Annotated in this window: 58 protein-coding genes (2 of these 58 running past the window's edge); 46 read left to right on the forward strand and 12 right to left on the reverse strand. The window is 68.4% G+C overall.

The features are described 5' to 3' along the window. A protein-coding gene (locus tag TMZ1T_RS18865; protein ID WP_012586206.1) for an IS1634 family transposase crosses the window boundary here: on the reverse strand, positions 1-808 show its start. The gene continues 878 nt to the left of window position 1, outside the view; 808 of the gene's 1,686 nt are visible here — the first part of the coding sequence; its start codon is at positions 806-808; the stop codon falls past the left edge of the window. A 108-nt stretch (positions 809-916) separates the two neighbouring features. Between TMZ1T_RS18865 and TMZ1T_RS18870 the strand changes: the two genes are divergently transcribed. Beyond that, positions 917-1,120, forward strand: coding sequence for a hypothetical protein (locus tag TMZ1T_RS18870; protein ID WP_187283014.1), 204 nt, complete (start codon positions 917-919; stop codon positions 1,118-1,120). 70 nt (positions 1,121-1,190) lie between these two features. Here the strand turns inward: TMZ1T_RS18870 and TMZ1T_RS18875 are convergent, their stop codons facing one another. Both TMZ1T_RS18875 and TMZ1T_RS18880 read right to left on the reverse strand, forming a co-directional pair. Next, positions 1,191-1,445 (reverse strand): Txe/YoeB family addiction module toxin, encoded by a 255-nt coding sequence (locus TMZ1T_RS18875; protein ID WP_012586207.1) that lies wholly within the window; start codon positions 1,443-1,445, stop codon positions 1,191-1,193. Continuing rightward, complete coding sequence (locus tag TMZ1T_RS18880; protein WP_004361138.1) at positions 1,435-1,701, reverse strand: type II toxin-antitoxin system prevent-host-death family antitoxin; 267 nt, start codon at positions 1,699-1,701, stop codon at positions 1,435-1,437. The genes TMZ1T_RS18875 and TMZ1T_RS18880 overlap by 11 nt, the downstream gene beginning before the upstream one ends. Before the next feature lie 120 nt (positions 1,702-1,821). Between TMZ1T_RS18880 and TMZ1T_RS18885 the strand changes: the two genes are divergently transcribed. From TMZ1T_RS18885 to TMZ1T_RS18920, 11 genes are all read left to right on the forward strand, one after another. Then, on the forward strand, positions 1,822-1,977 hold the full coding sequence (locus tag TMZ1T_RS18885) for a hypothetical protein (RefSeq protein ID WP_144312187.1): 156 nt from the start codon (positions 1,822-1,824) through the stop codon (positions 1,975-1,977). Between the two features lie 16 nt (positions 1,978-1,993). Continuing rightward, a complete protein-coding gene (locus TMZ1T_RS20745; protein WP_261789205.1) occupies positions 1,994-2,302 on the forward strand; it encodes a type II toxin-antitoxin system RelE family toxin in 309 nt (102 codons plus the stop codon). Positions 2,303-2,522: 220 nt separating this feature from the next. Further along, the gene (locus TMZ1T_RS18890) at positions 2,523-2,924 is read left to right on the forward strand and encodes a pilin (RefSeq protein ID WP_012586208.1); all 402 of its coding nucleotides are present in this window, start codon (positions 2,523-2,525) and stop codon (positions 2,922-2,924) included. 94 nt (positions 2,925-3,018) lie between these two features. Continuing rightward, positions 3,019-4,965 carry a tetratricopeptide repeat protein gene (locus TMZ1T_RS18895; protein ID WP_012586209.1) on the forward strand — a complete coding sequence of 649 codons (1,947 nt, stop codon included), beginning with the start codon at positions 3,019-3,021 and terminating at the stop codon, positions 4,963-4,965. After that, the gene (locus tag TMZ1T_RS18900; protein WP_012586210.1) at positions 4,962-5,819 is read left to right on the forward strand and encodes a glycosyltransferase family 2 protein; all 858 of its coding nucleotides are present in this window, start codon (positions 4,962-4,964) and stop codon (positions 5,817-5,819) included. The genes TMZ1T_RS18895 and TMZ1T_RS18900 overlap by 4 nt, the downstream gene beginning before the upstream one ends. A 171-nt stretch (positions 5,820-5,990) precedes the next feature. Beyond that, positions 5,991-7,094 carry a glycosyltransferase gene (locus TMZ1T_RS18905; RefSeq protein WP_222702378.1) on the forward strand — a complete coding sequence of 368 codons (1,104 nt, stop codon included), beginning with the start codon at positions 5,991-5,993 and terminating at the stop codon, positions 7,092-7,094. Between the two features lie 25 nt (positions 7,095-7,119). Next, positions 7,120-8,826: an ABC transporter ATP-binding protein gene (locus TMZ1T_RS18910; RefSeq protein WP_012586212.1), complete on the forward strand. Its 1,707-nt coding sequence runs from the start codon at positions 7,120-7,122 to the stop codon at positions 8,824-8,826. 77 nt (positions 8,827-8,903) lie between these two features. Then, a complete protein-coding gene (locus tag TMZ1T_RS20750) occupies positions 8,904-9,923 on the forward strand; it encodes a glycosyltransferase (RefSeq protein ID WP_083768713.1) in 1,020 nt (339 codons plus the stop codon). A gap of 18 nt (positions 9,924-9,941) precedes the next feature. Then, on the forward strand, positions 9,942-11,984 hold the full coding sequence (locus TMZ1T_RS21210; protein WP_144312188.1) for an HAD family hydrolase: 2,043 nt from the start codon (positions 9,942-9,944) through the stop codon (positions 11,982-11,984). Between the two features lie 7 nt (positions 11,985-11,991). Next, complete coding sequence (gene glf, locus TMZ1T_RS18915) at positions 11,992-13,101, forward strand: UDP-galactopyranose mutase (protein WP_012586215.1); 1,110 nt, start codon at positions 11,992-11,994, stop codon at positions 13,099-13,101. Between the two features lie 15 nt (positions 13,102-13,116). Next, positions 13,117-14,241, forward strand: a complete 1,125-nt coding sequence (locus tag TMZ1T_RS18920) for a glycosyltransferase family 4 protein (protein WP_012586216.1) — start codon at positions 13,117-13,119, stop codon at positions 14,239-14,241. A 134-nt stretch (positions 14,242-14,375) separates the two neighbouring features. Here TMZ1T_RS18920 and TMZ1T_RS18925 read toward each other — a convergent pair whose 3' ends face one another. Both TMZ1T_RS18925 and TMZ1T_RS20755 read right to left on the reverse strand, forming a co-directional pair. Further along, complete coding sequence (locus TMZ1T_RS18925) at positions 14,376-14,756, reverse strand: helix-turn-helix domain-containing protein (RefSeq protein WP_012586217.1); 381 nt, start codon at positions 14,754-14,756, stop codon at positions 14,376-14,378. Next, positions 14,704-15,072, reverse strand: coding sequence for a type II toxin-antitoxin system HigB family toxin (locus TMZ1T_RS20755; RefSeq protein ID WP_315968372.1), 369 nt, complete (start codon positions 15,070-15,072; stop codon positions 14,704-14,706). The genes TMZ1T_RS18925 and TMZ1T_RS20755 overlap by 53 nt, the downstream gene beginning before the upstream one ends. A 196-nt stretch (positions 15,073-15,268) precedes the next feature. Here TMZ1T_RS20755 and boxC point away from each other — a divergent pair, with 196 nt between their 5' ends. Beyond that, the gene (gene boxC / locus TMZ1T_RS18930; RefSeq protein ID WP_012586218.1) at positions 15,269-16,945 is read left to right on the forward strand and encodes a 2,3-epoxybenzoyl-CoA dihydrolase; all 1,677 of its coding nucleotides are present in this window, start codon (positions 15,269-15,271) and stop codon (positions 16,943-16,945) included. Between the two features lie 59 nt (positions 16,946-17,004). Then, on the forward strand, positions 17,005-18,432 hold the full coding sequence (gene boxB, locus TMZ1T_RS18935; protein WP_012586219.1) for a benzoyl-CoA 2,3-epoxidase subunit BoxB: 1,428 nt from the start codon (positions 17,005-17,007) through the stop codon (positions 18,430-18,432). 100 nt (positions 18,433-18,532) lie between these two features. Here boxB and TMZ1T_RS18940 read toward each other — a convergent pair whose 3' ends face one another. Beyond that, the gene (locus TMZ1T_RS18940) at positions 18,533-18,907 is read right to left on the reverse strand and encodes a hypothetical protein (protein WP_222702379.1); all 375 of its coding nucleotides are present in this window, start codon (positions 18,905-18,907) and stop codon (positions 18,533-18,535) included. A gap of 173 nt (positions 18,908-19,080) precedes the next feature. Between TMZ1T_RS18940 and TMZ1T_RS18945 the strand changes: the two genes are divergently transcribed. Continuing rightward, on the forward strand, positions 19,081-19,329 hold the full coding sequence (locus TMZ1T_RS18945; protein ID WP_004307711.1) for a CDGSH iron-sulfur domain-containing protein: 249 nt from the start codon (positions 19,081-19,083) through the stop codon (positions 19,327-19,329). 10 nt (positions 19,330-19,339) lie between these two features. Continuing rightward, positions 19,340-19,903, forward strand: a complete 564-nt coding sequence (locus tag TMZ1T_RS18950; protein WP_004307713.1) for a histidine phosphatase family protein — start codon at positions 19,340-19,342, stop codon at positions 19,901-19,903. A 60-nt stretch (positions 19,904-19,963) separates the two neighbouring features. Here the strand turns inward: TMZ1T_RS18950 and TMZ1T_RS18955 are convergent, their stop codons facing one another. Together TMZ1T_RS18955 and TMZ1T_RS18960 are read right to left on the reverse strand one after the other, a co-directional pair. Beyond that, entirely contained in the window at positions 19,964-20,536 is a 573-nt protein-coding gene (locus TMZ1T_RS18955) for a Uma2 family endonuclease (protein WP_004307715.1), read from the reverse strand. Positions 20,537-20,649: 113 nt separating this feature from the next. Next, on the reverse strand, positions 20,650-21,207 hold the full coding sequence (locus TMZ1T_RS18960; protein WP_004307717.1) for a hemerythrin domain-containing protein: 558 nt from the start codon (positions 21,205-21,207) through the stop codon (positions 20,650-20,652). 214 nt (positions 21,208-21,421) lie between these two features. Here TMZ1T_RS18960 and cutA point away from each other — a divergent pair, with 214 nt between their 5' ends. From cutA to nusB, 6 genes are all read left to right on the forward strand, one after another. After that, a complete protein-coding gene (cutA, locus tag TMZ1T_RS18965) occupies positions 21,422-21,769 on the forward strand; it encodes a divalent-cation tolerance protein CutA (RefSeq protein ID WP_012586220.1) in 348 nt (115 codons plus the stop codon). A 93-nt stretch (positions 21,770-21,862) separates the two neighbouring features. Continuing rightward, entirely contained in the window at positions 21,863-23,704 is a 1,842-nt protein-coding gene (gene dsbD, locus TMZ1T_RS18970) for a protein-disulfide reductase DsbD (RefSeq protein ID WP_012586221.1), read from the forward strand. Between the two features lie 58 nt (positions 23,705-23,762). Beyond that, positions 23,763-24,371, forward strand: a complete 609-nt coding sequence (locus TMZ1T_RS18975; protein WP_012586222.1) for a riboflavin synthase — start codon at positions 23,763-23,765, stop codon at positions 24,369-24,371. Between the two features lie 34 nt (positions 24,372-24,405). Next, the gene (gene ribBA / locus TMZ1T_RS18980) at positions 24,406-25,497 is read left to right on the forward strand and encodes a bifunctional 3,4-dihydroxy-2-butanone-4-phosphate synthase/GTP cyclohydrolase II (protein ID WP_004307725.1); all 1,092 of its coding nucleotides are present in this window, start codon (positions 24,406-24,408) and stop codon (positions 25,495-25,497) included. A 17-nt stretch (positions 25,498-25,514) separates the two neighbouring features. Further along, positions 25,515-26,018, forward strand: coding sequence for a 6,7-dimethyl-8-ribityllumazine synthase (ribH, locus tag TMZ1T_RS18985; RefSeq protein ID WP_012586223.1), 504 nt, complete (start codon positions 25,515-25,517; stop codon positions 26,016-26,018). After that, positions 26,015-26,515, forward strand: coding sequence for a transcription antitermination factor NusB (nusB, locus tag TMZ1T_RS18990; RefSeq protein ID WP_004307729.1), 501 nt, complete (start codon positions 26,015-26,017; stop codon positions 26,513-26,515). The genes ribH and nusB overlap by 4 nt, the downstream gene beginning before the upstream one ends. Before the next feature lie 418 nt (positions 26,516-26,933). On the opposite strand, the gene TMZ1T_RS18995 is transcribed toward nusB, so the two are convergent. Continuing rightward, positions 26,934-27,953, reverse strand: a complete 1,020-nt coding sequence (locus tag TMZ1T_RS18995) for an META domain-containing protein (protein WP_041589714.1) — start codon at positions 27,951-27,953, stop codon at positions 26,934-26,936. Between the two features lie 227 nt (positions 27,954-28,180). On the opposite strand from TMZ1T_RS18995, the gene hypA reads away from it, so the two are divergent. The 23 genes from hypA (at position 28,181) to TMZ1T_RS19110 (ending at position 50,081) form a co-directional block, all read left to right on the forward strand. Continuing rightward, positions 28,181-28,522 (forward strand): hydrogenase maturation nickel metallochaperone HypA, encoded by a 342-nt coding sequence (gene hypA, locus TMZ1T_RS19000; protein WP_012586225.1) that lies wholly within the window; start codon positions 28,181-28,183, stop codon positions 28,520-28,522. Positions 28,523-28,808: 286 nt separating this feature from the next. After that, entirely contained in the window at positions 28,809-29,777 is a 969-nt protein-coding gene (gene hypB / locus TMZ1T_RS19005) for a hydrogenase nickel incorporation protein HypB (protein WP_012586226.1), read from the forward strand. Next, entirely contained in the window at positions 29,774-31,117 is a 1,344-nt protein-coding gene (locus TMZ1T_RS21695) for a Kae1-like domain-containing protein (protein ID WP_012586227.1), read from the forward strand. Before hypB ends, TMZ1T_RS21695 begins: the two co-directional genes overlap by 4 nt. A gap of 2 nt (positions 31,118-31,119) precedes the next feature. Continuing rightward, positions 31,120-31,386: a HypC/HybG/HupF family hydrogenase formation chaperone gene (locus TMZ1T_RS19015; protein WP_012586228.1), complete on the forward strand. Its 267-nt coding sequence runs from the start codon at positions 31,120-31,122 to the stop codon at positions 31,384-31,386. A 36-nt stretch (positions 31,387-31,422) separates the two neighbouring features. Next, a complete protein-coding gene (gene hypD / locus TMZ1T_RS19020) occupies positions 31,423-32,604 on the forward strand; it encodes a hydrogenase formation protein HypD (protein ID WP_012586229.1) in 1,182 nt (393 codons plus the stop codon). Beyond that, positions 32,601-33,662 (forward strand): hydrogenase expression/formation protein HypE, encoded by a 1,062-nt coding sequence (gene hypE / locus TMZ1T_RS19025; RefSeq protein ID WP_012586230.1) that lies wholly within the window; start codon positions 32,601-32,603, stop codon positions 33,660-33,662. The genes hypD and hypE overlap by 4 nt, the downstream gene beginning before the upstream one ends. 166 nt (positions 33,663-33,828) lie before the next feature. After that, a complete protein-coding gene (locus TMZ1T_RS20310) occupies positions 33,829-34,635 on the forward strand; it encodes a YXWGXW repeat-containing protein (protein ID WP_012586231.1) in 807 nt (268 codons plus the stop codon). 152 nt (positions 34,636-34,787) lie between these two features. Further along, positions 34,788-35,585, forward strand: coding sequence for an amino acid ABC transporter substrate-binding protein (locus TMZ1T_RS19035; protein WP_004330253.1), 798 nt, complete (start codon positions 34,788-34,790; stop codon positions 35,583-35,585). Positions 35,586-35,747: 162 nt separating this feature from the next. Further along, positions 35,748-36,398 carry an amino acid ABC transporter permease gene (locus TMZ1T_RS19040; RefSeq protein WP_004326833.1) on the forward strand — a complete coding sequence of 217 codons (651 nt, stop codon included), beginning with the start codon at positions 35,748-35,750 and terminating at the stop codon, positions 36,396-36,398. A 34-nt stretch (positions 36,399-36,432) separates the two neighbouring features. Beyond that, a complete protein-coding gene (locus tag TMZ1T_RS19045; protein ID WP_004326831.1) occupies positions 36,433-37,185 on the forward strand; it encodes an amino acid ABC transporter ATP-binding protein in 753 nt (250 codons plus the stop codon). A 799-nt stretch (positions 37,186-37,984) separates the two neighbouring features. Then, entirely contained in the window at positions 37,985-39,238 is a 1,254-nt protein-coding gene (gene urtA, locus TMZ1T_RS19050) for an urea ABC transporter substrate-binding protein (RefSeq protein WP_004326830.1), read from the forward strand. A gap of 184 nt (positions 39,239-39,422) precedes the next feature. Then, the gene (urtB, locus tag TMZ1T_RS19055; protein WP_012586233.1) at positions 39,423-41,054 is read left to right on the forward strand and encodes an urea ABC transporter permease subunit UrtB; all 1,632 of its coding nucleotides are present in this window, start codon (positions 39,423-39,425) and stop codon (positions 41,052-41,054) included. A 10-nt stretch (positions 41,055-41,064) separates the two neighbouring features. Beyond that, entirely contained in the window at positions 41,065-42,309 is a 1,245-nt protein-coding gene (urtC, locus tag TMZ1T_RS19060) for an urea ABC transporter permease subunit UrtC (RefSeq protein WP_012586234.1), read from the forward strand. Continuing rightward, positions 42,306-43,172 carry an urea ABC transporter ATP-binding protein UrtD gene (urtD, locus tag TMZ1T_RS19065; RefSeq protein ID WP_012586235.1) on the forward strand — a complete coding sequence of 289 codons (867 nt, stop codon included), beginning with the start codon at positions 42,306-42,308 and terminating at the stop codon, positions 43,170-43,172. The genes urtC and urtD overlap by 4 nt, the downstream gene beginning before the upstream one ends. 6 nt (positions 43,173-43,178) lie before the next feature. After that, positions 43,179-43,871 carry an urea ABC transporter ATP-binding subunit UrtE gene (gene urtE, locus TMZ1T_RS19070; protein ID WP_004329020.1) on the forward strand — a complete coding sequence of 231 codons (693 nt, stop codon included), beginning with the start codon at positions 43,179-43,181 and terminating at the stop codon, positions 43,869-43,871. Between the two features lie 218 nt (positions 43,872-44,089). Next, the gene (locus tag TMZ1T_RS19075) at positions 44,090-44,968 is read left to right on the forward strand and encodes an urease accessory protein UreD (RefSeq protein WP_012586236.1); all 879 of its coding nucleotides are present in this window, start codon (positions 44,090-44,092) and stop codon (positions 44,966-44,968) included. Positions 44,969-45,006: 38 nt separating this feature from the next. Beyond that, entirely contained in the window at positions 45,007-45,309 is a 303-nt protein-coding gene (ureA, locus tag TMZ1T_RS19080) for an urease subunit gamma (RefSeq protein WP_004324669.1), read from the forward strand. An 11-nt stretch (positions 45,310-45,320) separates the two neighbouring features. Next, positions 45,321-45,674, forward strand: a complete 354-nt coding sequence (locus tag TMZ1T_RS19085) for an urease subunit beta (protein ID WP_004324671.1) — start codon at positions 45,321-45,323, stop codon at positions 45,672-45,674. Next, a complete protein-coding gene (gene ureC, locus TMZ1T_RS19090; protein WP_012586237.1) occupies positions 45,674-47,425 on the forward strand; it encodes an urease subunit alpha in 1,752 nt (583 codons plus the stop codon). The genes TMZ1T_RS19085 and ureC overlap by 1 nt, the downstream gene beginning before the upstream one ends. A 37-nt stretch (positions 47,426-47,462) precedes the next feature. Further along, the gene (gene ureE, locus TMZ1T_RS19095) at positions 47,463-48,011 is read left to right on the forward strand and encodes an urease accessory protein UreE (protein ID WP_012586238.1); all 549 of its coding nucleotides are present in this window, start codon (positions 47,463-47,465) and stop codon (positions 48,009-48,011) included. Next, a complete protein-coding gene (locus tag TMZ1T_RS19100; protein WP_012586239.1) occupies positions 48,008-48,787 on the forward strand; it encodes an urease accessory protein UreF in 780 nt (259 codons plus the stop codon). Before ureE ends, TMZ1T_RS19100 begins: the two co-directional genes overlap by 4 nt. After that, positions 48,784-49,461 (forward strand): urease accessory protein UreG, encoded by a 678-nt coding sequence (ureG, locus tag TMZ1T_RS19105; protein ID WP_012586240.1) that lies wholly within the window; start codon positions 48,784-48,786, stop codon positions 49,459-49,461. Before TMZ1T_RS19100 ends, ureG begins: the two co-directional genes overlap by 4 nt. A gap of 38 nt (positions 49,462-49,499) precedes the next feature. Beyond that, complete coding sequence (locus TMZ1T_RS19110) at positions 49,500-50,081, forward strand: HupE/UreJ family protein (RefSeq protein ID WP_012586241.1); 582 nt, start codon at positions 49,500-49,502, stop codon at positions 50,079-50,081. 30 nt (positions 50,082-50,111) lie between these two features. Here the strand turns inward: TMZ1T_RS19110 and TMZ1T_RS19115 are convergent, their stop codons facing one another. Beyond that, complete coding sequence (locus tag TMZ1T_RS19115; protein WP_012586242.1) at positions 50,112-51,002, reverse strand: LysR family transcriptional regulator; 891 nt, start codon at positions 51,000-51,002, stop codon at positions 50,112-50,114. A 114-nt stretch (positions 51,003-51,116) separates the two neighbouring features. Between TMZ1T_RS19115 and TMZ1T_RS19120 the strand changes: the two genes are divergently transcribed. Beyond that, positions 51,117-51,719: a cysteine hydrolase family protein gene (locus TMZ1T_RS19120; RefSeq protein ID WP_012586243.1), complete on the forward strand. Its 603-nt coding sequence runs from the start codon at positions 51,117-51,119 to the stop codon at positions 51,717-51,719. A gap of 602 nt (positions 51,720-52,321) precedes the next feature. Here the strand turns inward: TMZ1T_RS19120 and amaB are convergent. Both amaB and TMZ1T_RS19130 read right to left on the reverse strand, forming a co-directional pair. Continuing rightward, positions 52,322-53,827: an L-piperidine-6-carboxylate dehydrogenase gene (gene amaB / locus TMZ1T_RS19125; RefSeq protein WP_012586244.1), complete on the reverse strand. Its 1,506-nt coding sequence runs from the start codon at positions 53,825-53,827 to the stop codon at positions 52,322-52,324. A 19-nt stretch (positions 53,828-53,846) separates the two neighbouring features. Beyond that, a protein-coding gene (locus TMZ1T_RS19130; RefSeq protein WP_012586245.1) for a saccharopine dehydrogenase family protein crosses the window boundary here: on the reverse strand, positions 53,847-54,700 show its 3' portion. 286 nt of this gene lie beyond the right edge of the window; the window shows 854 of its 1,140 coding nt (coding positions 287-1,140); its start codon lies off the right edge, out of view — the gene reads right to left on this strand; its stop codon occupies positions 53,847-53,849.

A 54,700-nucleotide genomic window follows, 5' to 3' on the forward strand; every position in this document is an offset into this window, starting at 1 on the left:
CATCGACGGTGTTGCCCGGAAACACCCAGTGGCGCACCGGGAAGCCGTCGCGGGTGACCGCCAGCCCGACGACGATCTGCGGCGCATCACCCCGGCCGTTCTTGCTGTAGCCGCGCTTTCTGGGCGCCACGTAGCGCTTGGCGCCGGCCGCAACGCTGCCGCGCATCTGGCCATCGGGCTCGCCCTCATCCTCGTTGTCGATCTCGAAGTGCAATGAGGTGGTGTCGTAGAAGACGATCTCCACGTCCAGACTCAACAGGTCGGCGACCTGGAAGAAGATCGCCTGCTCGATGGCAGCCTTGTTCGCCTCGAGGAAGTCCATCGCGCGGTAGAGCTGGTGCAGCGCCAGGGCCTGCGTGCCTTCGATATGCACGTCTTCCTTGAGCCACTGCTCGTGACAGTAGAGTTTAGAGGCCGGCGCACAAGCGCGATTGGCCACCAGCGCGAACAAGGCCCGCTCCATCTCGAAGCCAAAGCGCCGCCCCTTGGCCTGCGCACGCACGATGGCGTCGATCCCGAGCCGCCGCCACACCGCCTGAAGCGCGTACACATCGCCGTAGGGCCAGGCGCACACCAACCGCCAGCCTGGATCGTCCGCGACGATGGCCTCGGGCGAGCATCGGCGCAGGATGCTCTTGGCCAGACGGCGCAGCCGCTCGATCACCTCCGGGTCGTCGGCACGGCCGCAGTTGAACACGATCTGGGCCTGTGAGCGCCCCTTCGAGGCATCCCACACGTTCTCGGCCAGTTGCAGGTAGGTGATGGCCCGCCCGTCTGCCCGCTTCTGTTTGCTCTGCCTCAGGTACATGTGCAGCACAGTAGCGGCTTTATGGCCGAAAAATCAACAATCCATGTATCTAGGATTTTGGCGCCTCATCGCCCCGCAACCCCCGCCGTTGCTGGGGGTGAGGCGAAAATGTGCCTTGGAACTGTCAAAGTCGGGTCGGACGACGCCGTGCGCGACGACAACGACCAGCCCGTGCTCGGCACCCTGCTGGCGGGCATGCGTACGGGAAGCCTCGACTACCTGATCACCGGGGACAAGGACCTGCTCGCCCTGGCCCGCACCGACCCCATCCTCACGCCGGCCGCGTTCTGGACTCGTCACGGCGGGGTGTAGCACGCGCACCGGCTGGCATGACGTCGGGCGGTGGCATGAGCAGATGAAAGACCTGACCCCAGGGGCTCTATCAATAATGGTCGCGGCACTGCGCGATCAGCAGCACCTCACTCTCGACCGCATACACCAGCCGGTGCCGGTCATCGATGCGTCGCGACCAGAACCCCGCCAGCTGGTGCTTGAGCGGCTCGGGCTTGCCGATGCCGGCAAAGGGATGGCGGCGGATGTCCTCGATCAGCGCATTGATGCGCTTTAGCTGCTTGCGGTCGGTCTCTTGCCAGTAGAGATAGTCCTCCCAGGCGTGATCCGAAAACCTAGGCTGCATCGTCCGTCTCGATCAGGGCACGCGGCTCGCCACCGCCTGCGCGCAACTGCTCCACCGACTCCATCAGGCGCTTCGCACCCTTCGGCGAGCGCAGCAGATAGGCCGTCTCTTCGAGTGCGTTGTAGTCGTCCAGCGACATGATCACCACCGGCTTGCCGCGCTGGGTCGTCACCAGCACCGGCGCGCGGTCTTCATTGACGCTGCGCATCACCTGCGCAAGGTGCGTGCGGGTGTAGCTGTAGGTCAGGGCTTCCATCGTGGGCTCCGGGCGCAAACTTTGTACAAAGTTTAGCACAACCCTGATTGCTCACGCCGACCGCGCGACGCAGGCGTGGGCAAATGAAAGAGCAGACGAGCCAAGGCCGACGATGAGCCCGTGGCCGTCTTCAATCACAAGCGGCCCGAGGCCCATCTGATCTCTGCCGCACACTACGAACGCCTGCTTACCCACCTCGAAGACCTCGAAGACGCCGCCCGCGTGCACGAGCGCAGCGCAGGCCCGTTCGTCGAGGCGAACCTAAACGACCTGTAAGCTGCGCTTCCACACCCTGGCCCTCGCCGAGTGGAAAAAGCTCGATGGCAGCGTACGAGCACAGTTCAAGAAGAAGCTGGAGGCGCACCTGATCACACCCAGGGTACCCGCCGCCGCGCGGTCGGGCATGCCGGACTGCGACAAGATCAAGCCCCGCGCTGCAGGGCATCGATTGGTGCATCGGGTCGACGACGGTGAGGTCCGGGTGACGGTCATCTCTCGATCGGCCTGCGGGAAAAGCTCCAGGCCTACACCCGGGCGCAAGCCCGCCTGGACGACCCACCTCGGGACTGACCGCCGGCTGGAAAAGCCGCTGAGTCGGTGAAAGGCCCCGGGTTTCCGCCCCCATGCCTCGCGCGCCGGCCAGCGCTCTCCTTTGTCACATGTTGACCACCCGCTCCGGGGCGGCTGTCACTTCTGGCCGTGGAATCGTGTCAAGGCAGCGGCACTCCGTCACGGAAAACCACGGTTGCGGGGCTGGGCATGGGTATTGCTCATACGTGGACAAGCGGACTTTCCGTGGTTTCCCATCAAGGAGAACTGAAATGAAAAAGATGCAACAAGGCTTCACCCTGATCGAACTGATGATCGTCGTGGCGATCATCGGCATCCTGGCTGCGGTGGCGCTGCCGGCGTATTCGGATTACCAGGCCAAGGCGAAACTTACCGCAGGCCTTGCGGAGATCTCGGCAGGTAAGACTGCATTTGAGGAACTCCGTAACAACAACGTTGCGGTTACCGCCGCGGCCGATATTGGCCTCCAAGCCACGACCGGGAACTGCGCCATTACTGCGACCGCCACAACCATCGTTTGCACTCTGGCGAATGCGCCTTCGCAGGTCAATGGCAAGACGATCACCTGGACTCGAACCGCAAGCACTGGCGCGTGGAGTTGCGCAACCAGCGCCCCGGCCAAGTACGCGCCGAAGACCTGCCCGGGCGTCTAAACGTAATAGTCTCCAGCTGAACGTAAGGGGGCAGCGTGCTGCCCCCTTTTGCTTGTTTTAGACAATCATTCGCTGGCAAAGGCTAGTCGCGGAAATGTCCACTTCCACAACGATAACGCGCTCAGCATGGCTTTTCCTCGGACTGCTCGCCATCGCCTGCGGATTGCTGTACATCCCCGGCCTGACAGGCGCCCTCTACTACGACGACATCCGCCCTCTCTCCGGCCTCGCCAGCGTCGTCAACCTCGACTCCGCGCTCTACTACCTCTCCTCCGAGATCTCCGGTCCACTCGGCCGTCCGGTCGCCATGCTCAGCTTCCTGGTGCACGTCGAGGACTGGCCCGGAGCCGTCGAGAACATCTTCCTTTTCAACGTACTGCTGCACCTGACCAACGGCACGCTGGTCGCCCTGCTCGTCCATCGGCTGCTCAGTCTGAGGGGGGTCGCAGGCAGTGCGCCCGCCTGGATTGCAGCCAGCACAGCTGCAATCTGGATGCTGATGCCGCTGCAGGTCTCCTCCTCGCTGATCGCGGTGCAGCGCATGGCGACGCTGTCCGCCTTCTTCGTGCTCGCGGGCCTGTTGATCCATGTTCAGGGCATCGCGATCGAGGACCGGCGTCGTGCACTCGGCGCCGCTCTGCAGGCGCTCGGCCTCGTGGGGTTCACCCTGCTCGCGATGTTCACCAAGGAAAACGGCATCCTGCTGCCCGTTTTCGCGCTCGTGATCCAGGCGACGCTGCTCGCGGACCACACTTCCCCGGGCCGCCTTCGACTCCTGCGCACCGTCGCCGGCGGCGGGGCGCTCGCGATCATCCTGGCCTACCTCGCATACAGCGCATTCCGTTCCGGTGGCGTGTTCGGGGGGCGTGAGTTCGATCTGCTCGAACGCATCCAGACCCAGCCGCTGATCCTGCTCGAATACCTCCGCGAAGCCTTCGCACCCCGTCCCTATGGCTTGCACCCCTTCCATGACGGCTACCCCAAGGTCAGCGCGCTCGCAGAGCACCCCGTGGCGCTCTTCGCCGCCATCCTGTGGCCGACGCTCGCGGTGCTCGCGGTCCGCTTCCGCCGCCGCTATCCGGTCGCGGCCTTCGCCGTGCTGTGGTTTCTTGCTGCCCACCTGCTCGAATCCACCGTCCTCGGGCTTGAGCTGTACTTCGAGCATCGCAACTACCTCGCGCTGTTCGGACCCTGCCTTGCAATCGCCTGGGCGGTGGGGCGGACACCAGTTCCGTACCGCCGACTCGCCGTCGCGGGCTTCGCGGCCTATCTCGCAACGCTCGGGGCGATCCTGTTCCACGTGACCAGCCTCTGGGGCGACAAGCTCGACGCAGCGGAGACCTGGTTCGTTCACGCCTACAAGTCGCCGCGAGCTGCGGAGCACCTCGCACTCCTGTACCTCGAGCAGGGCCGCTTCAACGAGGCCTACCAGGTCATACGGATCCAGGTGGATGATTGCCCTCAGTGCCTCGCCTCGGTGACCCAGGCCGCGCTGCTCGCCTGCGCAGCGGGAGAGGCTCAGCGCACCCGAGACTACTTCGCTCAAGCGGAAGCGCTTGCCATCGAGGCCCGCAACGTCAGCGGAGCGGCGACGACGCTGACTGCAATGCACAACGCAATCGAAGACGGAAAATGCTCCCTGGTCGACTACGATCAACTCGAAACACTCAACCGCAGCCTCCTGCGCCACCAAACGGGGGGGCTCGGGACACTCAGCCGCAAGGCGATTCACATGAACCTGGAACGGATCGCACTGGCCAAGGGTGACGCGAATTCCGCACTGGACCACCTGAAACAGGCCTGGGCGGTAGACCGGGACCGCGCGCTCGGACATGCGATCATTGACGCACTACTCGAACGGCATGAAATCGAGAACGCGGAGGTATTCCACCGCAAAGTACTTTGCCGCGAGTTTCCCAAGCACCCGGTGCTCGCCAACGTCGCACGCAAGCAATGCGATGAATCGATGCAGGCCATACTCGAGGCGGCAAGCAGTCATCCGCAACGCACGGGTGACGCAAAAACCGCCGCAACACCATGAAACCACAGGTATCGATCGTACTTCCTGCACATAACGAATCGACTCCCATCGGCAATGTCGTGATGCGGATTCAGGCGCTGCTTCCCGAGGCCGAGGTCGTCGTCGTCGATGATGGTTCGAACGACGGGACAGGCGAAGCCGCCACCAAGGCGGGCGCACGCGTGGTTCGCCACCCCTACTCCAAAGGCAACGGCGCCGCGATCAAGACTGGCGCACGCGCGGCGAGTGGCGACGTGATCGTCTTCATGGACGCCGACGGCCAGCACGACCCCGCCGACATCCCGGCCTTGCTGGCCCGCCTCGACGAAGGCTACGACATCGTCGTCGGCGCGCGCCAGGCAGGCTCGCAGGCAAGCCTTGGTCGCGGCATCGCGAACCGCTTCTACAACCGGCTCGCGAGCTACATGACGGGCCACAAGGTGGAGGACCTCACCTCCGGATTCCGCGCAGTGCGCGCCGACAAGTTCCGCGAATTCCTCTACTTGCTGCCGAACGGCTTCTCTTACCCGACGACCAGCACCATGGCCTTCTTCCGCGCGGGCTACTCGGTCGCCTACGAGCCGATCCACGCCGCAAGACGAGTCGGCAAGAGCCATATCCGTCCCCTGCACGACGGCCTGCGCTTCCTGCTGATCATCTTCAAGATCGGCACGCTGTATTCGCCATTGAAACTGTTCGCGCCTTTGGCACTGACGATGTTTCTGCTGGCAACGGGTTGGTACGGACATACCTTGCTGGAGTATGGACGGTTCACGAACATGAGCGCCTTGCTGTACACCGGCAGCGTGGTCACCTTCATGATGGGGCTGATCTCGGAGCAGATCACGGCCCTGATGTACAAGGAGCGGGAATAGGCATGGCAGAAGCCCGATTGCCGGCGCTGCTTGTTCTGGCATCCACCTATCCGCGCTGGGTGGGAGATCCGGAACCCGGTTTTGTACATGAGCTGGCAAGACGATTGACCGATCGATTCCGCGTTCTTGTGGCAAGGCCGTTGGTCTTGTTGCCGCGGCGGGGCAAGACGATTGACCGATCGATTCCGCGTTCTTGTGCTGTGTCCGCATGCTGACGGCGCGGCCCCGGTGGAGACGATGGATGGCGTCGAGGTCATTCGCTACCGCTACGCACCGGCAGCATTGGAAACGCTGGTCAACAATGGCGGCATTGTCACCAATCTGCGCAACAAGCCGTGGAAGCTCTTCCTGGTGCCAGGATTCGTCTTGATGCAGGCGTGGTATGCCCTGCGCTTGTGCCGGCAGCGCGGGATTGATCTGGTGCATGCACACTGGCTGATTCCTCAGGGGCTGATTGCCACGCTGCTGGGCAAGCCGTTTCTTGTGACTTCCCATGGAGCCGATCTGTACGCACTGCGCAGCAGGCCGTTCCGGGCGCTCAAGCGCTTCGTGTTGCGCAAGGCACGAGCAACGACCGTTGTCAGTAGCGCCATGCGTGATGCGGTAGGCGAGTTGGACGTGGATGTCGCGCAAGTCGCGGTCGTCCCGATGGGCGTGGAGATGACCCGGCTGTTTGTGCCGGGTGACGCGACGCAGCGTTCCCGCGGCGAGTTGCTTTTCGTGGGCCGTCTGGTGGAAAAGAAGGGGCTGCGCTATCTGCTGCTTGCTTTGCCCTCCGTGCTGCGCGAGCGCCCCGACGTCACCTTGACCATCGCTGGCTTCGGCCCGGACAAGGACCCACTCGAGGCTCAGGTTCGCGAATTGGGCTTGCAGGACGCAGTGCGCTTCCTGGGGGCGGTGGCGCAGAAGGACCTACCCGACCTGTATCGGCGTGCGGCACTCTTTGTGGCGCCCTTCGTCAGGGCGAAGTCTGGCGATCAGGAGGGGCTTCCCGTGGCTTTGATGGAAGCCGTGGCTTGCGGCTGTCCCGCCATTGCCGGCGATGTGGCAGGGTTGCGGGATATTTTTGGCGCGCAGGCTGACACCTGCCTGGTCACCCCGCAGGACATCGACCAGCTGGCCGAAGCCATTCTCCGCCAATTGCGGCAGCCCGAAGAGGCTGCACAGCGGAGTCTGGCCATGCGCACGGCCTTGCGGGCGCATCTGAGCTGGGAACATGTGAGTGCGCGCTATATGGAACTGCTGCAAGGCGCTCACGAGAAAAGCAATAATTGACTGGCTGAGGGCACCGTAGGACACCATGCGCAACACCCTGCAGAAAGTCTGGCAACTCTTCACCGCTGCCGAGCAGCGCAAGGCGCTGGGGATGCTGATGCTGGCCCTGCTCATGGCGCTGGCCGAAACGCTGGGCGTGCTCTCGATCATGCCTTTTCTTTCCGTGCTGGCCCGGCCGGGCGTGATCCAGGAGACACCCTGGCTGCACGAGCTCTACACCCAGCTGGACCTTGCCCAGCCGCGAAGCTTCATCATGGCCCTGGGCTTGGCCTCCATCGTGCTGGTCATCGCATCGTCCGCTTTCAAGACCATCACCCAGCACCTGCTCAACCGCTTCGTGCACCTGCTTCGCCACTCCATCAGCAGCCGGCTGATGACCCGCTACCTGGCCCAGCCCTACGAATTCTTCATCAGCCGCAACAGCGCGGAACTGTCCAAGACCATCCTGGCGGAGGTCGACCTGGTCATGGCCAACCTCATCCAGCCGCTCTCACAGGTCATCGTGCAGGGCATCGTGGTGCTCGCCATGCTGGCGCTGGTGTTCGCCTACAATCCATTCACCGCGCTCGCCATCGTGCTGGTGGTCGGCACGCTGTACGGGCTGATCTATCTGCTGGTGCGCCGTCACCTCAGGCATATCGGCACCGAAATGGTGGAGGCCAACCGCCAGCGCTATCAGACCTGCAACGAAGCCCTGCAAGGCATCCGCGACATCAAGATCACCCGCGCAGAAGCCGCATACCTGCAGCAATACCAGCACGCCTCGCGCACCCAGGCGCGCCACATGGCCGCCAGCGAGACGCTCAGCCAGACTCCGCTCTACCTGGTGGAAGCGACCGGCTACACCGGCCTGATCCTCATCGCGCTGGCGCTGCTGCTCAAGAGCGACGATGTGGCCCACGTACTGCCCGCGCTCGGCCTCTACGGCTTCGCTGCCTACCGCATGCTGCCCGCCGCGCAGATCATGTATCGCGGCTTTGCCCGCCTGAATTTTGCCAGCGCCACCCTCGACAGCCTGCACCGCGACATGTCGCTGCCATTGCCCGCCGCTGCGCCCGCTACCCAGCCGGCGATCGTGCCCAGGCGGGAAATCCGCCTGCAGGGCATCCGCTACGCCTACCCCTCGACACCCGACAGACCCGTGCTGGACGCCTTCGACCTCACCATCCCGGTCAACACCAGCATCGGCATCAAGGGTCCCAGCGGTGCCGGCAAGAGCACCGTCATGGACATCCTGCTCGGCCTGCTCGGTCCGCAGGCGGGCACACTGAGCGTGGATGGCAAAACCATCACCGCGCACAGCTTGCCGGCCTGGCAGGCCGCCATTGGTTACGTGCCGCAGCACATCTACATCGCTGACGCGAGCGTCGCCGCCAACATCGCCTTTGGCATCCCCCGGGACAAGATCGACATGCGGGCGGTCGAGCGCGCTGCCCGCGCCGCGCAGATCCATGACTTCGTCACCCGGGAACTGCCCCAAGGCTACGACACCCCCGTGGGCGACCGTGGCATCCGCCTGTCGGGCGGGCAGCGCCAACGCATCGGCATCGCCCGCGCCTTGTACCGCGACCCTCCCGTGCTGCTGATGGACGAGGCGACCAGCGCGCTGGATGGCGCGACCGAGGCGGCGGTGAACGAGGCTATCCGTAGATTGTCAGGCAGAAAAACCATTGTGGTGATAGCCCATCGAGCGGCCTCTCTCTTAGCTTGCGACGAATTATTCAACATATAGGCCTGACACGTGAATGCCAACGCCTGAGCGCCACCATCACCCTCGACTCTTAAATCCAATTTCGACGACTTGATTTCATGGCAACCACAAGCCGCAGCCCAGATTCAGAGTTTCGCGACATAGAATCGGATCTTGTGCCGAAAAGATCCGAAAAAATGCAGGAAAAAATTTATCCACTTGTATCCATTGCCTTGGCCACATATAACGGCCAGCAATACTTGGAAAAGCAATTGATTTCCCTGATCAATCAGGACTATCCAAACTTTGAGATCGTCATTTCCGACGACTGCTCCAGCGACAACACCTGGAGCATTCTGGAAAGCTATGCAAGGCAGGATCTACGCATCCGTCTTTTGCCACGCGACTTCAATCGTGGATATGTAAAGAACTTTATTCGAGCGTTTGGAGAGTGCAGGGGGCAACTAATCTCGCCCAGCGATCAAGACGATATCTGGCATCCAGAGAAAACGCGCCGCCTTGTCGAGAATATGGGCGAAGCCACGTTGATATATAGCAACAATCGTCTTATCGACGAGAATGACAAACCGCTAGGCAAGACCTTGTCTGATTCTCTGAAAGGCAAAATGATTCAAGGAAACGACTCAAGAAATCTGCTTTTTTGCAACTCTATATGCGGCCACGCGATGTTATTTCGCAAAGATTTGCTATCCACTTCAGAAAAACTGGATACCACCTTATACATTGACTGGACAATCGCCTTTCTAGCCGCCGACAAAGGCCATATAAAATATCTAGACGAAGTATTGGTTGACTGGCGTCAACACAGACGCTCATTTACAGCATACAACCGAGACAATACACCTCTTCAAAGAGAAAATCGGCTAAGAATCGAAGAAGCCAACTTAAACACCTTCTCTTCCATCAAAGGACAAAACCAAACCTTTTCTCTAGCCACAAAAAGAGCATGGAATGCATGGCACAAGAGCTATCTAAACCTATCTATGCTGATATTCATCTTAAAACACGGAAGAATAACTCACAAATTTCACTCCGCAAGACACCCCGCACTTAAATATATAATCGGCCACAAACTGAAAAAGATATTACGACCAAACTATTATGAGAAATTGGACTAGAATTCCAAGCAGCCTGTCGTGCGCATTCTAAATTCATTCGACGTATTCGACACTTGCGTCACTCGGATGTATGCGCACCCACGCGACCTGTTTTATGAATTGGGTCTGCGTGTCGCCCCTGCGTCCAGCGGAGAGTCGGCGCGCGAACGCTTTGCGCGGCGTTTCCAGCGCGCTCGCATTCGGGCAGAAAAACTTGCCAACTGGAGTGCGCGCCGCAGGGGGCACGCGCACGCATCGATCGACGCCATCTACCAGAAGGTTAACTGGTTTATACGTCTGGATCGACCAGCCGCCGAACTGATCGAGGCTGAACTGACGCTGGAGGAGGAAAGCCTTTACCCTATCGAAGAAACCATGCTTCAGCTGAATGCCTTACGTGCAGCTGGGCATCGCATCCTGTTCATTTCCGACATGTACATTCCTGCGTCAATGCTGCGCCCCATGCTTGAGCGCATGGGCGTAATGGAGGAAGGCGACCGGTTGTATGTGTCATGTGATATTGGCGTCTCGAAGCACAATGGAAAGCTGTTCCAACATGTCCTGCAAGCCGAGGGGCTGAGGGGAGAGCAACTGCAGCACACCGGCGACAACGCTCATGCAGACATTCGAATGGCCGAAAAACTGGGCATCCTGACCCGGCATTTCACCGCAGCCCATTTGACTGAACACGAGACGCGGATCGCGGGTTCCCGGCTGCCCCGTCATCCTGGCGCGTCGCGGCAGGCCGGTTTCAGCCGGCGCTGCAGGCTGGCCATGCATTTGATCCACGGCAATCCAACTCATGTGCTGGATGACGTGATCTTCAGTGTAATCGTACCGTTTCTGCTGGCCTATGTCCTATGGATACTGGATGACGCGCGAAAGCGCGGCATACAACGACTGTATTTTGTCGCCCGCGATGGTGAGGTGTTGCTCAAGATCGCCCGCGAACTGAAACCCGATGGTATCGAGCTACGCTATCTGTATGGATCAAGGCGTGCCTGGCTGCCTCCGTCCATTTCAACTGACGATGTCGATTGGAAGCGTTTGCTTGCAGTAGCAGGGAACGCAAATGCACCTGTCGACATCACGGCGCGCGCTGGATTGAGTGAGGTCGAACAAGCCAGTGTCCGGGTCATTCTGAGTCTGGACGAAAATACCTGGCGCACGGCGCTGGCATTTGAAGATGCATGCACATTCATCGACACACTGACAGCAAACCCGCGATCCAGAAAAGTTCTATTGGATTCGGTAGCTGCCAAGCGAGAAGCCGCACTGCACTATTTACGCCAGGAAGGCCTTATGGACGGGGTCAACTGGGCCTTGGTGGATGCGGGCTGGTCGCTGAACGGACAAGCCGCGCTGAAACGCATGCTCTCAACCGTTTCGCCATCCAGTCACCAAATTCAAGGCTATTACATCGGCCTTGCTCGTGATTGCTTGCCCGAAGCTCGCGCAGGCAGGGCCTATGCCTTCTGCCCTCCCCCTGGCAGCATTTTTTCTCGCCGTCGCGTAGTGCTCGAGCACTGTTTTCTGCCAGCCAGTCACGCAAGTACGCGCAGCTATTTTCTCAAGGGAGGCCACGCAACTCCTGATTTCAGCGCTGACTCCCGGAACAACGAAGAACTCGAATACGCTCTTCGACTTCATACCGTAGCTTTAGCGTCAGCAAGATTGCTGAAGCAACAGCCGGCAATCGGCGACTTGATGCGAAGGTTCCGTACTCAACTGACGAATTCGGCCGCCGGATTCATCTGCGCCCCTGGCGTGCAAGATGCAATTGCCTATTCTATGCTTACTGCGGTAGCCGACATGCGACAGGAACGCGAGTTTTCCCGGAGGTTGTGCCGACCGCTGTCTTTGGCCGATGTGTGGACGACGATGGGCATGGCTTTTTCAAGGAGGATGGCCTTTAAATCGCCTGCCTGGATGTGGCTGGAGGGATCGATCGCCCTTTCACCTTCATACGTCGCCTTTCCCCTGAGGTTCATGCTTCGGATCGATGACTTTCTGAACAGAATCAAGTCACTGCGTTTCCCACGGTGCAAATCTTCATCGCGGATCGATCAAGGCAAGACCTGAGAATCGAATGTCAATGTTGCATGGCAGAATCCTCATCGTCGGTGCCGGCTTTGCCGGCAGCACCGTCGCCCGCGCACTGGCTGAGGCGAGCCACACTGTGCAGGTCATCGACCGCCGCGCGCACGTCGGCGGCAACGCCTTTGACGAAGCCGACGCGCATGGCGTCCTGGTACATCGCTACGGGCCGCACATCTTCCACACCAACAGCGAGAAGGTGTGGGAATTCCTTTCCCGTTTCACGGAGTGGCGTCCTTATGAACACCGCGTGCAGTGCGTGGTGGCTGGGCAGCGCTATCCCTTCCCAATCAACCGCAACACGCTCAATCAGCTCTATGGGCTGAATCTGGACGAGGCCGGGGCCGCCGCGTTCTTCGAACGGGTTCGTGAGGCGCGCGACCCGGTGCGTACCAGCGAGGACGTGGTGCTGAACAGCGTCGGACGCGACCTGTACGAGAAATTCTTTCTCCACTACACGCGCAAGCAATGGGGCATGGAGCCCTCGCAGCTCAAGGCCGGCGTGGCGGCGCGCATCCCCACCCGCACCAATACGGACGACCGCTACTTCACCGACCGCTTCCAGGCCATGCCGCTCGGCGGCTACACGCGCATGTTCCAGAACATGCTGGACCATCCCAACCTTACGGTACGAACGGGAACGGACTTTGCCGACCTGGACCGTTCCGCTTTCAGCCACATCGTCTATACCGGCCCCATCGATGCCTTCTACGGCCAGTGCTACGGCGCACTGCCCTACCGCAGCCTGCGCTTCGAACATGAGCATGTGCCGAACGTTGCGCAATACCAGCCAGTGGGCACCGTCAACTACCCGAACGACCACGCCTACACGCGCATCACTGAATTCCGACACCTGACCGGGCAGATGCACAGCGGCACATCCATCGTGCGCGAATACCCGACGGGCGAGGGCGACCCTTATTACCCGATCCCCCGCGACGAAAACGAAGTCCTGCTCAAGCAATACGAGGCGCTAGCCGCCCGTGAGGAAAACGTTACCTTCGTCGGACGTCTGGCGCAGTACCGTTACTACAACATGGACCAGGTGGTGGCGGCGGCGCTGGTGGCGGCACAGCGGATCTGCGAACGCCTGCGACAGTGAGATGCAAACCTAGCCATGCGCATCGCCTTCCTCTGCAAACGCCGCTACATGGGCAAGGACGTGATCCTCGACCGTTACGCCCGGCTCTATGAGATTCCTCGCCAGCTTGCCCATCTGGACAACGAAGTGGGCGCTTTCTGCTTGGACTACCACGCAGCGGACACCGACGGTTGCTGGGAACATGAGGCAGCGCCGGGCAGGCTGAGATGGCATTCGCTTTCGGTCGGAAGAACCCGTCTGCCCAGGCTGGCGGCCTACCCTTGGCATTTGCTGCGGCAACTGCGCGCCTTCAAGCCCGACATCCTGGTGGGTGCCTCCGATATTCCCCACGTGGTGCTGGCACGGTGGCTGGCCAGGCGCTTGCAAGTTCCCTACGCAATAGACCTCTATGACAATTTCGAAGGCTTCGGCCAGGCCCGTATTCCCGGCTTCGTGCCGGCACTGCGCCGCGCCGTGCGCGACGCAACTGTCGTAACCACGACCAGCGAACCGCTTCGCCAGAAGGTGCTGGCCGACGGCGCCCGGGGCACCGTCATCGCCATGCCCAGCAGCGTGGACCTTGCGGTCTTTCACCCCGGCGACAAGGCGCAGGCCCGCCAGGCCCTGAGCCTGCCGCAGGACGGCAAACTGGTCGGCACGGCCGGTGGCCTGTACCGGGAAAAAGGCATCGAGCCACTGTACGCCGCCTGGCCAGCGCTCGCAGCCAGCCGCCCCGACGTGCATCTGGTGCTGGCCGGCCCACTGGAAAACGGCTTCGCGCCTCCACAGGGCGAGCGCGTGCACTACCTCGGTCACCTCGCACACGGCCAGATCGCCAACCTGTTTCGTGCGCTGGATGTGGGCATCATCTCCATCCTCGACACCCCCTTCGGCCGCTACTGCTTCCCGCAGAAGGCGTACGAAATGCTTGCCTGCAAGCTACCGGTCGTGGCCACCGCCATCGGGCAGATGCGCGAAGTGTGCGCCAGCACGCCGCAGGCGCTTTTTGCCCCAGGCGATTCGACGGCACTCACCCGCGCCGTGCTGTGGCAATTGCAGTCGGGTTCCACGCCAGCCGTGCCCATCGCCGACTGGAAGACGCTGATTGGCAGCATCGAACCCGTGCTGAAGAGGCAGTCAGGAGCGGCAGCAGGGGGATAATTGAGCCTGGCGTCGATCCCGCCGACCGCAATCCTGCACACCGCGCGCTCGCAGCACTCGGTCTTCGGGCAGTCGGCGGTGAGCTGCTTGCCGAACACCAGGAAGTGAATCGGGTACAGACCCCGATCTCCCGCTCAGGCTGCGGCGACTTCGCGCAGCGGGTAGGGCTGGATCAGTACGTCGGCAGGCAGGCCGAGGCCGGAGGACAGGCGGCGGATCATCCCGATGGACAAGGGGCGCGCCCTGTTCATGATGTCGGCCACGCGGCCGCGCGGACCGATATACGGTTCCAGGTCTTTCCGGGTCAGCCCGCGTGAATCCATGACGTACTCGAGGAATTCGATCGGGTCGGGCGCTTCGATGGGAAAGCGCGCAGTCTCGTACGCTTCCACCAGCATGGCGAGCACTTCCAGCCGATCGGACTCGGCGCTGCCTGTGGGCACGTCCCACAGGCGCTCGACCTCAGCCAGTGCTTCGGCGTGCTCGGAATCGGTGCGGATGGGCTTCAGTTCCACGGCAGGCATTCTCCTGGATGGTTTCAGCGTCGACCTGGTCGTACTCGGCATGGGTGCCGACGAACCGGATGAACATCGTGGTCGACGTGTATCGCACGGCCACCACCAAGCGGTAGTCGTTGCCCTTGATATTGAACACCACCCGGTTGTTCGCCAGAAAGCCGGCACTCCGATGCACGGCCTCGATGTCTGTTGGCGTTCGCCAGTTGGCGATAGGGGACAGACCCCAATTTCTCGCTCTGTAGCGCAGGCAACTCGGGAGATCGCCGAGTGAACCTTTATCCGTCGCCGTAGTCTCGCCAAGGCAGGTACCGATTCACCGCCGCACCGCCGCTCAAGTACGCTCGCGCGTGCGCCTGATCGGAGGGTCTCGCATCCTGGAGGCGCGTGAGCCCTCGTCCGCGAAGGCCGATACCGTACTCGACACGCCGGGCCGGATGGGCGTGCAGCGTTTCACCCGAAGCCGGCAACTCGTCGCGAGCGGATCCGCGGCAACAAGGAGGAAGCCTGCCGTGAACACGATCGACACCAAGGCTGCCGAGCCGCAGGACGCCCGCATCGACTACCGCACCGAGCCATCGCAGTACCGCCACTGGCAACTCGCCTGTGCGGGCGAGGTGGCCACGCTCACGCTCGACATCGACGCGGACGGCGGCATCCGCCCGGGCTACAAGCTGAAGCTCAACTCCTACGATCTGGGCGTCGACATCGAGCTGCACGACGCGCTGCAGAGGATCCGCTTCGAGCACCCGGAGGTGCGCATCGTGGTGTTGCGGTCGGGCAAGCCGAAGATCTTCTGCTCGGGCGCGAACATCCCCATGCTCGGCCTGTCGACGCACGCGTGGCTGGTGAACTTCTGCAAGTTCTCCAACGAGACGCGCAACGCCATCGAGGACGCGAGCGCGCACTCCGGCCTGAAGTTCATCGCCGCGTGCCAAGGCACGGCCGCCGGTGGCGGCTACGAGCTCGCGCTCGCGTGTGACGAGATCGTGCTCGTCGATGACGGCAACTCGGCCGTCTCGCTGCCTGAGGTGCCGCTGCTGGGTGTGCTGCCCGGCAGCGGCGGCCTGACGCGCATGACCGACAAGCGCCGCGTACGCCGCGATCACGCCGACATCTTCTGCACCCTCGCCGAAGGGGTGCGCGGCGCGCGCGCGAAGGCGTGGCGCCTGGTCGATGAGGTGGTGCGCGCGCAGGCCTTCGACGCCCACATCAGCGAGCGCGCGGCCGTGCTCGCCAGGGGTTCGGATCGGCCGGCCGGCGCCGAAGGCGTGGCGCTGCCGCGCCTCGGGCGCACGGATGACGCGACCGGCTATCGCTACGGGTTCGTCGATGTCGCGCTCGACGAATCCGCACGCACCGCCAGGATCACGGTGCGCGCACCGGCGACGGTCTCCGCGCGGAGTGCTGCGGAGATCGCCGCCGAAGGGGCGAACTGGTGGCCATTGAGGATGGCGCGCGAACTCGACGACGCGATCCTGATGCTGCGCACCAAGCACCTCGAGCTCGGCCTATGGGTGCTCGCCACCGAGGGCGATGGAGACGTCGTGCTCGACATCGACGCGACGCTCGAGGCCAACCGGGACGACTGGTTCGTGCGCGAGACGATCGGCATGCTGCGACGCACGCTGGCGCGCCTGGACGTGTCCTCGCGCAGCCTGTATGCGCTCGTCGAGCCGGGCTCGTGCTTTGCAGGCACGCTGCTCGAGATCGCGCTCGCGGCCGATCGCAGCTACATGCTCGACGCCCCCGGGCAGCCCAACGCGATCGCGCTCTCCACGATGAATTTCGGCGCCTTGCCGATGATCAATGGCCGCTCGCGCATCGCCGCACGCTTTTACGAGGAGGCCGAGCCGATCGCCACGGCCAGGACGCGCATCGGAGAAAAGCTCGCGCCGGGCGACGCGCTCGCGCTCGGGTTGGTGACCGCGGCCCCGGACGACCTGGACTGGCGCGACGAGGTGCGCATCGCGCTCGAGGAGCGCGCCGCGCTCTCGCCTGATGCGCTTACCGGCCTCGAGGCGAACCTGCGCTTTGGCGTCTTCGAGACCATGAACACGCGCATCTTCGGCCGCCTTTCGGCGTGGGAGAACTGGATCTACAACCGACCGAACGCCGTCGGGGAGACCGGCGCACTGAAACGCTTCGGCTCCGGCAAGAAGGCGCAGTTCGACTGGAAGCGCGTATAAGGTTTACGACAACCGTCGATGGGTGGTCGATCGTACGAACGAGCGTGAGGAGCACGGCGATGATCAACTACAGCGAACGCATCCCGAACAACGTCGATCTATCGGGCAATCGCGCACTGCAACGCGCACTCGAGCGATGGCAGCCGTCCTTCCTGCAGTGGTGGGACGACATGGGTCCGGACGGCTCGTCGAACTACGACGTCTATCTGCGCACCGCAGTCGGCGTCGATCCCAAGGGCCGGGCGCATTTCGACTACGTGAAGATGCCCGACTACCGCTGGGGCATTTTTCTCGCACCGTCCGAGGGCGACAGGAAGATCGGCTTCGGCGAGCACAAGGGCGAGCCGGTGTGGCAGGAAGTTCCGGGCGAGTACCGCTCCACGCTGCGCCGCATCATCGTGACCCAGGGCGACACCGAGCCAGCCTCGGTCGAGCAGCAGCGCCACCTCGGCCTGACCGCACCCTCGCTCTACGATCTGCGCAACCTCTTCCAGGTCAATGTCGAGGAAGGCCGCCACCTGTGGGCGATGGTCTATCTGCTGCACGCACACTTCGGCCGCGACGGCCGCGAGGAAGCCGAGGCGCTGCTCGAGCGCCGCTCGGGCGATGCCGACAAGCCGCGCATCCTCACCGCCTTCAACGAGAAGACGCCAGACTGGCTGTCGTTCTTCATGTTCACGTTCATCACCGATCGTGACGGCAAGTTCCAGCTCGCCTCGCTCACCGAGTCGGCCTTCGACCCGCTCGCGCGCACCTGCAGGTTCATGCTGGCCGAGGAGGCGCACCATATGTTCGTCGGCGAGTCCGGGGTCGCCCGCATCATCCAGCGCACCTGCGAAGTCATGCGCGAGCTCGAGACGACGGACCCGGCCAGGCTGCGTGCGGCCGGCGTGATCGACCTGCCGACGCTGCAGAAGTACCTGAACTTCCACTACAGCATCACCGGCGATCTGTTCGGCGCCGAGCTGTCGTCGAACGCCGCGACCTATTACACCAACGGTCTGAAGGGCCGCTTCGGGGAAGACAGGCTCGACGACGACCACAGGCTGCACGAGGACGAGGACGAGTACGGGATTCCCGACGTCGCCGACGACCGTATCGTCGAGCGCCACGTGCCGGCACTGTCGGCACTGAACGAACGCCTCCGCGACGACTGGATCCGCGACTTGCAGGCCGGCATCGAGCGCTGGAACCGCATCCCGGCCAGGTTCGGCTTCGGCCTCGCTTTCAAGCTGCCGCACAAGGGCTTCCACCGCAGGATCGGTGTGTTTGCCGGCGTACACGTGAGCCCGGAAGGCGAGCTGATGAGCGAGGCCGAATGGACACACCGCCACCGGGAGTGGCTGCCCACCGCGGCCGATCGGCTGTTCGTGCATTCGCTGATGGGCCGCTGCCTCGAGCCGGGCAAGTTCGCCAACTGGATCGCACCACCGGCGCGCGGCGTCAACGACCAGCCGGTCGAATTCGAGTACGTTCGCTTCAACTGACCGACCGCGACGGGGGAATAGGGGGAATAGGGGACAGACCCCAATTTTTCCCAAAAGCCGGCCGTGTTCCCATGGCGGGCTTTTCCTTGCTGCGCTTTCTCTACTCCGACTCGAACAAGTCCCTGCTCGCCGGCACTTCCGGAGGTTTCGGCGGGCGCCCCGCCCTGCCCGGCGTAACGCGGCGGCTGAGCGCGCCCGCAAGCTGGACGGCAAGACGATCGTTGCCGAGCGCGTCGTTGCCCTTGGTCGCCGCGCGGATCGGGTCCACTTCGCTGGGCGCCAGGGCGTTCTGAAAGAGCCCGTGGTAATGCTCGGCACGAATCCGATGATCGGCGTCGAGGGCCGTGAAGACGGCATGCGGCCGGATCAGCTCGTCCGCTTCACCCTGCGCGTTGCAGCGGTAGCTCGACCAGCGGTAGGCGCCCGGGTGATCCACCATACCGGCCCGCACCGGGTTGAGTTCGATGTAGCGCATGCAACTCAAGAGATGGAGCGCGTGCTGCACGAGGCACGAGCGATACTGCCCCTCCCACAGCGTGCCGCTGCGCGCGTAGGCACGATTGACACGCCCTGCGGTCCGGCGCAAGGTTTCTCAGAGGCTGCGCCGCAGCCGACCGGCAAGACCACAAACTCAAAGGAGACAAGGCGATGTCCGAACAACGCGAACCCCATGTCGCGCAGAAAGCGCCCTATGCCGTCGAGGTCGAGGCGGGCAAGAAGTATTTCTGGTGCGCCTGTGGCCTGAGCAAGAAGCAGCCGTTCTGCGATGGGTCCCACAAGGGCAGCGGGTTTGCTCCCACCGCCTTCACCCCCGAGAAATCGGGCACGGTCCATCTGTGCGGCTGCAAGCACACCGCCAACGCGCCGTATTGCGACGGAACGCACACGAAGCTGTGACCGGGCGGCCATGCGCCTCCTGCTTGCCTGCCTGGGCCTGTTGCTGCCGATTGCCGCAGCCTGCGCCGAGACGGACGAGGCAGCCTTGTGGGCGGCCTTGCGCGACGGCGGGCATGTCGCGCTGATGCGCCATGCGATCGCACCCGGCGTCGGTGACCCGGCGGGCTTTCGGCTGGACGACTGCACCACCCAGCGCAAGCTGTCGGCGCAGGGTCGGGCGCAGGCGCGCGCGATCGGCGAGCGCTTCCGCGCCAACGGCATCGCCACCGCGGCGGTGTTCTCCAGCCAGTGGTGTCGCTGCCTCGATACGGCGCGCGAACTGGCGCTGGGCGAGGTGGTGGCGTTCCCGGGGCTGAACTCGTTCTTCGCCGACCGCGGCGAGGAGGCGCGGCACACCGCTGCGGTCCGCGCGCTGATCGGGGAACGCGCGCGCAGTCCCTTGCCGCTGGTGCTGGTGACGCATCAGGTGAACATCACCGCGCTGACGGGGGTGTTTCCGGCCTCGGGCGAGATCATCGTGCTGCGGGTCGACGGCGACACGCCGAGCGTGGCCGGCCGCATCCGGACCGATTGAGACAGCCGGCTCGCCTTTTCCTGCCGTGCATCGCGGGGACGGCGAAAACGCCCACCCGCGCTACTCGCCCTCCACCCCTTCGAAGACCTCGGCCACCGGGCAGCGCAGGCCGACGCTCGCGAGTTCCAGTTGCTCGTCGAGGGCGAAGGGGTAGAGCACCCAGTGCCCACTGTCGTCGCGCCGGAAGACCTCGATACGACGCTCTTCGAGCGAGACGAGTACATATTCCTGCAGCGCAGCCAGCGTGCGGTAGGCGGCGAACTTGTTGCCGCGGTCGTAGGCCTCGGTGGACGGCGAGAGCAGCTCGACGATCAGCAGCGGGTGACGCTTGACGTGGCTGGCCTCGGCGCTGCGGTCGCGCGGGTCGCAGGTCACGAGGATGTCGGGGTAGAAGAAGCTGTTGGCCGCCTCGACGTGGACCTTCATGTCGGCGATGAAGGGCTTGCAGGGGGTACCGCGCAGATGCGCATGCAGGCCGGCGAAAAGGTTGCCGGCTGCCGTACCGTGCGCGTCCGACGCGCCGCTCATGGCGAAGACCTCGCCATCGACGTATTCGCTGCGGATGGGCTGATCCTGTTCCCAGGCCAGGTAGTCGTCGGGGCCGAACGGGATCTTGGGCTGGGGCAGGCTCATCGGGCGTCCTCGCTGCAATTCGTTGCGGTTTGCGCTTCGAGCATAGCGGCGAGGGACGGGACAGGCAATCGAGAGGCCCGTCTTCCGGGTCGTCGGACGACGAGTGCAGCGGCTCAGCTCACCGGCGCATAGAGCGGATACAAGGTGTCCTCCTCGCGCTGGATGCGATCGACCAGCACGGCTCCGACGCGCTCGAGGTCGGCGGCGAAGCTCGCGGCGAGCGCCGGGTCTTCGCCGAGGCGGACGTAGCGGGCGAGGAAGGCGATCACCTTCTTGCCGATCTCGTCCATGTCGTGGCGGAACTCGTGCATCAGCGCGTGGCTCACCGGATCGTCGGCGAGGGTGTGCTCGAGATACACGTACAGGCGCACGTTCTCGACCAGCAGATGGGCGTGCAGGTCGACGCGGAAGCGCTCGAGCAGGGGCACGACCTCGTCGAAGCGCCCCGCATGCGCGGCCTCGCGGATGGCGCCGAAGCGTTCGAGCATCAGACGATGATCGCGCACCAGGCGCTCGACCAGTTCGGGGCTGTAGCGGATGGTGGTGCCGGGAGCGAAGCTCTCGGAGTCCTCCATGGAATGCGCGGGTTCGGGGGCAGGAACCGTGGCGGACGAGGGCGCGGCCTCCGCCTTGGCCTGGTGCTTGCCGAACAGCCAGTCGAGCAGGAACATGATGTGCTCCGGATGGAGCCGCGGAGGGCGGCCGATGCGTGAAGGATTCCGACGCTAATACAGGTGCATGATGGACTTCCATGGCACAGATCAAATCCGCGCCGGATCCATCCGCGACACCGGCGTCACCCGGAATTTTGTGCTTGATCCCGCGCAGGGCGTCCGCGCCCGCGCTGCGGGATAATCGCGGTCGTTCCACGACGGATCCGCCACCATGCCCGCCAGCTCAGCCACCAGGCCACGCGCCCTGCTCGTCTTCACGAACCTGCCCGACGCCGCCAGCGCCGAGGCCCTGGCGAACGCGCTGATCGACCGGCAGCTCGCCGCCTGCGTGAACATGCTCGCGCCCTGCACCTCGGTGTATCGCTGGCAGGGCGCGACCGAGACCGCGACCGAGGTACCGCTGCTGATCAAGACCACGCCGGCGCGCTACGCCGCGCTGGAGGCGGCGATCCGGGCCCACCACCCCTACGAACTTCCGGAGATCGTCGCGGTCCCTGTGACGCAGGGCTTGCCCGGCTATCTCGACTGGGTCGCCGCCGGAACGAGGGACGACGACTGATCGCCCGCCGGCGCGTCCCCGGCATCGCCCCGCCCGATCGACCCGTCCGCGGGAGCCGCAGTGCGCCCGCCCACCGCCGCCTAGAAGACCACGATGCACCGCCTTTTCCTCCTGCTCGCCCTGATCGCGAGCCTGCTCCTGCCCGCCGCCGCGCGCGCCAACCCGATCGAGCCCGAGAAGGCCTTCGCGATGCGCGCGCAGGCGCTCGACGCGCAGACCATCGAGGTGGTGTTCGAGATCGCCAAGGACTACTACCTCTACGGCGACAAGTTCCGCTTCGAGGCCGAGCCCGCCGGCGTGGGCTTCGGCGCGATGGAAAAGCCCGCGGGCAAGAAGCACAAGGACGACTTCTTCGGCGAGGTCGAGACCCACCGCGGCGAGCTGCGCATCCTGGTCCCGGTACAGGCGCCCGCCGGCACCACCCGCTTCGAGCTCTTCGCCACCAGCCAGGGCTGCTGGGATGGCGGCATCTGCTATCCGCCCACCACGCAGCAGGCCTCGATCGACCTCGCCGCGCCGCCGAAGAAGGCGGGCGGCTTCCTCGACAGCGTGCTCGGCGGCCGCGCGGGCACCGGCAGCGCCGCTTCGCCCACCCCGGTCGCGCTTGCCGCGCCGGAGGACGGCAGCGGCGGCGGCGCCGTCTCCAGCGACGAGAGCGGCGACATCGCCCGCCTGCTTTCCGGCGCCAGCGTGCCGATCATCCTGCTGAGCTTCTTCGGCTTTGGCCTGCTGCTCGCCTTCACGCCCTGCACCTTCCCGATGATCCCGATCCTGTCGGGCATCATCGTCGGCCAGGGCAACAAGGTCTCGCACACGCGCGCCTTCGTGCTCTCGCTCGCCTACGTGCTGGGCATGGCGGTGACCTACGCGCTCGCCGGGGTCGCCGCCGGCATGACCGGCACCATGCTGTCGGCAGCGCTGCAGAACGTGTGGGTGCTGTCGGCCTTCGCGCTGATGTTCGTGCTGCTGTCGCTGTCGATGTTCGGCTTCTACGAGCTGCAGCTGCCCAGCACGCTGCAGAGCAAGCTGGCCGACACCGCCAGTCATGGCAAGGGCGGCCACCTCGGCGGCGTCACCCTGATGGGCGTGCTGTCGGCCCTCATCGTCGGCCCCTGCGTGGCGGCCCCGCTCGCCGGCGCCCTGCTCTACATCGCGCAGACCGGCGACGCCGTGCTCGGCGGCTGGGCGCTGTTCGCGATGGGCTTGGGCATGGGCGCGCCGCTGCTGGCGGTGGGCGTGGCCTCGCGCAGCCTGCTGCCCAAGGTCGGGCCGTGGATGGAAGGCGTCAAGAAGGCCTTCGGCGTGATGCTGCTCGCGGTTGCGCTGTGGATGATCACCCCGGTGATCCCGCCCCTGGCCACCATGCTGGGCTGGGCCGCGCTGCTGCTGTTCTCGGCGATCTTCCTGCACGCGATCGACCCGCTGCCGCCGCAGGCCAGGGGCTGGCAGCGCTTCTGGAAGGGCGTGGGCGTGGTGCTGTTGTTGGCCGGCGCGGCGATCCTGGTGGGCGCGCTCGCCGGCTCGCGCGACCCGCTGCAGCCCTTGTCGGTGCTGCGCGCGCAGGCCGCGGCGCCGGTCGATGTGCCGCAGTTCGAGAAGGTGGACTCCATCGCCGAACTCGAGGCCCGGCTCGCCACCACCGATCGCCCGGTGCTGCTCGACTTCTATGCCGACTGGTGCGTGTCGTGCAAGGAGATGGAGCGCTTCACCTTCAGCGACGCCGCGGTCGCCGCGCGCATGAGCCGCATGCTGCTGCTGAAGGCCGACGTCACCGCCAACACCGACGAGCACAAGGCGCTGCTCAAGCGCTTCGGCCTCTTCGGGCCGCCGGGCATCCTCTTCTTCGACGCTGCGGGCAAGGAACGCGAGGGCCTGCGCGTGGTGGGCTTCATGAAGGCGGCGCCGTTCGCGACGGTGCTGGACCGGGCGCTCTGAGCGAGGCCCGGCTTTTTCCCCTACAATCCCGCCTTTCCCCTTACGGTTCAAACCCTTCATGTTCTCCGGCATCGTCGCGGCCGTCGGCCGCATCGAACACGTCGAGGCGCTCGCGGACGGCGTGCGCATCACCGTGGACACCAACGGCCTCGACCTCTCCGACGTGATCGTCGGCGACAGCGTGGCGCACAGCGGCGTGTGCCTCACCGTGGTCGAGATGGACGGCCCGCGGCTGCGCTACGACGTCTCGCGCGAGACGCTCAACTGCACCGTGGGGCTGGACGCCGTCGGCGGCGAGGTCAACCTCGAGAAGTCGCTGCGCCTGGCCGACCGCCTCGGCGGCCATCTCGTCACCGGCCATGTGGATAGCGTCGGCGAGGTGGTGAAGTTCGCGCCGATCGGCGAGAGCCACGAGCTGGTGATCCGCGCCCCGGCGGCGATCGCCGGCTACATCGCGAAGAAGGGCTCGGTCACCGTCAATGGCGTCAGCCTCACGGTCAATCGCGTCGAGGGCCGCGACTTCTGGATCAACCTGATCCCGCACACGGTCGCGGTCACCAACCTCAAGCACCTCGCGCCGGGCAGCAAGGTCAATCTCGAGATCGACCTCATCGCACGCTACGTCGAGCGCATGCTCGAGTGGAAGAACGACGCCGCGCAGGCCTGACCCGCGCGCCCCAACGCAACACAAAGGAAGCAGCATGAGCGCACTCGCGCCGATCACCGACATCATCGCCGACATCAAGGCCGGGAAAATGGTCATCCTGGTCGACGAGGAAGACCGCGAGAACGAGGGCGACCTCGTCATGGCGGCCGAATTCGTCACCCCCGAGGCGATCAACTTCATGGCCAAGCACGGCCGCGGACTGATCTGCCTGACGCTCACCGACGAGCGCTGCCGCCAGCTCGGCCTGCAGCAGATGGTGCGCGACAACCGCACCCCGCACGGCACCGCCTTCACCGTGTCGATCGAGGCCGCCACCGGCGTCACCACCGGCATCTCGGCGCACGACCGCGCGCGCACCGTGCAGGTCGCGGTCGCCCGCCACGCCAGGCCGGAAGACATCGTCACCCCGGGCCACATCTTCCCGCTCACCGCGCAGAAGGGCGGCGTGCTGATCCGCGCCGGTCACACCGAGGCCGGCTGCGACCTCGCCCAGCTCGCCGGGCTCGAGCCCGCCGCGGTGATCTGCGAGATCCTCAAGGACGACGGCACCATGGCGCGCCTGCCCGACCTCGTCGAGTTCGGCCAGGCGCACGGGCTCAGGATCGGCGCCATCCGCGACCTCATCGAGTACCGCGCCGCCAACGACAACCTGGTCGACAAGGTCGCCGAGAAGGATGTGGACACCGCCCACGGCCGCTTCCGCCTCACCGCCTTCGAGGACAAGACCTCGGGCGACGTGCATTTCGCCCTGTCGCACGGCGACATCCGCCCCGAGCGCGAGACCCTCGTGCGGGTGCACGAGCCGATCTCGGTGCTCGACTTCCTCGACGCCGGCAGCGGCCACCATACCTTCCCGGTCAATCAGGCGCTCGCGACCCTGGCCGCGGCCGAGGCCGGCGTGATCGTGCTGCTCTACCGCCCGATGTCCGGCCGCGAGCTGCTCGCCGGCCTCGACGGCGGCCACGACCGCCCTACCGCGAAGTGGGACGCGCGCCTGTTCGGCGTCGGCGCGCAGATCCTGCGCGCGCTGCGCGTCGGCAAGATGCGCCTGCTCGCCAGCCCGCGCAAGATCCCGAGCATGACCGGCTTCGGTCTCGAGATCACCGGCTTCGTCGACAAGAACTGACCACGAGATCCCCCAGCATGCAACGCAACCAATCCGAGAACACCCGCCAGGGCGCCCGTTACGACGGCATCGACGAGATCGAGCCCAACTTCGCCGGCGCCGGCGTGCGCGTCGGCATCGTGATGGCGCGCTTCAACCTCGACATCTGCGAGGGCCTGCTGTCGGCCTGCACCGACGAGCTGCTCGCCCTCGGCGTCGCGCGCGAGGACATCCGCATCGTCACCGTGCCCGGCGCCTTGGAGATCCCGCTCGTGCTGCAGACCATGGCCAGGAGCGGCCGCCACGACGCGCTGGTCGCGCTCGGCGCGGTGGTCCGCGGCGAGACCTACCACTTCGAGCTCGTCTCCAACGAGATGGGCGCGGGCGTCACCCGCGTCGGCCTCGACACCGGGCTGCCGATCGCCAACGGCGTGCTCACCACCGAGGACGACGACCAGGCGGTCGCGCGCATGCACGAGAAGGGCGCCGACTGCGCCCGCGCCGCGGTCGAGATGGCCAACCTGCTGAAGGTGGTGCGATGAGCGACATCGACAACACGCAAGCCGAAGGCGCCGCCGGCGCGCCCAACCCCACCAGCAAGATGGCCCGCCGCCGCGCGCGCGAGCTGGCGCTGCAGGGGGTGTACCAGTGGCTGCTGTCGGGCAACAACGCCACCACCGTGCAGCGCCACCTCGAGTCCGAGACCGAGAACCTCGACAAGATCGACCGCGAGCTGTTCGTGAGCCTGCTGCGCGGCGCCACCGGCGCGGCCGACGAGCTGCGCGGCTGCTTCGAGCCGCTGCTGTCGCGCCCGGTCGCCGAGCTGTCGCCGATCGAGCACGCGATCCTGCTGCTCGGCACCCACGAGCTGCGCCACAACCTCGATACGCCCTACCGCGTGGTGATCAACGAGGCCATCGAGCTCGCCAAGGGCTACGGCGGCACCGACGGCCACAAGTTCGTGAACGGCGTGCTCGACAAGCTCTCCACCCGTCTGCGCCCGGAAGAGGTCGAGGCGGCGCGCGCCAAGCGCGGCTGAACGCGTTCGCATTCGCGCGCGAGCAGGGCCGCACGGCACGTGCATGGCCCGCTCACGGCCCCGGCGCCAAAGATCGCGACTTGCGTCGCTCCTACGGAAAACCGGCACAGCACCTGAAGCCCCCGTAGGAGCGACGCAAGTCGCGATCACGGCGCCCCACCGACCGCCGCATCGACAGTAGCCGCGGATCGCGGCGCGAGCCCGACCCACCCCCAACGCCTCCGACACCCCCGACACCCCCGACACCCCCGACACCCCCGACACCCCCGACACCCCCGACACCCCCGACACCCCCGACACCCCCGACGCCTCCGACACCCCCGACGCCCCCGTGGGAGCGACGCAAGTCGCGATCACGGCGCTGCAGCAAGCGCCGCACCGGTGAACATGTGATCGACCGCGGCTTCGTCTCCCGCCCTCACCGCTCGCCCATGCGCCGCGCGCGCATCACCACCCGATCGCCCGCACGCAGCTCCAGCCCGCCGTCACCTGCGATCGCAAAGCCCGTCACCCGCGCGGCGGCCGCCATGAAGCGCTGCTCGTCTTCCATCGCACGCGGCTCGCAGGCCATCCTGGTCGCCCCCAGCGGCGACAGCCGCAGGCCCTCGCCCGACAGCACATAGCTGCCGAAGTAGCGGTTGCATGCGGCCAGGCCGGCAAGCCTGCCGTCGGCCGCGAAGGCGAGCGTCACGCGCGCCGGATCGGCCACCGCGCGGCCGTCGAGCTCCACCACCGCCCAGGGCTCACCCTGCAGCAGTTGCGCGGGATCGCCACCGCAGCCGCGCAGCACGTGGTCCTGCCAGCGCACCTCGACGCTGTTCGGGTGCGTCATCCCGCTCATCGTGTCGACACACAGGCGCTCGAACACCAGCGCCTCCAGCTCGCCGCCGACGCTCGTGCCCTGGTAGCTGCGCATGCCCGCCGCCTCCACGATCAGCGGCGCAGCGGCGAACGCACGCGAGGCGCCGCCGTCGGCGATCAGCTCCAGGCCGTGCGCGCCGATGTCGAGCCGCCAAGCCGGCTCGTTCCCCACCGCGCGGAACAGCGGCTTCTCCGCCACCCGCCGGCACTCCGGCTGCTCGACGCCGGCGAGGCTCAGCCGCGCGGAGTTGCCCTTGACCCAGATGCCGGTACGCTCGTCGTCGACCGACACCATCCGCATGCCCGAGGCGCTGCGCTCGGGCCGCAGCGTGAACACCTTCCCGTCGACGCCGAGGGTGGCGAGCTCGCCGAAGTGGCGCAGCTCGACCCTGCGCTCGCCGCAGCGGAACTCGAGCGGCGGCTGGGGATCGAGCGCCGGCGTGGGGTCGGCCGGGCGCTCGGCCACGGCCTGGGGGGATGCTTCGGCGGCCAGCGCAGGCGCGGCAGGGCGGAACAGGCTGCAGCCGCCGACCAGGCCGGCGAGGAGACCGAGGCCCAACAGGGAAGAGATTTTCATCGCGAGACTCGAGGACAGGGAAAGACGGTCCGTCATTCTAGGGGTCCGCCGCCCCCTGTGCCTTCCCTCGCCTTCCCTCGCCTTCCCTCGCCTTCCCTCGCCCATCCGCCCAAGCACTCGCCGCCCCGCGCCGCCCGCCGGCTGCCCCCGGCGCTTTGCGCAGTCCGCCTTCGCGTTTCGCTTCTCTCCGCCGCCTGGGGTAAGCTCGAAGACCGAGGAGAGTCACGATGCATGAGATGTCCCTGGCCGAGGGTGTGCGCACCCTCATCGAGGACGCCGCGGCGGCCGACGGCTTTGGCCACGTGCGCGCGGTCGTGCTGGAGATCGGGGAACTCGCCGCGGTCGAGGTCGAGGCGCTGCGTTTCTGCCTGGACGTGGTGCTGGCCGACACCATCGCCGCCGGCGCCGCAATCGAGGTCGAAACCCTGCCCGGCGCCGGCTGGTGCCCCGCTTGCGCGCAAGAGGTGCCGATCCACCAGCTCTACGACCCCTGCCCGCACTGCGGCGGCTACCGCGTGCAGACCACTGCCGGCCGGGAGATGCGCGTGAAGGCGCTGGAGGTGGACTGAAGATGGGCCGGCGCTCGAAGGCCAGACGCGGCTCCGGTCACGCAAGGCGGCGCCCCGCCCGGACCCCCGATGTTTACACGGGGCTCCAGTACGCGATGGTTGCACCGGGCTCCGGTGCGCGATGGTTTTTTTGTAGGAGCGACGCAAGTCGCGATCCAGCCGCACGGGCAAGCGCCTGCGCCCGCCCCCTCGCCGCAATCGCGACTTGCGTCGCTCCTGCGTCCACCTGAACGGCCGCGGTCGGGTCAGGGGCGTGATCCTTACCGGCAGCAAGGAGAAACGAGAGATGTGCACGACATGTGGTTGCGGCAGCGGTGAAACCCGGATCGGCGCGCTCGGTGGCGGGCGCCCCGCGGGTGGCGCACACCCGCGGCCCGGCGCGACGCGCACATGGCGTGCCGTCGGCGGGCACGCTGCCACCCCGCCCCGCGGCTTGTCGCCCGACACGTCGTCATTCTCGCCCGTTACCGCCGCGGACACGACGCCCACCTCGCACCCCGCCGCGCCCGGCCACCACCATCTCGACTTCGGCAGCGGTCCGGCGCACGCCCACGCGCCCGGCCTCAGCCAGGCGCAGATGGTGAAGATCGAGCGCGACATCCTCGGCAAGAACGACGCGCGCGCCGCGGAGAACCGCGCCTGGCTGGCCGAGCGCGGCATCTTCGCGCTCAACCTCGTGTCCAGCCCGGGTTCGGGCAAGACCTCGCTGCTGGTGCGAACCCTGCAGCTGCTCGGCGGGCGCGTGCCCGCCGCGGTGATCGAGGGCGACCAGCAGACCGAATTCGACGCCGAGCGCATACGCGCCACCGGCGTGCCGGCGCTGCAGATCAACACCGGCAAGGGCTGCCACCTCGACGCCGACATGGTCGCGCGCGCGCTGCCGCGCATGGAGCTCGCCGCGGACAGCCTGCTGCTGATCGAGAACGTCGGCAACCTGGTGTGTCCGGCCGCGTTCGACCTCGGCGAGGCGCACAAGGTGGCGATCTTCTCGGTCACCGAGGGCGAGGACAAGCCGCTCAAGTATCCCGACATGTTCGCCGCCGCCGACCTGATGCTGCTCAACAAGACCGACCTGCTGCCCTACCTCGCCTTCGACACCGAACGCGCGATCGACTTCGCGCTGCGGGTGAATCCGCGCCTGCGCGTGGTCCGGACTTCAGCCACCAACGGCGAGGGCCTGGACGAATGGATCGCCTGGATCGAGGCCGGACTCGCCGCCGCGCGTGCACGGCGTGCCGCAGGCCTGCGGGCATGAACATCGCCAGCCCGGCCACCGGCATGGAAACGAAGGGGGCGTCCCTGTCGAGCCCAGCCGCATCCACCCCGATCGGCGTGGCGCTGGGGCTGCCCTCCGTCGGCGCCGGCGGTCTCCCGGAGGCGCTGCCCATCCTCGCCCTCGGCGCCTGGTTCAAGCACGCCGCCTGCCTGCTAGAGGACGGTCGCGCACAGTTCGGCCCCAACCTCGGAGACCTCGACAACGCCGACGCCTGCCGTGCGGTGGAGCCGGCCGCGCTGGCCCTGCTCGCGCGGGCGGCGACCCCGGTACGCGCGATCGCCCACGACCTCCACCCCGATTTCCACTCCACCCGCGTCGCCTGCGCGCTCGCGGCGCGCCTGGGCGTGCCTGCGATCGGCGTGCAGCACCACCACGCCCACGTCGGTGCGGTGCTCGCCGAGCACGGCCGCTTCGACGCACGCCCGGTGCTCGGACTGGCGCTCGACGGCGTCGGCCTCGGCACCGACGGCGAGGCCTGGGGTGGCGAACTGCTGTGGGTGGCGGGCGGCGAGTTCGTCCGCCTCGGCCACCTGCGCCCGCTGCGCCTGCCCGGCGGCGACCGCGCCGCGCGCGAGCCCTGGCGCATGGCCGCCGCGCTGCTGCACGCCAGCGGCCGTGGCGACGAGATCGCGCGCCGCTTCCCCGGGCAGCCGGCGGCGGCGCTGCTCGCCCAGGTGCTCGCCCGCCCGGCGCTGAGCCCGCCGAGTTCCAGCCTCGGCCGCCACTTCGACGCCGCCGCCGGCCTGCTCGGCCTGTGCGAGGTCATGCACAACGAGGCCGAGGCGGCGATCGCGCTCGAGCGCCTGGCCTCCGGCACGGCCGCGCCGGAGGTGACTCCCGGCGACTGGCGGATTTGCGACGCAGGCGGTGCGCTGCGCGGACAGGCCGATGGAGCGCGCTCGCGCACCGACCGCGGGGCGCCCGCAGCAGGCTCCGTCCCGCAGCCGGACGACCGCGCGCATCCCTACGCCGGCGCGCAGCCGCCCGGAGGGACGCTCGAACTCGATCTCCACCCCCTGCTGCTGCGCCTCGCCGACGAACCCGAGCCCGCGCGCGGCGCGGCACGCTTCCAGGCCACCCTGGCCGCCGCGCTCGTCGCCTGGGTCGAGGAGGCACGGCAGCGCACCGGCTGCGCCACGGTGGTGCTGTCGGGCGGCTGCCTGCACAATCGCCTGCTCGCCGACGCGCTCCACGCCGCCCTGCCGGCGCGCGGTTTCGAGGTGCTCGGCGCGCGCCGCCTCTCTCCGGGCGACGCCGGCCTCGCGCTCGGCCAGGCCTGGGTCGCCATGCACCGGCTCGCTGCAACCAAGGAAGACTGAACATGTGCCTCGCCATCCCCGCCCGCATCGTCGAACTGCTCGCCGGCGACCAATGCCGCGTCGAGCTCGGCGGCGTGCGCAAGGAGATCTCGCTCGCCCTGGTCGACGGCGCCGCCGTCGGCGACTACGTGATCGTGCACGTCGGCTATGCGCTGACCCGGCTCGACCCCGAAGAGGCCGCACAGACCCTGGCGCTGATCGCCGACGCCGGCATCGACCCCGCGCGCGCGCTCGGCGGCGAGCACCCCGCACCCGGTGCGGCGCGCTGAAGTGCGCCATCGAGTAATGGAATACGAGGCTGCGCGATGAAATACGTGGACGAGTTCCGCGACGGCGCCCTCGCCGCCGGGCTGGCGCGCGCGCTCGCGCGCGAGGTCGACCCCGGCCGCGACTACGCCTTCATGGAGTTCTGCGGCGGCCACACCCACGCCATCTCGCGCTACGGCGTGGCCGACCTGCTGCCACCCAACGTGCGCATGATCCACGGCCCCGGCTGTCCGGTGTGCGTGCTGCCGATCGGTCGCGTGGACATGGCGATCGGCCTCGCGCTGGCGCGCCCCGAGGTGATCCTGTGCAGCTACGGCGACTGCCTGCGCGTGCCCGCCTCCGACGGCCTTTCGCTGCTGAAGGCCAAGGCACGCGGCGCCGACGTGCGCATGGTGTACTCCGCCGCCGACGCGCTCGCGCTCGCCGTGCGCGAACCCGCACGCGAGGTGGTCTTCTTCGCGATCGGCTTCGAGACCACCACGCCCCCCACCGCGCTCGTGCTGCGCGAGGCCGCCACGCGCAGGCTCGCCAACTTCAGCGTGATCTGCAACCACGTGCTGACGCCGCCGGCGATCACCGCGATCCTCGACTCGCCCGCAGCCAGCCGGCTCGGGGCGCTGCACCTGGACGGGTTCATCGGCCCCGCCCACGTGTCCACCCTGATCGGCAGCCGCCCCTACGAAGCCTTCGCCGCCCGCTACCGCAAGCCCGTGGTCATCGCCGGCTTCGAACCGCTCGATGTGATGCAGGCGATCCGCATGCTGGTGCGCCAGGTCGACACGGGCCGTGCCGAGGTCGAAAACGAGTTCACCCGCGCGGTGGTGCGCGACGGCAACCCGAAAGCGCAGGCGATCGTGTCGGAGGTGCTGGCGTTGCGCGACGAGTTCGAGTGGCGCGGCCTCGGTGTGCTGGCGCGCTCCGCGCTGCGCATCCGCCCCGCCTTCGCGCCCTGGGACGCCGAGGCGAAGTTCGGTCTCGACTACCGCCCCGTGCCCGACCACCGCGCCTGCGAATGCGGCGCCATCCTGCGCGGCGTGAAGAAGCCGACCGACTGCAAGCTCTTCGGCACCGTGTGCACCCCGGAAACGCCGATGGGCTCGTGCATGGTGTCCTCCGAGGGCGCCTGCGCCGCGCACTACAACTACGGGCGCTTCCGCGACGTTCCGGTACATGTCGTCGGCACCTCCGCACCCCCGAATCCGGACCAGGAAACCGCATGAACACCGTCAAAACCGGCTACGTCCGCCCCCTGGACCTGCGCAAGGGCCGCGTCGACCTCGGCTTCGGCGCCGGCGGGCGGGCGATGGCGCAATTGATCTCCGAACTTTTCCTGCGCGCGTTCGCCAACGACTGGCTCGCCCGCGGCGACGACGGCGCGGTGCTGCCCGCTCCCGCAGCAGGCGAGCGCCTGGTGATGGCGACCGACGCCCACGTGGTGAGCCCGCTGTTCTTCCCCGGCGGCGACATCGGCAGCCTGTCGGTGCATGGGACGGTGAACGACCTCGCGGTGATGGGCGCACGCCCGCTGTACCTCGCCGCCAGCTTCATCCTGGAAGAAGGCTATGCGCTCGCCGACCTCGCCCGCATCGTCGAATCGATGGCCTCCGCGGCGCGCGCGGCCGGGGTGGCGGTGGTGACCGGCGACACCAAGGTGGTCGAACAGGGCAAGGGCGACGGCGTGTTCATCACCACCACCGGGGTGGGGGCGCTGCCGGCCGGGCGCGATCCGGGCGGCGCACGGGCGCGGCCGGGCGACGTGGTGCTGGTGTCGGGGCGCATCGGCGACCATGGCATGGCAATCATGGCGCAGCGCGAGTCGCTCGCCTTCGACTCCGAGATCGTCTCCGACAGCGCGGCGCTGCACGGCCTGGTCGAGGCGCTCTACGCCGCGGTGCCGGCCGAGGCGGTCCGCGTGCTGCGCGACCCCACGCGCGGCGGACTGGCGACCACCTTGAACGAGATCGCCGCGCAGTCGGGCGTGGGCATGGAGCTCGACGAGGCGGAGATCCCGGTGTCGGCGCAGGTGCAGGCTGCCTGCGAGCTGCTCGGGCTCGACCCGCTCTACGTCGCCAACGAGGGCAAGCTGGTGGTGCTGTGCGCTCCGGAGCACGCCGGCGCGGCGCTCGCCGCGCTGCGCGCGCATCCGCTCGGCACCGAGGCGGCGCGGATCGGATGCGCCACCGCCGACCCGCAGCACTTCGTGCAGCTGCGCACCGGCCTGGGCGGGCGGCGCATGGTGGACTGGATCGCCGGCGAGCAGCTGCCGCGGATCTGTTGAGAGATCGCGTCGTCACAACTGATTACCTCGCCGCCCACCCGGCGCGCCCCCTTTCGCCTATCGTGCGCGTGGAGACAGCAGAGACGCGGAAGGGGGCGGCGGGCGGCAGCGCCCCCGCCCCCGGCCGCCCCGCATGTCGCACCCTTCTCCGTGGCAGGACGCAACCATGACCATCCGCTCGCCCCTTTCGCCCATGCTGCTCGCAGCCGCGCTGGCACTCGGCGGATGCGCGGTGGTCCCGGTCGACGACTACGGCTACTACGAGGACGACCGCTACTACGAGCGCGAGACGGTGATCGTCACGCCGCCCCCCCGCATCGAGTACCGCGGCCTGCCACCGGCCGCCGGCTACATCTGGATCGATGGCTACTGGAACCGGGTCGGACCGCGCCCGCACTGGGTCCCGGGCTACTGGAGCCCACCGCGCATGCATTCGCGACCGCTCGCGCAGCCGCCGCGCATCGATGTGCGCCCGGACGGGCGCGGCGACCGTCGCGACGAACACGACCGCAACCGCTGGCGGAGCGACGACGCGCGACGGGACGACCGGCGCTGGAACGACCGCAGCCGCGACGATGTCCGCCGCGACCGCGACAGCCGGCCCTGGCCCGGCTTCTCCCCCCGTGGCGACGGCGCTGGTTCTCCCGATGGCCCGCAGCTGCGCGATCGCCGCGACCTGCGCGACGAGGCCCGCCCCCCGAGGATCTTCCAGGAACGCCCGCCCGGTGGACGTGAAGGACTGCTGCGCGCCGAACCGCCGCGCGATCGCGCTGCGCGCCCCGAGCTGCGCCCCGCAGGTGCCGCAGGCGAGGCGCGCGAGCCCCGCCGCAGCGAGGCTGGCGGGCGACCGCCCGAGGGTTTCCGGGGGTTTCGCCGCGACGACGACGGCGAGGCGCGACGCAGCTTCCGGCGCGAAGCCAGGGACGGCGGCAACGCCCCCGAGGCACGCGGACGCGAGCCGGCGGGCAACTGAGCGGCCACGCGCGCGAGCTCTGCGGGCAGCGGCAAGGTTGCTCGCCTGACGCAGTGCAGCGAGAATCACGGTTTTGGCGCCGGCACCCCGGCGCCCTCTCCGTGGCGGGCCCACCCGGTCCGTCCCCGACCACCCTCCCGGGCAAGACCAAGATGAAACTCTCCTCGCTGCTGATGCTCTCCCTCACCGCCGGTGCGCTGCTCGCCGGCTGCGGCAAGAACGAAACCGCGCCGGCCGCCCAATCCGCAGCAGCCCCCGCCGCCCCGGCGAAGATCGTCATCGGCCTCGACGACAACTTCCCGCCCATGGGCTTCCGCAACGAGAAGAACGAACTGGTCGGCTTCGACATCGACCTCGCCAAGGAAGCGGCCAAGCGCCTCGGCATCGCCGTCGAGTTCAAGCCGATCGACTGGAGCGCCAAGGAAGCCGAGCTCAACGGCAAGCGCGTCGATGCGCTGTGGAACGGCCTCACCATCACCGAGGAGCGCCGCAAGAACATCGGCTTCACCAGCGCCTACATGGAGAACCACCAGATCATCGTGGTGCCCGCCGCGTCGGCGATCAAGACCAAGGCCGAGCTCGCCGGCAAGGTGATCGGCATCCAGGACGGCAGCAGCGCGGTCGACGCGGTGCAGAAGGACCCGGTGGCCGCCTCCTTCAAGGAGCTGAAGAAGTTCGGCGACAACGTCACCGCGCTGATGGACCTCACCACCGGCCGCCTCGACGCTGTGGTGCTCGACGAGGTCGTGGGCCGCTACTACACCGCCAAGAAGCCGAACGACTACGTGGTGCTCGACGACCACTTCGGCACCGAGGAATACGGCGTCGGCACCCGCAAGGACGACACCGCGCTGCTGGCCAAGCTGCAGAAGGCGATGGACGAGATGAAGGCCGACGGCAGCGCCGCCCGCATCTCCACCGAGTGGTTCGGCAAGAACATCATCAAGTAAGCCGGCTGCGGAGATCGCGGCTTGCGCCGCTCCTACGTCGGCCCCGTGTAGGAGCGGCGCAAGCCGCGAATTCCTCCGCTCCCCCCACTCGGGCGCCAACGCCGCCCGCGCCGACGCTCCCGCGCGCCTCCTACCTGCCCGCCGCTCGCCCGGCGTCCCGCCATGGACTACATCCTCAGCATCCTCGGCCCGCTCGCCGAGGGCTCGCTGGTCACGCTGCAGCTCTTCCTGATCACCCTGCTGCTGGCCGTGCCGCTCGGCCTGGCGCTGGCGCTGGTGCGCATCTCGCGCTTCCGCGTCGCCAGCCAGGCGGTCAACGCCTACATCTGGCTGATGCGCGGCACGCCGCTGATGCTGCAGATGCTGTTCATCTACTATGCGCTGCCCTTCGTGCCGGGGATCGGCATCCGCCTGCCCGACTTCCCGGCGGCGATCGTGGCCTTCGCGCTCAACTACGCGGCCTACTTCGCCGAGATCTTCCGCGCCGGCATCCAGTCGATCGACCGCGGCCAGTACGAGGGCGCCAAGGTGCTCGGCTTCTCCTACGGCCAGACCATGCGCCGCATCGTGCTGCCGCAGGTGGTCAAGCGCATCCTGCCGCCGATGAGCAACGAGACCATCACCCTGGTCAAGGACACCTCGCTGATCTACGTGCTCGCGCTCAACGACCTGCTGCGCGCCGCGCGCGGCATCGTGCAGCGCGACTTCACGATCACCCCCTTCATCGTCGCCGCCGCCTTCTACCTGATCATGACGCTGGTGCTGACCTGGCTCTTCCAGCGCCTGGAGAAACGCCATGCCGTCTATGACTGAGGCCGCCGCGATGACGGGGCCGATGACGAGCCCGATGATCCTCGCCGACGGCATCCGCAAGCGCTTCGGCGCCAACGAGGTGCTCAAGGGCGTGTCGCTGACGCTCGCCAAGGGCGAGGTGGTGGCGGTGATCGGGCCCTCGGGCTCGGGCAAGAGCACCTTCCTGCGCTGCCTCAACCATCTGGAAACGATCGACGCCGGGCGCATCGTCATCGAGGGCGACGTCCTCGCCGACAACGACACCGGCGGCCGCGCCCGCTACGTCGCCGACGCCGAGGTGCGCCGGATCTGTGCGCGCATGGGCATGGTGTTCCAGCACTTCAACCTGTTCCCCCACCTCACCGTGCTGGAGAACGTGATCGAGGCCCCGATCACGGTGAAGGGCCTGAAGCGCGAGGCCATCCTGCCCAAGGCCGAAGCGCTGCTGCGCAAGGTCGGCCTCTTCGACAAGCGCGACGCCTACCCCTCGCGCCTGTCCGGCGGACAGAAGCAGCGCGTGGCGATCGCGCGTGCGCTGGCAATGGAGCCCGACATCATGCTCTTCGACGAGCCCACCTCGGCGCTCGACCCCGAGCTCACCGGCGAGGTGCTGCGCACCATGCGCCAGCTCGCCGACGAGCACATGACCATGCTGGTGGTGACGCACGAGATGGGCTTCGCCCGCGAGGTCGCCAGCCGGGTGGTGTTCATGGACGGCGGCGAGCTCATCGAGTCGCGCCCCGCGGCCGAGTTCTTCGCCAACCCGCAGCATCCACGCACACGCGCCTTCCTCGACAGCATGCTGTAGCAGGCGGGCGTCGGCCGACACGGCGCGGCTGGAACGGGGAATCGCGACTCGCGTCGCTCCCACCGAAAACCGGGCGATGCGCTTGGGAACACGACCGTAGGAGCGACGCGAGTCGCGATTGCAACCCGCTTCCCCCGCCAACGCCCGTCGCAGCAGGACCATCCGATCGCGGCTTGCGCCGCTCCTACAGGCCCCGGATCGCGTCGGGGTAATTTTCGTGGGAGCGACGCGAGTCGCGATTGCAGCCTCCTTCCCCCGCCAACGCCCGTCGCAGTCGGACGACCCGATCGCGACTCGCGTCGCTCCTACAGGCCCCGGATCGCGTCGGGGCGGTTTTCGTGGGAGCGGCGCGAGTCGCGATTGCAGCCTCCTTCCCCCGCCAACGCCCGTCGCAGTCGGACGACCCGATCGCGGCTTGCGCCGCTCCTACAGGTCCCGGATCGCGTCGGGGCGGTTTGCGTGGGAGCGACGCAAGTCGCGATCGGCCAGGGCACCGGGTACCTCGACGAGGCACGCCGCGTGCACGCGGCCGGGAGTTTGCTGCACTGCGATGGTGCCCGTCTTCCGGGTACTGCATCGGCGCGGGGCGCGGCATCGCCGACAAAGGCGCGCTGCAGGGACGCCAGGAGAGCGGGTACAAGATCCGTCGGCGTGCCACGAGCGCATCAACGGCGCGGATTTAGGCCGCGTCCCACACTCCGTCCAGCGATTTTCCGACAACTTGGCACGCCCCTTGCAGAGGGTTCATCGACGCAGCCTGCGCTGCGCTCGACTTCCACCCACTGCAAGAGGTCCGTCCATGAACCGTCGCAACTTCGTCAAAGCCCTCACGCTTTCGGCTTCCATCGCCGCGATCGGCCTGCCCGCCGGCGCGCACGCCGCCGACACCATCAAGGTCGGCATCCTGCATTCGCTGTCGGGCACGATGGCGATCTCCGAGACCGCGCTCAAGAACGTGGCGCTGATGACCATCGAGGAGATCAACGCCGGCGGCGGCGTGCTCGGCAGGAAGCTCGAGCCGGTGGTGGTCGACCCGGCCTCGAACTGGCCGCTGTTCGCCGAGCGCGCGCGCCAGCTGCTGGCGCAGGACAAGGTCGCGGCGGTGTTCGGCTGCTGGACCTCGGTGTCGCGCAAGTCGGTGCTGCCGGTGTTCAAGGAGTTGAACGGCCTGCTCTTCTACCCGGTGCAGTACGAGGGCGAGGAGCTCGAGAAGAACGTCTTCTACACCGGCGCCGCGCCCAACCAGCAGGCGATTCCCGCGGTCGAGTACCTGATGAGCGAGGAAGGCGGCGGCGCGAAGCGCTTCGTGCTGCTCGGCACCGACTACGTGTATCCGCGCACGACCAACAAGATCCTGCGCGCCTTCCTGAAGAGCAAGGGGGTGAGCGATGCGGACATCCTGGAGGACTACACGCCCTTCGGCCACGCCGACTACCAGACCATCATCGCGCGCATCAAGCAGTTCGCCTCCGAGGGCAAGAAGACGGCCGTGGTGTCGACCATCAACGGCGACTCCAACGTGCCCTTCTACAAGGAACTGGGCAACGCCGGACTGAAGGCGACGGACGTGCCGGTGGTGGCCTTCTCCGTCGGTGAGGAGGAGCTGCGCGGCGTCGACACCAAGCCCCTGCTCGGCCACCTCGCGGCGTGGAACTACTTCATGTCGGTCGACAACCCGCAGAACAAGGCCTTCATCGACAAGTACCGCGCGTGGGCGAAGAAGAACGGCGTGCCCAACGCCGACACCGTGGTCACCAACGACCCGATGGAGGCCACCTACGTCGGCCTGCACATGTGGAAGCAGGCGGTCGAGAAGGCCGCCAGCACGGACGTCGACAAGGTCATCGCGGCGATGGGCGGGCAGAGCTTCAAGGCGCCGTCGGGCTTCACGCTGACCATGGACGCGACCAATCACCACCTGCACAAGCCGGTGCTGATCGGCGAGGTGCGCGCGGACGGCCAGTTCGACGTGGTATGGCAGACCAAGGGGCCGATCCGCGCCCAGCCGTGGAGCCCGTTCATCGAGGGCAACGAGGGCAAGCAGGGGCTGTGATCGTCCAGAAGATCGGGGTCCGACCCCGATTTTCGCCGCCGGTCCGGAGCGCGGCGGTTCTCCTGCAGGAGCGGCGCAAGCCGCGAGCCTCTTGCGGCGAGATCCCGCACGCCCCCTTGGCCCCACGCCTGCCGAACCGCCCGCCGCCCCAGCCGTTTCCCCGCAACTGAAGATGGAGCCGACGATGTTCGGACCGACAAGACGACCATGGCTTCTCGCCGCCGTGCTGTGCGTGCTGACGGCGCTCGCCGCGCTGCCGGCGCGGGCGGCGCTCGACCCCGCGCTGGTGCGCGGACTGGGCGGTGACTTCAACGCCCGCGTCGCCGCGATCGACGCGCTCGGCGTTTCCGGCGGCGACGAAGCCGCGGCGCTGCTGGACGCGCTCGAAAGCGGGCGACTCGGCACGCTCGACGGCCGGGTGGTGATCGTCGCGCCCGACGGGCTGCGCGACGCCGCCAGCGGCGAGGCGCTCTCCGCCGAGGCCGGGGCCGCGACCCGCATCACGGTGAACAACCGCCTGCGCCGTGCGATCGGCACCGCGCAGGCCGCGCTCGCGCTGTCCGCGCCGCAGCCCGCGCAGCGCCTCGCAGCGGCCAACACCCTGCGCGAGAACGCCGGCCCGGCCCTGCTGCCGGTGCTGGCGCGCGCGCTCGAGGCCGAGCCGGACGCCGCGGTGCGCGAGGTGCTGCTCTACGCCAGCGCCAAGCTGGAGCTGGCCTCGCCCGACCCCGCCCTGCGCCTGAAGGCGGCGCAGGCGCTCGGCGCCTCGTCCGATGCCGCGGTCAAGAACCTGCTCGCCGCGCTGCTGGAGAAGCGCGGCGAAGGTGCAGCGGCGAGCTGGGTCGAACCGGACGCTGAAGTGCGCGCCGCGGCCGCGGCCTCGATGCGCGCGATCGATCGCCGCATCGGCCTGGCGCAGACCGCCGGCACGCTGTTCTCCGGCCTGTCGCTCGGCTCCATCCTGCTGCTCGCCGCGCTCGGCCTGGCGATCACCTATGGCGTGATGGGCGTCATCAACATGGCGCACGGCGAGCTGCTGATGGTGGGCGCCTACGCCACCTTCCTGGTGCAGGGCGTGTTCCGCGCCCATTTCCCCGAATATCTGGACTTCTACGTGCTCGCCGCGATCCCGGCGGCCTTCCTCGCTGCGGCCTTGGTCGGCATCGCCATGGAGCGCCTGGTGCTGCGCCACCTCTACGGCCGCCCGCTGGAGAGCCTGCTCGCCACCTGGGGCCTGTCGCTGGTGCTGATCCAGGCCGCGCGCGTGCTCTTCGGCCCGCAGAACCTGGAGCTCGCCAACCCGTCATGGATGTCGGGCGGCGTCGAGCTCGCCGGCGGCGTGGTGCTGCCCTACAACCGCATCGTCATCCTCGGCTTCGCCGCCTTCGTGCTGGTGCTGATCTGGCTGATGATGCAGAAGACGCGGCTGGGCATGTTCGTGCGCGCCGTCACCCAGAACCGGCCGATGGCGGGCTGCGTGGGCGTGCCCACCGCGCGGGTGGACACGCTGGCGTTCGCGATCGGCTCCGGCGTCGCCGGGCTGGGCGGGCTGGCGCTGTCGCAGATCGCCAACGTCGGCCCGGCCATGGGCACCGGCTACATCGTCGACGCCTTCATGGTGGTGGTGCTCGGCGGCGTCGGCCAGCTCGCCGGCGCGGTATGGGCGGCGCTCGGCCTCGGCATCGTCGCCAAGTTCCTCGAAGGCTGGGCGGGCGCGGTCGTGGCCAAGATCCTGGTGCTGGTCTTCATCATCGCCTTCATCCAGAAGCGTCCGCAGGGCATCTTCGCCCTCAAGGGCCGCTTCGCCGACAGCTGAGGCCGCCGCCATGCGCACGCCCTTCATCCTGAGACTGTTCCACAGCATGCCGCGCGGCGGCTGGATCGCGCTGGCGATCTTCGCCGCCGTGGCCTGGATCGGCGTGCCGGTCGCGCACCTCGCGCTGCCCGAGAGCCATCCGCTGCACGTCTCCGCCTACACCGTCAGCCTGCTCGGCAAGATCCTGTGCTACATGGTGGTCGCCGTCGCCATGGACCTGATCTGGGGCTACGCCGGCATCCTGTCGCTCGGCCACGGCCTCTTCTTCGCCCTCGGCGGCTACGCCTTCGGCATGTATCTGATGCGCCAGATCGGCCGCGACGGCAGCTACGGCGCCGAGCTGCCCGACTTCATGGTCTTCCTCGACTGGAAGGAGTTGCCCTGGTACTGGGCGGGCTCGGATTCCCTGCTGTGGGCGCTGTTCCTGGTGGTCGCGCTGCCCGGGCTGGTGGCCTTCGTGTTCGGCTGGTTCGCCTTCCGCTCGCGCATCAAGGGGGTGTACTTTTCCATCATCACCCAGGCGCTGACCTACGCCGCGATGCTGCTGTTCTTCCGCAACGAGACCGGCTTCGGCGGCAACAACGGCTTCACCGACTTCAAGCGCATCCTCGGCCACGACATCACCTCGCCCGGCATGCGGGTGACGCTGTTCGCGCTCTCGGCGGCGCTGCTGATCGCCTGCCTGGTGCTCGGCCGCTACCTGGTGAGCTCGCGCTTCGGCCGCGTGCTGGCGGCGATCCGCGACGCCGAGAGCCGGGTCATGTTCATCGGCTACAACCCGCTGCACTACAAGCTCTTCATCTGGACGCTGTCGGCGATGCTGTGCGGGCTGGCGGGCGCCTTGTACGTGCCCCAGGTCGGCATCATCAACCCCTCGGAGATGTCGCCGGCGAACTCGATCGAGATCGCGGTGTGGGTGGCGGTGGGCGGACGCGGCACGCTGGTGGGCGCAGTGCTCGGCGCCGGCATCGTGAACCTCGCCAAGAGCGTGTTCACCGTCTACCTGCCGGAATACTGGCCCTTCGTGCTCGGCTTCCTGTTCATCGTCGTCACCCTCTACCTGCCCGACGGCGTGGTCGGCCTGTGGCGCAAGCTGCGCGCGCGCCGCGCCGCCGCGCGCCTGGACGACACCCGCAGCGCCGCCACGCCTGCGCCGGGCGCAGCCGCGGCGGCCCCGGGCACGCCCCCCGTCACGAGCGGCGCGCACGGCTTCGCCGCCCCCCCCACCGACACCGCCAAGGGAGCGAACGCATGATCCCCACCCTCGAGATCGAACGCGAGCGCACCCGCCTCGACGCCGAGCGCGAGAACGAGCGCGAGCACTGGGACGGCTCGGCCGCGGACGGGCGGGTGCTCCGGCCCGGAGAGCTCGACCTGTCGCACAAGGTCATCCTCTACCTCGACGACATCACCGTGAGCTTCGACGGCTTCCGCGCGCTCAACAAGCTCAGCCTGACCATCGACGCCGGCGAGCTGCGCTGCATCATCGGCCCCAACGGCGCCGGCAAGACCACCATGATGGACGTGATCACCGGCAAGACGCGGCCCGACTCGGGCACCGCCTTCTTCGGCCAGACCATCGACCTCACCCGCCTGACCGAACCCGAGATCGCCCACGCCGGCATCGGCCGCAAGTTCCAGAAGCCGACCATCTTCGAGCAGCACACGGCCTTCGAGAACCTCGAGCTGGCCATGAAGGCCGACAAGCGCGTGCGCCGCACCCTGTTCGCCAGCCTCATCGACGACGAGCGCGACCGCGTCGCCGCGGTGCTGCGCCAGATCCGCCTCGACCAGGCCGCCGACCGCCCCGCCGGGCTGCTCTCGCACGGCCAGAAGCAGTGGCTGGAGATCGGCATGCTGCTGATGCAGGAGCCACGCCTGCTGCTGCTCGACGAGCCGGTCGCCGGCATGACCGACGACGAGACCGAGCGCACCGCCGAGCTGTTCACGAGCCTCGCCGGCAAGCACTCGCTGGTGGTGGTCGAGCACGACATGGCCTTCGTCGAGGCGCTCGGCGGCAAGGTCACGGTGCTGTGCGAGGGTTCGGTGCTGGCCGAGGGGGATCTCGCCACGGTGCAGGCGGATCCGCGCGTGATCGAGGTCTACCTGGGGCGCTGAACGAACATGCTCAAAGTCGACAACCTGAACCAGTACTACGGCGGCAGCCACATCCTGCGCGGCCTGTCCTTCGACGTGCCCGTCGGCAAGGTGACGACGCTGCTCGGGCGCAACGGCGTGGGCAAGACCACGCTGCTGAAGACCCTGATGGGCCTGGTGCCCGCCGCCAGCGGCAGCATTTCCTTCCACGACCAGGACATCACCCGCGCGCCGTCCTGGAAGCGCGTCGCCGCCGGCATCGGCTTCGTCCCGCAGGGGCGCGAGATCTTCCCGCGCCTCACCGTCGAGGAGAACCTGCTCATGGGCCTGGCCACCCGGCCACGCGGCAGCGCCATCCCGCCGCGCATCTTCGACATGTTCCCGGTGCTGAGGCAGATGATGGGCCGGCGCGGCGGCGACCTCTCCGGCGGCCAGCAGCAACAGCTCGCCATCGGCCGCGCGCTCGCCTTCGGCCCCCGGCTGCTGATCCTCGACGAGCCCACCGAGGGCATCCAGCCCTCCATCATCAAGGACATCGAGCGCGCCATCCGCAGCCTCGCCGAGACCGGCGAGATGGCCATCCTGCTCGTCGAGCAGTACTACGACTTCGCGCGCGCGCTCGCCGACCAGTACCTGGTAATGGAGCGCGGCGAGATCGTCATGCGCGGCGCAGGGGCGGACATGGACCGCGACGGGGTGCGCGAGGCGCTCGCGGTGTGAGGGTCGCCGCGTCGCGGGGCGCGGCGGGTCCGGCGGGTCTGCGCGGTCGCGCTGCGCCGCCGCACCGCGCTGGTGCGCCCGCAGGCGAACGCACCAGGACAGGGCATCGACGGATCTCCGCCGCGCCGCGCAGCCCCACCGTCGCACCCGCAACACCCCTGTCAGGCGCAGCCATCGGGCGTTCAGAGAGCTGGCCCGGGTCTTGCTAAACCTCCCCCATGTACCCGCCGCTGCCTCCCCTCGCCTCTTCGCTATTGCCCCCCGCCGGCGCCGCGGTATCCACGCCCTGGCGCGCCGGGCTGAGCCTGGAATACGAGAAGCGCGGCGCACGCAGCGTGCTCGCACGCCGTGAGCACTTCGGCCCGCTGCGCGTGCAGCGCGCGCTCTACCCGGAAGGCGAGGCCGTCTGCCACACCCTGCTGGTGCACCCGCCCGCCGGCATCGTTGGCGGCGACGAGCTGCGGGTGGACCTGCGCATCGGCGCGGGCGCGCACGTGCTGCTGACCACCCCGGGTGCCGGCAAGTGGTATCGCAGTGCCGGCGCGCGCGGCGTGCTCGCGCAGCACATCGCGGTGGCGACGGGCGCGGTGTGCGAGTGGCTGCCGCAGGAGAGCATCGTCCATGAAGGCGCGCTCGCCGGGCTCGCCACCGAGGTGCGCCTGGAAGGCGATGCCTGCTTCATCGGCAGCGAGATGCTGTGCTTCGGCCGCACGGCCTCCGGCGAACGCTTCGCCCGCGGCGAGCTGGCGATGCGCACCCGCATCGAGCGCGACGGCCGGCCGGTCTGGCTGGAGCGCGGCGTCGTGCATGGCGGTGGCGGGCTGCTCGCCGCCGCGCCCGGCCTGCACGGCCAGCCGGTGAGCGCGAGCCTGCTGATCGCCTCGCCGCGCTGCGACGAGGCCTTGCGCGATGCCTGGCGCGCGCTCTCGCCCGCGGCCGGCGAAGGCGCGGTGAGCCTGCTGCCGGGCGTGCTGGTGGCGCGCTGGCTGGGGCCGGCCTGCGAGCCCGGCCGGCAGTGGTTCACCCGCCTGTGGGCGACGGCGCGCCCGGCAGTCGCGGGACGGGCGGCGCACACGCCGCGGATCTGGAACACCTGAAACCCATGGGCGGCAGCGCGCCGCCGCGGAGGAAGACGATGGAACTGAGCCCACGCGAGAAGGACAAGCTGCTGGTGTTCACCGCCGGCCTGCTCGCCGAACGCCGGCGCGCGCGCGGCCTGAAGCTGAACTACCCGGAGGCGGTGGCGCTGATCACCTGCGCGATCCTCGAGGGCGCGCGCGACGGCCGCACGGTGGCGGAGCTGATGGGCTACGGCGCGACCCTGCTGACGCGCGCGGACGTGATGGCGGGCGTCGCGGAGATGATCCCCGACATCCAGGTGGAGGCGACGTTTCCCGATGGCACCAAGCTGGTGACCGTGCACAACCCGATCGTGTGAGGAGCAGGCCGATGATCCCCGGAGAACTCTTCGTCGCCGACGGCGACATCGAACTCGCCGCCGGCCGTGCCACGCGCACGCTGGTGGTGAGCAACACCGGCGACCGCCCGATCCAGGTCGGCTCGCACTACCACTTCGCCGAGACCAACAGCGCGCTCGACTTCGACCGCGCGGCGGCGCGCGGCTTCCGCCTGAACATCGCCGCCGGCACGGCGGTGCGCTTCGAGCCCGGGCAGTGGCGCACCGTCGAGCTGGTGGCGCTCGATGGCGAGCGCGAGGTGTACGGCTTCAACGGCCTCGTCATGGGACGGCTGGACGAGCCCGCGACCGCGCCCGCCGCGCACCGGACGCAAGGGAGCCTGTGATGGCGACGATCTCGCGCCGCGCGTACGCGGAGATGTTCGGCCCCACGGTGGGCGACCGGCTCCGCCTGGCCGACACCGAGCTCGTGATCGAGGTGGAGAAGGACTTCACCATCTACGGCGAAGAGGTGAAGTTCGGCGGCGGCAAGGTGATCCGCGACGGCATGGGCCAGGGCCAGGGCGTGGCCGCCGACGTGGCGGACACCATCGTCACCAACGCGCTGGTCATCGACGCGGTGGCGGGCATCGTGAAGGCCGACGTGGGTCTCAAGGACGGCCGCATCTGGAGGATCGGCAAGGGCGGCAACCCCGACATCCAGCCCGGGGTGACGATCCCGATCGGCGCCGGCACCGAGGTGATCGCCGGCGAGGGCATGATCCTCACCGCGGGCGGCATCGACAGCCACATCCACTGGATCTGCCCGCAGCAGATCGAGGAGGCGCTGAGCTCGGGCGTCACCACCATGCTGGGCGGCGGCACCGGGCCGGCGACCGGCACCTTCGCCACCACCTGCACGCCGGGCCCCTGGCACATCCACCGCATGCTGGAGGCTGCCGAGGCCTTCCCGATGAACCTCGGCTTCTTCGGCAAGGGCAACGCCAGCCTGCCGGCGCCGCTGAAGGAGCAGGTGCAGGCCGGCGTGATCGGGCTGAAGCTGCACGAGGACTGGGGCACGACGCCGGCGGCGATCGACAACTGCCTGACGGTGGCCGAGCAGATGGACATCCAGGTCGCCATCCACACCGACACGCTCAACGAGTCGGGCTTCGTCGAGACCACGCTGGCGGCGTTCAAGGATCGCACCATCCACACCTTCCACACCGAGGGCGCGGGCGGCGGCCACGCGCCGGACATCATCCGCGCGATCAGCCGCCCCAACGTGCTGCCGTCCTCGACCAACCCGACGCGGCCCTACACGGTCAACACCATCGACGAGCACCTCGACATGCTGATGGTGTGCCACCACCTCGATCCGAGCATCGCCGAGGACGTGGCCTTCGCCGAATCGCGCATCCGCCGCGAGACCATCGCCGCCGAGGACATCCTGCACGACACCGGCGCGTTCTCGATGATGTCGTCCGACTCGCAGGCCATGGGCCGGGTGGGCGAGGTGGTGATCCGCACCTGGCAGACCGCGCACAAGATGAAGCTGCAGCGCGGCTGGCTGGCGCCGCGGCGCAGCGCGGCGGCGGCGGTGCCGGACGCGGTGGCCGTGGTCGAGGGCAGCACCGCCAACGACAACTTCCGCGTCAAGCGCTACATCGCCAAGTACACCATCAATCCCGCGCTGACCCACGGCATCGCCCACGAGGTGGGCTCGATCGAGCCGGGCAAGCTCGCCGACCTGGTGCTGTGGCGCCCGGCCTTCTTCGGCGTCAAGCCGAGCCTGGTGATCAAGGGCGGCATGATCGCCGCGGCCGCGATGGGCGACCCCAACGCCTCGATCCCGACCCCGCAGCCGGTGCATTGGCGGCCGATGTTCGGCAGCTTCGGACGCGCGCTGAAATGCGCGGTGACCTTCGTGTCGCAGGCCGCGCTGCACAACGCCGCGGTGGCCGCGCTCGGGCTGCAGAAGCCGCTTGTGGCGGTGAAGGGCTGCCGCACGCTGACGAAGGCCGACATGGTGCTCAACGACGCCACGCCGCAGATCGAGGTCGATCCCGAGACCTATGTCGTGCGCGCCGACGGCGAGCACCTCGCCTGCGAACCCGCCACCGAGCTGCCGCTGGCGCAACGCTATTTCCTGTTCTGAGCGCAGCGCACCGGAACCGCACTGGAGACCTCCCGCCATGCCGATGACCGCAGAAACCCTGGCCGACTTCGTGATGCCCGCTCCCGCCACCGACGTGCTGCTGATCGAGCAGTTCCACGAGGGCGACGAGCCAGCGAGCGAGGTGCTCGAGCTCGACTTCGGCGCCCGCACCAAGAGCCGCCTGCGCACCCGGCTCGCCTCCGGCGCCGAGGTGGGCCTCTTCCTGCCGCGCGGCACCATCCTGCGCGGCGGACAGAAGCTGCGCGCACGCGACGGCCGCATCGTCGAGGTGCGCGCCGCCGCCGAGGACCTGCTCGAGGCGCGCTGCGCCTCGGCGGTAGCGCTGGCGCGCGCCGCCTTCCACCTCGGCAACCGCCACGTCGCGGTCGAGGTCGGGCACGACGAGGCCGGCGACTGGCTGCGCCTCCAGGCCGATCACGTGCTCGAAGGCATGCTGGTGGGGCTGGGCGCACTGGTCAGCACGCTGCGCGCGCCCTTCGAGCCCGAGGCCGGCGCCTACGCGCCCGGCCACCAGCACCCGGGCGACGGCAGCGGCGCGCGCATCCACCTCATGAGCGGGCAATGAGCGCCGCCACCCATCGCCCGAGGCCGGCGCCGGCAAGGCCATGCGCCGCCGCAGCCGCTGTCATCGAATGCAACGCCGCGGGAGCGGGTCGCGGCCTGTTGCCGCTGGTGCGCCTGCTGCAGCTCGCCAGCCCGGCACTGCCCGTCGGCGCCTACACCTACTCGCAAGGCCTGGAGTGGGCGGTGGAGAGCGGCCTCGTGCGCAGCGAGGCGGAGGCCGCGGCGTGGATCGGCGAGCTGCTGGAATGGAGCCTGGCACGCTTCGAGGTGCCGCTGCTCGGTTGCCAGCTCGCGGCGTGGTCGCGAAACGAAGACGCCGAGCTCGCGCGGCTCAATGACGACTTTCTCGCCAGCCGCGAGACTGCCGAGCTGCGCGCCGAGACGGTGCAGATGGGCTGGTCGCTGGTGAGGCTGCTGGCCGAGCTGGATGCGTTTGCGTCGATTCCCGGCTGGCGCGCGCGCCTGCTGGCGATCGAGGCCCCCGCCTTTCCCACCGCGTGGTCGGCCGCCGCCGCGGCCTGGCAGGTAGCGCCCGGCGAGGCGCTCGTCGCCTACCTGTGGGCCTGGCTGGAGAACCAGGTGATGGCCGCGGTGAAGGCCGTGCCGCTCGGCCAGAGTGCCGGGCAGCGCCTGCTCGCGACGCTCGGCGACCGCATCCCGGCGCTGGCGGCGGCGGCGCTCGTGCTGCCCGAGACGGCCTGGAGCAACTACACCCCCGGCCTGGCGATCGCCAGCAGCCGGCACGAGACCCAATACACGAGGCTGTTCCGATCATGACCCCGATTTCTGCCCTCCACGCCGCGCATGCCCCCACGACCGCCCGTGCACACGCCGGACCGCAGCGCGGCCCCCTGCGCGTCGGCATCGGCGGCCCGGTCGGTTCGGGCAAGACCGCGCTGACCCTGGCGATGTGCCTGGCCCTGCGCGACAAGTACGACATCGCCGTGGTCACCAACGACATCTACACCGCCGAGGACGCCCAGTTCCTCGTGCGCAACGAGGCGCTCGCGCCCGAGCGCATCATCGGCGTGGAGACCGGCGGCTGCCCGCACACCGCGATCCGCGAGGACGCCTCGATCAACCTCGAGGCGGTCGAGCGCCTGAACGCGCGCTTCCCCGGGCTGGACATCGTCTTCGTCGAATCCGGCGGCGACAACCTCGCCGCCACCTTCTCGCCCGAGCTCTCCGACCTGACGATCTACGTGATCGACGTCTCCGCCGGCGACAAGATCCCGCGCAAGGGCGGGCCGGGCATCACCCGCAGCGACCTGCTGGTGATCAACAAGATCGACCTCGCGCCGCTGGTAGGCGCCTCGCTCGAGGTCATGGACCGCGACGCGCGCAGGATGCGGGGAGATCGCCCCTTCCTGTTCTCGAACCAGAAGACCGGACAGGGCCTGCGTGAGATCATCGACTTCATCGAGCGCCAGGGCATGCTGGCCGCCGCCTGAACACCGCAAGACCTTCCCGCACTCCTGGAGAATCCACCATGACGATCCGCTTCCGCTCCGTGCTCGCCGCCAGTGCGCTCGCAAGCCTCTCGGGCGCCGCGCTCGCCCACCCCGGGCACGCACCCGCCAGCTTCGCCAGCGGCTTCGCCCATCCGCTCGGCGGGCTCGACCACCTGCTCGCCATGCTCGCGGTCGGCCTCTACGCCGCACGCCAGCCGGGCGCTGCACGCCTGCTGCTGCCCACCGGCTTCGTGCTGGCGATGCTCGCCGGCGCCGGCCTCGGCGCGCTCGGCCTCGCCCTGCCCGCGGTCGAGGCCGGCATTTCCGCCTCGGTGCTGGTGCTGGGCCTGCTGATCGCATTCGCCGCCCGCCTGCCGCTGGCGGCGAGCCTGCCCCTGGTCGCCGCCTTCGCGCTCTTCCACGGCCATGCCCACCACGCCGAGATGGGCGACGCCACCCTGCTCGGCTACAGCCTCGGCTTCGCACTCGCGACCGCGGCCCTGCACGCGGCCGGCCTGACGCTCGCACGCGCCTTCCCCGACAGCCGCGGCGGACGCCTTGCGCTGCGCCTGGGCGGCGGGGGAATCGCCGGCGTGGGCGTCGCCCTGCTCGGCGGCTGAAGCCTCCGCGGCAAGACCGCCGCGCCGGTGCTAGGGCGGCGCGCTCCGGGGAGACGGCACCCTGCCGGCGAAACCCGCCGCCGCCTCGTCGAAGCGCTCCACCAGCCAGTCCGCGGTCGCGGCGACGCGAGCGAGCGGACGGGCGTCGGGGTGGATCAGCATCCACAGCTCGCGGTACAGGATCGGCTCCGCGCCGGACAGGCGGACCAGGCCGGGGTCCGCATCGGCGACGAAGCAGGGTAGCAGGCCGTGGCCGATGCCGCCGGCCACCGCTCGCACGAGGCCGCGCAGGCTGTTCGAGCGCAGGCGGATGCGGCCCTCGCCCAACATGGCGTGCAGGCGGCGCATCTCCGGGGTGTGGTCGAGGTCCTCGTTGTAGGCCACCCAGTCGCCGGCGCTCACCGCCAGGTCGCCGCGCGCCGCGCCGTAGAGCGCGAAGCCGACCCCGGCGAGCTTGCGGATGAGGAAGTCCCCGCTCGCCGGACGCGCGAGGCGGATGGCAATGTCGGCCTCGCGGCGCGCGACGTTGAGGTTGTCGTTGCTGGCGACGAGGTCGACGCGCAGCTCCGGATGGCGGGCGTACAGGCCGGGCAGCCGCGGCACCAGCCACTCGCCGATCAGGGCGCTCACCGCGGTGATCCGCACCACGCCGCCGACCGCGCCGGCACCCGCCTCGGCCAGGCGCGTGATGCCGGCCACGTCCTCTTCGATGCGCGCAGCCCGCTCCAGCACGCGGGCGCCCACCGCGGTCGGCCGCCACAAACCCTCGTCGCGCTCGAACAGCGCCGTGCCCAGGCCCTCCTCCAGCGCGCGCAGGCGGCGCGCCACCGTGGTCTGATCGACCGCCAGCCTGCGCGCCGTGGCGGCGAGCGTGCCCTCGCGGCCGAGGGTGACGAGGAAACGCAGATCGTCCCAGTTCATGTGCCGGAATCCATGCAAATCTGCAGCAGTGTAGAGCAGGAATGTGCATTTACGCAGGCCGTCGGCCGCCTGTACGCTGCCACCATCGTTTCTCGACCCCACAAGGAGCCCCCCATGAGCACCGCATCCATTCCCCTTCGTCAGCTTTCCGGTCTGCCCGCTACCCCGGCCCGCCTGTCCGAGTCGGCGCTCGTCATCGTCGACGCCCAGAACGCCTACCGCGGCGGCGTGATGCAGCTCGAAGGCGTGGAGCCGGCCCTGGACGAATGCGCTCGCCTGCTGGCGCGCGCGCGCGCGCTGAAGATCCCGGTGGTGCACATCCAGCACGACTCGGGCCCCGGCTCGCCCTTCGACCCGAGCGCCGAATGCGGCGCGATCGCCGACAAGGTGGCGCCGGTGGCCGGCGAGGCGGTGGTGGTCAAGCACTACCCGAACTCCTTCGTCGGCACCGAGCTCGACGCGCACCTGAAGGCCGCGGGGGTCAAGAACCTGGTCGTGGTCGGCTTCATGACCCACATGTGCATCAACTCCACCGCGCGCGGCGCCTTCAACCTCGGCTACGCGGTCGCCGTGCCCGCCGCGGCCACGGCCACCCGCGCCCTGCCCGCGCCCGACGGCAGCGTGCTCGCGGCCGCCGCCCTGCAGGTCGCCGCGCTCACCGCGCTCGCGGACCTGTTCGCGGTCGTGGTCGCCGACGGCGCGGCCATCCCGGACTGAGCGCCGACGCGGGGAACACCCGAGAGACCCCCCATCGCCATACGGGAGCGACGCGCGTCGCGATCACGGCGCCCCAAATCCGTGCCGCCGTCCGGCACCGCCCGATCGCGACTTGCGTCGCTCCCACGCCCGCCCCCGAGCCCCGGCGGGAACCGTGCCGCCCTCCTGTAGGCGCGACGCAAGTCGCGACCACGGCGCCCCAAATCCGCGCCGCCGTAACGGCACCGCCCGATCGCGACTTGCGTCGCTCCCACACCCGCCCCCGAGCCCCGGCGGGATACCGTGCCGCCCTCCTGTAGGAGCGACGCAAGTCGCGATCACGGCGCCCCAAATCCGCGCCGCCGTAACGGCACCGCCCGATCGCGACTTGCGTCGCTCCCACACCCGCCCCCGAGCCCCGGCGGGATACCGTGCCGCCCTCCGGTAGGAGCGACGCAAGTCGCGATCACGGCGCCCCAAATCCGCGCCGCCGTACCGGCACGGCCCGATCGCGACTCGCGTCGCTCCCACGCCCGCCCCCGAGCCCCGGCGGGAAACCGTGCCGCCCTCCTGTAGGAGCGACGCAAGTCGCGATCACCGCTTCTTCCACGCGCGGCCGGACGTCAGCCGGCCGGCTCGAAACGCACCCCCTGCGCCAGCGGCAGCGCGTCGGAGTAGTTGATCGTCGCGGTCATCCTGCGCATGTAGGCGCGCCAGGCATCGGCACCCGCCTCGCGCCCGCCGCCGCTGTCCTTCTCGCCGCCGAAGGCGCCGCCGATCTCGGCGCCACTGGTGCCCGCATTGACGTTGGCGATGCCGCAGTCGCTGCCGGTGGTGGAGAGGAAGCGCTCGGCCTCGCGCAGGTCGGTGGTGAAGATCGCCGACGACAGGCCCTGCGGCACCGCGTTCTGGCGCGCGATCGCATCCTCCAGCTCCGCGTACTCGAAGCAGTTCAGCAGCGGCGCGAAGACCTCCTCCATGCTGTTCGTCACGGAGGGCGGATGCTCGACCAGGGCCGGACGCACGTACCAGGCCGCGGGGAAACGCTCGGCGAGCACGCGCTCGCCACCATCGATGCGCGCCCCCGCCGCGCGCGCCGCGGCGAGCGCTGCCTGCATGCGGGTGAAGGCCTCGCCCCCGATCAGCGGCCCGACCAGGGTGTCGGCCGCACGCGGATCGCCCACCACCAAGCCGGCAAACACCGCGCGCAGGCGTTCGAGCAGTTGCTCGCGCACGGCCGCGTGCACGAACAGCCGGCGGGTGCCGGTGCAGCGCTGGCCGGCGGTGCCGACCGCGCCGAACACGATGGCGCGCAGCGCGAGCTCGAGGTCGGCGCTCGGCGCCACGATCACCGCGTTGTTGCCGCCGAGCTCGAGCAGGCTGCGCCCGAGCCGCTGCGCCACCCGCGGCGCGAGCGCCCGCCCCATCGCGCAGCTGCCGGTGGCCGAGAGCAGCGCCACGCGGCGGTCGTCGGCGAGCTGCACGGCGCGCTCGGCGCCGCCCACGATCACCGCCGACAGCCCGCGCGGCACCTCCTCCATGCCCGCCGCCGCCTGTTCGAGCAGGCGCTGGCAGGCGAGCGCGCACAGCGGGGTGCGCTCGGAGGGCTTCCACAGCAGGCTGTCGCCGCACACCAGCGCGATCGCTGCGTTCCACGCCCACACCGCGACCGGGAAGTTGAAGGCGGTGACGATCGCCACCGGGCCGAGCGGGTGCCAGCTCTCGCGCAAGGCATGGCCGGGCCGCTCGGAGGCGATGGTCAGGCCGTGCAGCTGGCGCGACAGGCCGACCGCGAAGTCGCAGATGTCGATCATCTCCTGCACCTCGCCTTCGCCCTCGCTGCGGATCTTGCCGCACTCGAGGGTGACCAGTTCGGCGAGGAGGGCCTTGTGCTCGCGCAGCGCCTGCGCGAAGCGGCGCACCAGCTCGCCACGGCGCGGCGCCGGCACGCGGCGCCAGGCCTCGAAGGCCGCCACGCTGCGCGCGATCGCGGCATCGGTGGTGGCGCCATCCTGCGGCGCGAGGCGCGCGAGCAGGCTGCCGTCGATCGGGCTATGCACCGCCAGCGCGCCCTCGCGCAGGCGGGGGGCGTCGAGGCCGAGGGGAAGGAAGCGGGCGTTGCTCAACATGCTGGGGTCCTCCTCGGAGTCACATGCCGGAGGCCGGCCCGGCGAGGACGCCGCTGGCGGCGCAGCGCACCTCCTCGCTGTCGGTCAGGAAGTGGCGGCCGAAGCGGTTGGTGACGAAGTCGCAGAAATCGACGTCCTCCTGGCGCACGAAGCCCGCCTGCGGCAGGCGGCCCGCCGCGAGCAGGTCGAGCACCGCGCACAGCGCGCTCGCGGTGGTGAGCTGGATCGCGCTGCGCAGGCGGCCGTTGACCTCGGCCGCATAGAGCTTGCGCGCGAAGGTCTCCTGCATCAGCAGGCCCTCGCGCCGGCCGCTGACGGTGACGAAGACCAGCACCACGTCCTGCATGGTCACCGGGATCGCCGACTCCAGGATGTCCTTGAGCAGCGCGCGCCGCTCGCCCAGGCGCAGGTCGTGCAGCAGCAGCTTCATCACGTCGCGGTGGCCGCGGTAGCGCACGGTGCGGTAGTTGAGGTTGCGCACCCGGCCCTCGAGCGTGTCGCACAGCGTACCCAGCCCACCCGAGGTGTTGAAGGCCTCGTAGTCGTCGCCGTCGAGCGAGAAGTGCTCGAGCTCCTCGAGCGCCGGCATCTCGCGGCGCACCCCGTCGACGATCGCCTCGCAGGGGTTGAGGTACTCGTTGATGAGGCCGTCGGTGCTCCAGGTCAGGTTGTACTTGAGGCCGTTGGAGGGGTACTTGGGCAGTGCGCCGACGCGCATGCGCACGTCGCGCAGTTCGTCGAAGCGCGCGGCGAGGTCGTGGGCGACGATGGAGATGAAGCCGGGCGCCAGCCCGCATTGCGGGATCAGCGCGCTGTGCGCGCCGCGGGCGAGCTCGCGTACCCGGCGCGTGCTGGCGACGTCCTCGGTGAGGT

Source organism: Thauera aminoaromatica, from assembly GCF_000021765.1.
Classification (GTDB): Bacteria; Pseudomonadota; Gammaproteobacteria; order Burkholderiales; family Rhodocyclaceae; genus Thauera; species Thauera aminoaromatica.

Bases quoted from the DNA above. Each gene is read 5' to 3' on its own strand.
- TMZ1T_RS18870 (WP_187283014.1), top strand. From the start codon at position 917: ATGTGCCTTGGAACTGTCAAAGTCGGGTCGGACGACGCCGTGCGCGAC.
- TMZ1T_RS18875 (WP_012586207.1), bottom strand. From the start codon at position 1,445: ATGCAGCCTAGGTTTTCGGATCACGCCTGGGAGGACTATCTCTACTGG.
- TMZ1T_RS18880 (WP_004361138.1), bottom strand. From the start codon at position 1,701: ATGGAAGCCCTGACCTACAGCTACACCCGCACGCACCTTGCGCAGGTG.
- TMZ1T_RS18890 (WP_012586208.1), top strand. From the start codon at position 2,523: ATGAAAAAGATGCAACAAGGCTTCACCCTGATCGAACTGATGATCGTC.
- TMZ1T_RS18895 (WP_012586209.1), top strand. From the start codon at position 3,019: ATGTCCACTTCCACAACGATAACGCGCTCAGCATGGCTTTTCCTCGGA.
- TMZ1T_RS18900 (WP_012586210.1), top strand. From the start codon at position 4,962: ATGAAACCACAGGTATCGATCGTACTTCCTGCACATAACGAATCGACT.
- TMZ1T_RS18910 (WP_012586212.1), top strand. From the start codon at position 7,120: ATGCGCAACACCCTGCAGAAAGTCTGGCAACTCTTCACCGCTGCCGAG.
- TMZ1T_RS20750 (WP_083768713.1), top strand. From the start codon at position 8,904: ATGGCAACCACAAGCCGCAGCCCAGATTCAGAGTTTCGCGACATAGAA.
- glf (WP_012586215.1), top strand. From the start codon at position 11,992: ATGTCAATGTTGCATGGCAGAATCCTCATCGTCGGTGCCGGCTTTGCC.
- TMZ1T_RS18920 (WP_012586216.1), top strand. From the start codon at position 13,117: ATGCGCATCGCCTTCCTCTGCAAACGCCGCTACATGGGCAAGGACGTG.
- boxB (WP_012586219.1), top strand. From the start codon at position 17,005: ATGATCAACTACAGCGAACGCATCCCGAACAACGTCGATCTATCGGGC.
- TMZ1T_RS18940 (WP_222702379.1), bottom strand. From the start codon at position 18,907: ATGCGCTACATCGAACTCAACCCGGTGCGGGCCGGTATGGTGGATCAC.
- TMZ1T_RS18945 (WP_004307711.1), top strand. From the start codon at position 19,081: ATGTCCGAACAACGCGAACCCCATGTCGCGCAGAAAGCGCCCTATGCC.
- TMZ1T_RS18950 (WP_004307713.1), top strand. From the start codon at position 19,340: ATGCGCCTCCTGCTTGCCTGCCTGGGCCTGTTGCTGCCGATTGCCGCA.
- TMZ1T_RS18955 (WP_004307715.1), bottom strand. From the start codon at position 20,536: ATGAGCCTGCCCCAGCCCAAGATCCCGTTCGGCCCCGACGACTACCTG.
- TMZ1T_RS18960 (WP_004307717.1), bottom strand. From the start codon at position 21,207: ATGTTCCTGCTCGACTGGCTGTTCGGCAAGCACCAGGCCAAGGCGGAG.
- cutA (WP_012586220.1), top strand. From the start codon at position 21,422: ATGCCCGCCAGCTCAGCCACCAGGCCACGCGCCCTGCTCGTCTTCACG.
- dsbD (WP_012586221.1), top strand. From the start codon at position 21,863: ATGCACCGCCTTTTCCTCCTGCTCGCCCTGATCGCGAGCCTGCTCCTG.
- TMZ1T_RS18975 (WP_012586222.1), top strand. From the start codon at position 23,763: ATGTTCTCCGGCATCGTCGCGGCCGTCGGCCGCATCGAACACGTCGAG.
- ribBA (WP_004307725.1), top strand. From the start codon at position 24,406: ATGAGCGCACTCGCGCCGATCACCGACATCATCGCCGACATCAAGGCC.
- ribH (WP_012586223.1), top strand. From the start codon at position 25,515: ATGCAACGCAACCAATCCGAGAACACCCGCCAGGGCGCCCGTTACGAC.
- nusB (WP_004307729.1), top strand. From the start codon at position 26,015: ATGAGCGACATCGACAACACGCAAGCCGAAGGCGCCGCCGGCGCGCCC.
- TMZ1T_RS18995 (WP_041589714.1), bottom strand. From the start codon at position 27,953: ATGAAAATCTCTTCCCTGTTGGGCCTCGGTCTCCTCGCCGGCCTGGTC.
- hypA (WP_012586225.1), top strand. From the start codon at position 28,181: ATGCATGAGATGTCCCTGGCCGAGGGTGTGCGCACCCTCATCGAGGAC.
- hypB (WP_012586226.1), top strand. From the start codon at position 28,809: ATGTGCACGACATGTGGTTGCGGCAGCGGTGAAACCCGGATCGGCGCG.
- TMZ1T_RS21695 (WP_012586227.1), top strand. From the start codon at position 29,774: ATGAACATCGCCAGCCCGGCCACCGGCATGGAAACGAAGGGGGCGTCC.
- TMZ1T_RS19015 (WP_012586228.1), top strand. From the start codon at position 31,120: ATGTGCCTCGCCATCCCCGCCCGCATCGTCGAACTGCTCGCCGGCGAC.
- hypD (WP_012586229.1), top strand. From the start codon at position 31,423: ATGAAATACGTGGACGAGTTCCGCGACGGCGCCCTCGCCGCCGGGCTG.
- hypE (WP_012586230.1), top strand. From the start codon at position 32,601: ATGAACACCGTCAAAACCGGCTACGTCCGCCCCCTGGACCTGCGCAAG.
- TMZ1T_RS20310 (WP_012586231.1), top strand. From the start codon at position 33,829: ATGACCATCCGCTCGCCCCTTTCGCCCATGCTGCTCGCAGCCGCGCTG.
- TMZ1T_RS19035 (WP_004330253.1), top strand. From the start codon at position 34,788: ATGAAACTCTCCTCGCTGCTGATGCTCTCCCTCACCGCCGGTGCGCTG.
- TMZ1T_RS19040 (WP_004326833.1), top strand. From the start codon at position 35,748: ATGGACTACATCCTCAGCATCCTCGGCCCGCTCGCCGAGGGCTCGCTG.
- TMZ1T_RS19045 (WP_004326831.1), top strand. From the start codon at position 36,433: ATGATCCTCGCCGACGGCATCCGCAAGCGCTTCGGCGCCAACGAGGTG.
- urtA (WP_004326830.1), top strand. From the start codon at position 37,985: ATGAACCGTCGCAACTTCGTCAAAGCCCTCACGCTTTCGGCTTCCATC.
- urtB (WP_012586233.1), top strand. From the start codon at position 39,423: ATGTTCGGACCGACAAGACGACCATGGCTTCTCGCCGCCGTGCTGTGC.
- urtC (WP_012586234.1), top strand. From the start codon at position 41,065: ATGCGCACGCCCTTCATCCTGAGACTGTTCCACAGCATGCCGCGCGGC.
- urtD (WP_012586235.1), top strand. From the start codon at position 42,306: ATGATCCCCACCCTCGAGATCGAACGCGAGCGCACCCGCCTCGACGCC.
- urtE (WP_004329020.1), top strand. From the start codon at position 43,179: ATGCTCAAAGTCGACAACCTGAACCAGTACTACGGCGGCAGCCACATC.
- TMZ1T_RS19075 (WP_012586236.1), top strand. From the start codon at position 44,090: ATGTACCCGCCGCTGCCTCCCCTCGCCTCTTCGCTATTGCCCCCCGCC.
- ureA (WP_004324669.1), top strand. From the start codon at position 45,007: ATGGAACTGAGCCCACGCGAGAAGGACAAGCTGCTGGTGTTCACCGCC.
- TMZ1T_RS19085 (WP_004324671.1), top strand. From the start codon at position 45,321: ATGATCCCCGGAGAACTCTTCGTCGCCGACGGCGACATCGAACTCGCC.
- ureC (WP_012586237.1), top strand. From the start codon at position 45,674: ATGGCGACGATCTCGCGCCGCGCGTACGCGGAGATGTTCGGCCCCACG.
- ureE (WP_012586238.1), top strand. From the start codon at position 47,463: ATGCCGATGACCGCAGAAACCCTGGCCGACTTCGTGATGCCCGCTCCC.
- TMZ1T_RS19100 (WP_012586239.1), top strand. From the start codon at position 48,008: ATGAGCGCCGCCACCCATCGCCCGAGGCCGGCGCCGGCAAGGCCATGC.
- ureG (WP_012586240.1), top strand. From the start codon at position 48,784: ATGACCCCGATTTCTGCCCTCCACGCCGCGCATGCCCCCACGACCGCC.
- TMZ1T_RS19110 (WP_012586241.1), top strand. From the start codon at position 49,500: ATGACGATCCGCTTCCGCTCCGTGCTCGCCGCCAGTGCGCTCGCAAGC.
- TMZ1T_RS19115 (WP_012586242.1), bottom strand. From the start codon at position 51,002: ATGAACTGGGACGATCTGCGTTTCCTCGTCACCCTCGGCCGCGAGGGC.
- TMZ1T_RS19120 (WP_012586243.1), top strand. From the start codon at position 51,117: ATGAGCACCGCATCCATTCCCCTTCGTCAGCTTTCCGGTCTGCCCGCT.
- amaB (WP_012586244.1), bottom strand. From the start codon at position 53,827: ATGTTGAGCAACGCCCGCTTCCTTCCCCTCGGCCTCGACGCCCCCCGC.